Source organism: Mesorhizobium sp. WSM4821 (assembly GCF_055901555.1).
Window position 1 is genome coordinate 4,200,575 of the sequence record NZ_CM148371.1, and the last position, 56,652, is coordinate 4,257,226.

Sequence of the window (56,652 nt, forward strand, 5' to 3'; positions counted from 1 at the left end):
GCGAAGTCCGCGCCTTGCTCGGCAAGAACGGGGCGGGGAAATCGACGCTGATCCGGCTGCTGACCGGGGCCACGGTGCCTGACAGCGGTGAGGTCACGATCGACGGCGCGGCGCTGACCGGTTCCGGCACCCAGCGCACGGTCGAAGCTGCCCGCCTCGGCGTGCGCGCCGTCTATCAGGAGCTCAGCCTGATCGTCGGGATGAGCATCGCCGAAAACCTCTTCCTCGGCCGCTGGCCGTCCAGCATGGGTGTGCTCTCCCATGGCGAAATGGAGCATGAGGCGCGCGAGACGCTGGCCCGGCTCGGGCTGACGCTCGATCCGCGTCGGCGCGTCGCGACGCTGAGCCCGGCGGAGCGACAGCTCGTCGAGATCGCCCGGGTCATGATCGGCGAACCTAAACTCGTCATCCTCGACGAGCCGACCAGCTCGCTTGCGGCGGCCGAGGTCGAACTCCTGTTCAAGGCCGTGCGCAGCCTGGCCGGCGCCGGCATTGCGGTGATCTATGTCAACCATCGCATGAGCGAGATTCGGCAGATCTCCGACGCCGCCACGGTGATGCGCGACGGCAGGGTTGCGGGGACCGTCGAGGTTGCCGGCGCCGACACCGCCGAGATCATCCGGCTGATGCTCGGTCGCAGCGAGCAGAAGGACAGGCTCGTCGGCGAGGCGAGGGGAGGCGATACCGTGCTGTCGGTGCGCGATCTTGCCGTGCCGCCGAAGCTCGCCGGTGTCAGCTTCGATCTCAGGCGCGGTGAGGTGCTGGGCTTTGCCGGCCTGCTCGGCTCCGGCCGCACCGAGCTGCTCAGGGCGATCGGCGGGCTCGATGCCATGCGCGCCGGCACGGTGCTGCTCGACGAAAAGGACATCACCCGCGGCTCCTATGGCGAGCGGGTCAGGAACGGGATCGGCATGACGCCGGAAAGCCGCAAGGAGGACGGCATCATGCCGCTGCTCGGCGTGGACGAAAACACCGTCGCCACCGACTTCTCGAAGGTGGCGGTAAATGGCGTGATCTCGGCATCAAGGATGGCGGAAGCGGCAGGCGACATCGTCCGTCGTATCGGCATCAAAACGGCGCGTATCGATACGCCGGTCGGTACGCTTTCGGGCGGCAACCAGCAGAAAGTAGTGATCGGCCGTTGGGTCTATGCCGGCAGCCGTATCCTGCTGCTCGACGAACCGACCAGGGGTGTCGATGTCGAAGCGAAGTCGCAGATCTACGCTATCATCCGCGAGCTTGCCGCGGAGGGCAAAAGCATCATTTTCGTGTCCAGCGAGATCGAGGAACTGCCAAAGGTCTGCGACCGTGTCCTGGTGCTGAGGGACGGATGCTTCGTCCAGGAATTCGTCGCGCCAGGGATCGAGACCGACGCGCTGATGGCCGCCTGCCTTTAGGCCTTCGCCGGTGGTTATCGCTGAGGACAAGCTCAGCGGCGAGAGAACGAATGGCTGCCTAAGAGGAGGGTAGCAGCCTTCCAGCCCAAGCTTGATCGCAACCTGGCTGCCCCGGATCGCCGCCATGAGGATGAGGTCGGTCTCCGCCGCCCTAATCGCGAGGCAATTGATTGACGAGGATTCGCATCACGGTCACTCGTTTGGGCAGTTCGACGAGAAACTCCCGGTCGCGCGGCAGGTGGCGGATCTCGTTCGGGTCGCCGCCGGTGAAGCTCGCCATGGCTTCGACGTCAGGCCAGTACGAGATCGTCACGAACTCTGTTTCTTCCTCGCGATCTTCGCGAAACAACTGTACGCCGAGTGCCTTTTCCTGAAGCGGCGGAATGCCTTCGCGGCGCAGGTACGGCTCGTAGGCATCCGCCAAATCACGGCGTGTCCTTCCGCGCCAGATCCGTGCAATCGTGGCGTTGTCGGTCATGAAGCGCTCCTCTCGATGGGTCGTGATGGGCGGCGATGGCGGAATCCGCTGCGGTGTCTTGCGAGCGATCAATGCAGGACCTCACCGAGAAACCGTCGCACCAATGGCAGGGCGATCTCGAAATGGGTCTCCAGCAGCCAGTGCCCTGCGTCGTTCAGCAAATGCAGCTCGGCGTCGGGGAGATCGCGCTGATAGGCGCGCGCTGCCGGCTCGGGCATGTATTCGTCCTTCGGTCCCCAAAGGATCATTGCCGGAGGCCGATGCTCGCGCAGGTATCGCTGGTAACGAGGGAACCAGTCGAGATTGGCCTCGAGCTTCTCCATCAGTCCGACTGAAAGCGCGCGGCGCACAGGCGTATCCATCAGCGGCCAATGCAATTTCCACAGATCGGGCGGGACGCGTTGGGCGATGTCGTCATCGACTTCTCCCACGAACTCGGCGCGAAAGCCGTCTTCGCTCACCGCCTTTTCGAGCGGCGCGCGGTTCGCTGGTGAGGGATCCCGCCAGAAACGCCGGATCGTTTCGTACTTGGGGCCAAGGGCATCCGCGTAGATGTCGCCATTCTGGATGACGAGGGCCTTGATCCGCGATGGGTTCGCTATAGCGTGGCGCAGGCCGATCTGCGACCCGTAGTCGTGCAGCCATAGCGCGTAGCTGTCGAGCTCCAGCGCGTCGGTGAACCGCTCCAGGAAGATTGCATAGGCGTCAAAATCATAACCGAACCGTGCCGGATCGGGGGTTCCACTGTAGCCAAAGCCGGGGAAATCCGGAGCGAGCGTCCGCCACCGATCGGCAAGCGCCGGCATCAGCCGGCGATATTGGAAGGATGAGCAGGGATAGCCATGCGGAAGCAACAACACCGGCGCGGCTTCAGGACCTGCCTGTCTGTAAAAGACCGTCTCGCCGTCGATCGTGAGGGTGCCGTGGCGCACCTCCAAGACGCTGCTGTCGTTCATGGATGCTTCCCTGGTCCTTGATCTTGCGGACACCGAACCGTAGCTGGTCTAACGCCTTTGACCGGCATGCGTTCCGGCCGCATTCCGATCGAGCTGCCTCGTCGCCTCGGCCAATCTTGCTGGTAGGCTTCTTCTATCTGCCAGCCAAATTCTGTGGTATGCAGGTGCCGCAATTCCATATGGGAGACGGATATTCCGCTCTGCCGTGCAAGGGGCGCATTGCCCGGCGAAAATGTCGGCACGCGCGGATCGCCAAGGCAGGTTTGGCGATCGGGGAGGGAAATGCCATGCGTGCAATCGCGTTTTTCGCCGTCGTGTCCGTTGCGACGTTCATCACGAACCACTCCCAGGCGCAGGATGCCGCCGCGGGGGAGAAGGTCTTCGCCAAATGCAAGGCCTGCCACGTCGCCGACGAGGACAAGAACAAGATCGGTCCGTCGTTGAACGGCGTCATCGGCCGGACGGCCGGCACGCATCCGGGATTCAAATATTCCAAACCGATGACCGAGGCGGGTGCATCCGGCGTCAAATGGGACGAAGCCACGCTGACGGAGTACCTTAAAGATCCGAAGGCCAAGATCAAAGGGACGAAGATGGCGTTTGCCGGCCTCAAGAAGGACGAGGACCTCGCCAACGTCATCGCCTACCTGAAGCAATTCTCCAAATGACCCGGTTCTTCCGCCAGGAAGTAACCCGGTTCTTCCGCCAGGAAGTAACCCGGTTCTTCCGTCGGCCGATGGGCTGGCCAGATAGCCTGCCGCCATCAGTGGTCGCCTGAGATGTCGGCTCGGGAAAGCGGCCTCGAGGATAGCGGTATCCAGATCTCGGAAGCGACGGCCAGTGATTTCTTCGCGCTTCTGAAACCGCGTGTCATGGCGCTTGCTGTTTTTACCGCTTTCGTCGGCCTGATGGTGGCGCCCGGCGCAATGAACCCGGTCATCGCCGTGATCGCAATTGGTGCAATCGCGGTTGGAGCAGGAGCGGCCGGGGCGCTCAACATGTGGTACGATGCCGATATCGATGCGTTGATGTCGCGCACGTCGAAGCGGCCGATCCCATCGGGCCGCGTCACGCCAGGCGAAGCTCTCGGCTTCGGCCTGGTGCTTTCCGTACTTTCGGTCATGACGCTTGGCGTGCTGGTGGGGTGGCCTGCCGCATCGCTGCTGGCCTTCACCATCTTCTTCTACGTCGTCGTCTATACGATGTGGCTGAAACGCTCGACGCCGCAGAACATTGTGATAGGCGGCGCCGCGGGAGCCCTTCCTCCGGTGGTTGGGTGGGCGGCGGCCACCGGCGACATCGGCGTTGAAAGCCTCGTCCTGTTCCTGATCATCTTCCTCTGGACGCCGCCGCATTTCTGGGCGCTCGCGCTGTTCAAGATCGGCGACTATGCCGCGGCCGGCATCCCCATGATGCCGAACGTGGCCGGCCAGGCTTCGACCAGAAAACAAATATTCGCCTATTCACTGATGCTGGCGCCAATCGGCGTGCTGCCTTGGGCTGTCGGATTCGCGAGCGGATTGTACGGAATTGTCTCGGCCGCATTGGGCGCGGGTTTCATCTGGCATGCCTGGAAGCTTCTGGTCGACCAGGAGATGAAACGCGCAAAAGCGCTGTTTGCCTATTCGATTCTCTATCTCTTCGCGATCTTTGCCGTGCTGCTTGCCGATACCATTGCCATGCGTGCCATCATGCCAGTTGGAAATTGAAGGCATGACTGCCTCGTGGCGGTGTTGCCGCCTCGTGCTGCATTGAACGTCGATTGGGCCTGGTGTTCTCGGATTGCCTGGCGGGTTGAGACGGCCGGTCGCCGATTGCTGCAATGAAGACGTTGCATCCTAGGCCGGCTCAGGCCTCACGTTGGCAGTGCACAGAATCCCAGCAACAGCAGAATAACCACGCCAAGGCCGAGTATGAGAGCGGTCTTTCCATCCATGACCTTCACCCTTCAACCCACTTTTGAGAATATCGAAGAAAGGCCGTTAGAGCTAGCCTGGTCACCGGATCCGCGCTGCTCTGACAATGGGCGACAAACGCCGTGCAAGGGCGTATGTTGATCATGGTGCAGGTCGCGGTTTTGCGTGGCCAGTCACGCTGAACGACGGCACCGTAAACCGCGACTCACCGGACCTGGTCTGGAGGAATGGTCATGGCAAGCTTTCACGTGATTGCAGGCGCCAGCGAGACGCTGGAGCACACAAGAATTCGAAAGATCGGCGTTTCCGACCTTTTCGATGCGCTTAGGCGTGGCGTCGACGATTTCATGGTCAAACCGTCTCACATCGTTTTTCTCTGCCTGATATATCCGCTTGTCGGCGTCGTGCTCGCCGTCTGGACATCGGGCAACAATGCGTTGCCGCTCTTGTTTCCGCTGGTGTCAGGTTTTGCGCTGATCGGTCCCTTCGCGGCGCTCGGCCTCTATGAGATCAGCCGGCGACGGGAGGCCGGCCTCGACACCTCGTGGAGCCACGCCTTCGAGGTCAGGAATTCTCCGGCACTGCCGGCCATCGCCGCGGTCGGGATCATGCTGCTTGCGATCTTCGTCGCCTGGCTTTTGACCGCGCAGGCATTTTACCAGCAGGTGTTCGGCCCAGCGCCGCCGGAATCGCTCTCCAGCTTCATCAGTGAAGTATTCGCCACGGGACGCGGCTGGACGCTGATTGTCCTGGGCCACGCTATCGGCCTCGTCTTCGCCGCGGTCGTGTTGTGCACCACGGTCGTCGCGTTCCCGCTATTGCTCGACCGCGACGTCGGAGCCTACGAGGCCATCCACACTTCGGTGCGCGTGGTCCTGGCGAACCCGGTCGTGATGGCTGTCTGGGGATTGATCGTCGCCGTGGCGCTGATCATAGGCTCGCTGCCGGTGTTCGCCGGGCTGGCGGTCGTGCTGCCGATTCTCGGTCATGCCACCTGGCACGTCTATCGGAAAGTTGTGGAGCAGCCGACGTCCACCAAACCGGTGGGCTGAAAATCCTGCCTTGCCGCACCGGCGAGAATGCCGGTGCGGGCAGGGCGGAGCGTTCAGTATGCCGGATAGCTGAAGCGGGCCTGGTGTGCATCGCTGGTCAGGTTGCGGAAATCCTTGCCGCTGACATGCACCAGCGTCTTGTGGTCGCCGCCCTCGAAATAGATGTCTGCGGCATCACCGAGGCTTTCATCGAGGATCACCGGCACATCGTAAGCCGCGCCGATCGGCGGAACGGCGCCGGTATCGCAATCCTCGAAAAGCGAAACCACCTCGTCTTCGGAGGCTAGGCCGATGCGTTTGTCCATGACGTCCTGCAACGTGCCGAGCTCGATCCTGTGCGTGCTGGGAACCACGGCAAGCGCATAGCCACCGTCGTGGTGAACGACCACCGACTTGGCCATTATGCTGCCGGGCACATGTGCCGCTATGGCGGCCTGTCTGCTTGTCGATGTGCGATGATGCGCGACGGTGTCGTAGGGCACCCCTTTCCCGTCGATAAAGTCCTTCAGTCTGTTTGCGATCGTCATCTTGAGCCTCCCTTGCTGGAGTTCGCGACGGGAAAACGACTGATATCGTTCTCCTTCTGTCGTTCCGCTGATGACAAAAATGGGCCTGCTGTCGATCGTTTCAAGGCAAGGCGGACAGAGCGGACGCAAACCTCCCGAGCTTGACGGGAAATGCCGACGAAAAGCCTGTTTCGGCTTGAGCGTCAGGGTTCGGCCCCGAAGAACACCATCCGGGTGAGAAGCGTGTAGTCCGATTCGAAGACCATCATTGCCACGAACACCAGCACCAGGACCGGCGGCAATATGATCGCATACGTCAGCGCCAGCCTTTCCCAGGCCATGTGCATGAAGACCGCGACGATCAGCCCGGCCTTGAGCATCATGAAGATCAGGATCAGCGACCATCTGAGATAGCCGTGGAGGCCGATATAATCGACCATATAGGAGCCGGCGCTGAGGATGAACAGCCATGCCCAGACCACCAGGTAGAGCTTGATCGGGTGCTCCTGATGAACCTCCGCAGTGGCGATGCCGGTTGCTGTCGCATCATGCGCTTGAGCTTCGTGCAGCGTATGTTGCCCCAGACCGTTTGCGGTTGCTTCAGCCATGTCTGCCTCTCACCAAAGATAGAAGAATGCGAAAATGAACACCCAGACCAGGTCGACGAAATGCCAGTAGAGACCCATGATCTCGACGCTTTCGTAGCGGCCCCTGCGGCTGGTGAAGAAGCCGGGCCGTCCCGTGTCGTAATCTCCGCGCCAGACCTTTCGCGCCACGATGATCAGGAAGATCACCCCAAACGTGACATGAGTGCCGTGGAAGCCGGTGATCATGAAGAAGGATGACCCGAACTGCGCCGCTCCCCACGGGTTGCCCCAGGGCCGCACCCCCTCCGTGATCAGCTTGGTCCATTCGAAGGCCTGCATGCCGACGAAGGTCGCGCCGAGCGCGGCGGTCAGAAGCATGAGGATCGCCGTCTTGCGGCGGTCGCGACGATAGCCGAAATTCACCGCCATGGCCATCGTTCCGCTGCTCGAGATCAGCACGAAGGTCATGATGGCGATAAGGATCAGGGGAATGTCCGAACCGCCAATATGAAGGGAAAAGACCTCGCTTGGATTGGGCCACGGCACTCGGGTGGACATGCGCGCGGTCATGTAGGAGAGCAGGAAGCAGCCGAAGACGAAGGTGTCGCTGAGCAGGAAGATCCACATCATGGCCTTGCCCCAGGACACGTTCTTGAACGCGCGCTGATCCGAGGACCAATCGGCGGCGACGCCTTGCAGGCCCGCCGGCCGCGGTGTCTGGCCGATATGCGTCACTGTCGTCTCTGCCATCCGTCCGGCCCTCCTAGGTCAGCAACTGTCGGCAAATCTCGATGAAACTAGCGGCCCAGCCGGCCAGAAGCGCGAAGATCGCGAGCCAGACGAAAAGCAGGAAATGCCAGTACATGGCGCACAATTCGACGCTGAGGCGAAGCCGCTCCGGCCGGGTTCCGTTCCAGGCGCCGGCGGTGGTTTTGCCCAGGCCCACCAGCCCTCCCACTATGTGCAGGCCATGCATCCCGGTTATCAGGTAGAAAAAACTGTTGGCCGGATTGGCGGTCAGCAAGTAGCCGTCGGCGGTCAGTTCCCGCCATGCCACAAGCTGCCCGATCAGGAAGGCAAGCGCGGTGAGCCCAGCCGTAACGAGACCAAGCCTGACCGTGTCGATCTGGCCCCGGCGCGCGGCGATCGAGGCGCATTGCAGCGCGATGCTGCTCAGGACCAGCACGCCGGTGTTGAACCAGAGCACGCGCGGTAACGGCAGCGCCTGCCAGTCCGACAGCGCCATGCGCATGAAATAGGCGCTGGTGAACAGCGCAAACAGGCAGCCGACGACGGCGAGGAAGACGCCCAGGCCGATCTTGGCGGTCGGCAGCGTCGACCCTTCCAAGCCGATAGTATCCCCAATCACACCTTGCTCGAGCCATGGCTTCGCCATCAGCCGCTGGTGGGAAAGCCACCATCCGGCAAAGCCGGCGATCACGAGAAGGAAGACCAGAATGACGCTCATGCCGGCTCCCTTGAGGAACCGAAGGTGCCCGGCATGTTTTGCGGGATAAAGTCCTCCTTGGCGCCCGGCACGCTGTAGTCATAGGCCCAGCGATAGACGATCGGCAATTCCTTGCCGAAATTGCCATGGGCGGGCGGTGTTTCAGCCGTCTGCCATTCGAGCGTCGTGGCACGCCACGGATTGCCGCCGGCCTCCCGACCATGGCGGATGCTCCAGATCAGGTTGAAAAGGAACACGACCTGAGCAAAGCCGACGAGGAATGCCATGATGCTGATGAAAGAGTTCAGATCGTGGGCCGATTCGGTCATCACCGTCATGTCGGTCAGTTCGTTATAGCGGCGCGGCACGCCCATCAGGCCGATGTAGTGCATGGGAAAGAAAATCAGGTAGGCGCCGAGGAAGGTGACCCAGAAATGGAACCGGCCCATTGCCTCGTTCAGCATCCGGCCGGTGACCTTCGGGTACCAGTGATAGATCGCGCCGAAGATCACGAGAATCGGGGCGACGCCCATGACCATATGGAAATGGGCAACGACGAACATCGTGTCCGACAGCGGAACGTCGACGACGACATTTCCGAGAAACAGCCCGGTCAGCCCGCCATTGACGAAGGTGACGATGAAGGCGAGGGCAAAAAGCATCGGGATGGTGAGGTGGATGTCGCCGCGCCACAGCGTCAGCACCCAGTTGTAGACCTTGATCGCGGTCGGGATGGCAATGATCAATGTCGTGGTGGCGAAGAAGAAGCCGAAATAGGGATGCATGCCGCTGACATACATGTGGTGCGCCCAGACAATGAAGCTCAGCGCGCCGATGCCGACGATGGCCCAGACCATCATCCGGTAGCCGAAGATGTTCTTGCGCGCATGGGTGCTGATAAGGTCGGATACGATGCCGAAGGCCGGCAGCGCCACGATGTAGACCTCCGGGTGGCCGAAGAACCAGAACAGATGCTGGAACAGGATCGGGCTGCCGCCGCCGTGCTGCAATTGTTCGCCCATCTCGACGATGGCCGGCATGAAGAAGGAGGTGCCGAGCGCACGGTCGAACAACATCATCACGCAGGCGACGAACAGCGCCGGAAAGGCGAGCAGCGCCATGACGGTCGCGGTGAAGATACCCCAGACCGTCAGCGGCATGCGCATCAGCGTCATGCCGCGCGTGCGGCCCTGCAGCACCGTCACGACGTAATTCAAGCCGCCCATGGTGAAGCCGATGATGAACAGGATCAGCGAGACGAGCATCAGCATGATGCCCCAGTCCTGGCCGCCCGGCGTGCCGGTCATGATCGCCTGCGGCGGGTAGAGCGTCCAGCCGGCGCCCGTCGGTCCGCCGGGCGCAAAGAAGCTCGACACCAGAACCAGCACGGCGAGCAAATAAATCCAGTAGCTCAGCATGTTGACATAGGGAAAAACCATGTCGCGAGCGCCGACCATCAACGGGATCAGGTAGTTGCCGAAGCCACCCAGGAAAAGTGCGGTGAGCAGGTAGATCACCATGATCATGCCGTGCATGGTGATGAACTGATAGTAGGCTTCCGGGGTGATGAAGTCGAACGTGCCGGGGAAGCCGAGCTGCAGCCGCATCATCCAGGACAGCACCAGCGCCACCATGCCGATTGCGGTCGCCGTCGCCGAATACTGGATGGCGATGACCTTGGCGTCCTGCGAGAAGACGTATTTCGTCCACCAGCTGTGCGGATGGTAGAGTTCCATCTCCGCGACTTCGGCCGGCGGTACCGCATCTGCAGGTGTGACATCGACCATAGGAACACCTCCGTGCCCTTTTTCGGCCAGACTCGACAGTTTCGAGCCCTGCCGCAATTTCAACCCACGTCGCCGTTTTTCCCGGCGTCTACTCTGCCGAGCCCACCTCCTGGGGGGCCGACAATTGCGCAAAGGTCTGCTGTTCGCCGAGCCACGCCAGATAATCTTCCTGCGTGTCGACCATGACCACACCATTCATCAAAGGATGTCCCTGGCCGCAAAGTTCGGCACACAGGACCTGGAAGGTTCCAGTCTTGGTCGGGGTGAACCAGAAATAGGTGACCGAGCCCGGGATCATGTCCATCTTGGCGCGGAATTCCGGAACATAGAAATCGTGCAGCACGTCGATCGAGCGGAGCAGCATCTTGACCGGCTTGCCGACCGGCAGATGCAGGTCGGCGGCTTCGACCACGACGTCGTCCTGGCCGTTGGGATCTCCAGCGATGACGCCCAGAGGATTTTCAGCGCTGACGTTGCGGGTGTCGGATGTGCCGAGCTTGCCGTCCTTGCCAGGCAGGCGGAAACTCCACTGCCACTGCTGGCCCACGACTTCGACAACGGTCGCGTCGCTTGGAACGCTGACGAACTGGTTCCAGACGAACAGGCCGGGAACCAGCATGGCCGTGACTCCGATCGCGGTGACGATCGTCAGCCACCATTCGAGCCGCTTGTTCTCGGGTTCGTACGCCGCCTGATTGCCTTCCCGATGACGGAAGCGGAAGACGCAATAGGCCATGAATAGGACGACGGCGGCGAAGACGACGCCGGTGATCCAGAAGGTGATGATGATGGTGTTGTCGATATAGTCCCAATTCGAGGCAATCGGCGTCCACCACCATGGGCTCAGGAAGTGAAACAACACTGAGCCCACAACGACCAAAACGAGTACAAGCGCGATGGCCATATCCCGTTTCCTCCCGGCATTCCAAGGGGCGTGAAGCCGTCCCAGGTGATGCCAATCGCATCATAGCTCGATTTCCCGTCGAAATTCTAGTGCGGTATTCCGATCGGCCGAAAACGCAATGACGATGGTGTGGAAAACCCAAGAAGAAGGCTGCGCCGAAGAAAAATCTCTGCCCGGAGCGCCAAACAACACGGCAATTCTGCCGACTTGCGAAGGCAGCCCTCAATGCGGCCTTTTTCGCTGTGACCTTAAAGTCGCATGCGTCCACTTGGACGCATTAAGTGCGCTCTGAACTCTTACTGTCCGCACATTGTGTTATCGGAGAATCGATTCCAATTTTCGAGCTGGGGGTAGGCACCAGATTCGTGCGCCCAGGCAGCGCTTCGCGGCTGGCGATGCGAGGTTTTGATAACTATCTGCACCGTGTTGCAAAGTGCAGGGTTGGAGGCATCGTTGAAGCTATTCGTCGGTACCGGAGGCGTGGTCGCCACGGCGTTGATCTGCGGCATCGCCCACGCCTATAGCGCACCTGACAATTGGCGGTTCGACACGGGCAGCGACGGTCGGGTCACCGCCTCGCTCCACGCCACCAACAAGCTCATCACCGGCGGCGGCGCCTTGAGCTACAGCCCGGTCCTGACCATTGCCTGCCGCGCGAATGGCGAACCGCGCTGGAGCGAATGGCTGCGGTTGAACGATGCCGTCTCCGCCAGCCGCACCATCACCGTGTCGGTAACTGTCGACAAGGCCAGCAAAGTCAACGAGAGCTGGTCGGTCGGCACGCGAGGCAGGACGCTGGTTCGGGACGGTGCCGACGGCATCAGGCGACTGGTTTTCGCAGACCGGCTCCATCTGTCCTGGCGCTTCGGGCTGCTGTCGGGGCGAGGCGAGGCCGATTTCGACCTCGCCGGGTTCAGCGAGGCGGTCGGCCAGATCGCCGGCGCCTGCAACGCCGAACTGCCGTAATCGGGTCAGCAGCGGGCCCTTCATACGGGAGTGGTCCTTCTGTCGATTGCGCGCCGGCCGCCGGTCCGCTCTCGCCGGAGGAAATCGCCGCGATCGACGCGCCGCGGCTGCGATAACGAGTCCGGAGTGGCCGCCCCGATGCGCTCAGGGCGGTTCGGAGCGACGCTTCGATGTATCGGTGAATTGCTCCATGCAAACGTCTCGAACACATGCGCGCAGCCAGCGATGCGCCGGATCGGCATCCAGCCGCGGGTGCCACAAAAGTGAAACCGCGATTTCCGGCAAGGGAACCGGCAGAGGAAAACAGAACATTCCATCGCGCAGGTTTCCCGTATGGCGTTCGGGAACGCTGGCGATCAGGTCCGAGGCACGCGCCAGTGCCAGAGCTTCCGAAAAGCCGCCGACGACCGTCACGATCTCCCGCTTCAACCCTAACGGCTCAAGGACATCGTCGATCGGTCGCCTGTCGAGCCCGCGACGGGAGACGAGGATGTGCCGGCCGGCTGCATAGCGGGCAGGGGTGATGGTGATCTCGCATAATGGATGCCCCATCCGCACGACACCGACGAATCGATCACGGAATAGCGCTTGCGCGCGCACCTCCGGTCCCGTGGCTTTTCCGACGACGCCCGTTTCAAGGTCGACGCTGCCGTCGCGCAGGGGCGTGCTGTCCTTGTCCGGCTTGAGCACAAAACGCAGCCGCACGCCCGGTGCTTGTTCGCTGACGCGCGCTATGAGATCCGGTCCGAAATTCTCAACGAAGCCGTCCTGGTTTCTAAGCGTGAAGGTTCGCACAAGCCGTTTCAGGTCGAGTGTCTCAACAGGACGCAGAACGGCTCTGGCGTCCTGCACAAGCTGACCGACCCGCTCGCGAAGTTCGAGGGCCCGGGGTGTCGGAACAAGGCCGCGTCCGGCTCTGACCAACAGCGGATCGCCCGTCGTCTCGCGCAAGCGCGCCAGCGCCCGGCTCATCGCCGACGGGCTAAGCCGCAGCCTTCTGGCGGCGCGTGCCACGCTGCCTTCCGTCAGTAGCACATCGAGGGTGACAAGCAGATTGAGATCGGGATGCGACATGAATGGATCGTAGCATGGTCGGCGCGATCTGGCATGGCATCAAACGCAATGATCAAGTGCAGATGATGCGTCTTCCGTCATACTTGGCAAAGGATTACGTGTCTGCCAGATCCGTTCCGGAGTCGCCAGAAAACGGAGTTCATGTGAAGCCAATCGATGCAGCAGGGGCAGTCACCGGAAATGCGGAACGGGCACCTTCGGTTCGGTGGGCGCTCGCCAGCCTTTCGCTATCCATGTTGTTGTCCTCACTCGGCATCAGCATCGCCAATGTTGCCTTGCCAAGCTTGACGCAGGCGTTCAACGCCTCGTTCCAGGAAGTCCAGTGGATCGTGCTGGCTTATCTCCTCGCCATCACAACCCTTATCGTCAGTGTCGGACGGCTCGGTGATATCACCGGCCGCCGCCGGCTGCTGTTGGCAGGCCTCTTCCTGTTCACGGTGGCCTCGGTCCTCTGTGGCGTCGCGCCGCCGCGCTGGTGCTGCTGCTCGGGCTGGCGCAGGGCTTAGGGGCAGCTGTCATGATGGCCCTCACCATCGCTTTTGTCGGTGAGACAATCCCGAAGGCAAGGACCGGCAGCGCCATGGGGCTGCTTGGAACGATGTCGGCGATCGGCACCGCCCTCGGTCCATCGCTCGGCGGCCTTCTGATTGCCGGAGCCGGTTGGCGGGCGATCTTCCTCGTCAACGTGCCACTGGGCTTGCTGGCCGTTGTTCTCGCCTATTGCTATCTGCCGGCCGACCGCCGGGAGCCGAACACGGGTCGGGCCGGCTTCGATGTTGTGGGTACGCTGCTGCTTGCCTTGGCGCTTGGCGCCTATGCGCTCGCGATGACGATCGGGCATGGCAGTTTTGGTCCGTTCAACATGGCTCTGCTGTTGGCTGCTGGCTTAGGAACAGGCTTCTTCGTACTCGCCGAGGCGAGGGCGGCTTCGCCTTTGATCCGACTGGCGGCGTTTCGTGATCCAGTGTTGAGTGCGAGCCTCGCTACGGGCACATTCGTCTCGACGGTGATGATGGCGACGCTGGTGGTCGGGCCGTTCTATCTGTCTCATGCGCTCGGGCTCGATGCGGCTCTTGTTGGGATCGTCATGTCGGCCGGTCCGCTTGTCGCTGCGCTGACCGGTGTGCCAGCCGGTCGCGCAGCGGACCGTTTTGGCGCTGGGCGCATGAGCATGGTTGGGCTCACGGGGATGGCGGCCGGTTGCTTCATTCTATCCATCGTGCCGACGACGCTAGGCATCCCTGGCTACATCGTCCCAATCGCAGTCATCACATCAGGCTATGCGCTGTTCCAAACGGCCAACAACACCGCCGTCATGACAGAGATCCGCCCGGACCAGCGGGGCGTTATCTCCGGCTTGCTCAATTTGTCACGCAATCTCGGGCTCATCACCGGCGCATCCGCCATGGGCGCCGTGTTCGCGTTCGCCTCAGGGGCGAGCGACATCGCAATGGCGCGTTCCGAGGCCGTTGCCGCCGGTATGCGGATCACGTTCGCGGTCGCGGCGATTCTGATCGTCGTCGCGCTCGCCATAGCAGTTGGAAGCCGAGCTCTCGCGGCACGCGCTTCGATGTCTGCGTGTCATGACACCGTAGTCTGAGCGCAATCCGGACGCTTCCGACGACATGCCGGTGCATGTTCAAACAGGGCCTCAGATCAGCAGCAGGCCCTTCACGCTCGAGTGGCCCTTCTTGCCGATGATGATGTGATCGTGGACGGCAATGCCGAGCGGTTTGGCCGTCGGGATGACCAGCTTGGTCATCTCGATGTCGGCCCGCGAGGGCGTGGGGTCTCCCGGTCTTGTCGACGTGGACGCAGGTCCTCGAATACTGCCGGTCGAAGCGCGTCAGCAACGCCTTGGCGACGGGTTTGGTGTCGGCGCGAGGGAGCAGGCGAAAGAGCAAGAGCTCCAGCAATTCATAGTCGGGAAGGGCGTCGGGGCCCGCGGTGGCGAACCGTTGGCGCAGGCGGTCACGGTGGCCGAGGTAATGCGGCTTTTTCTCGCTCGTCTTGGTTTTCACTGGAGGCTGGAACTGATTTTCGGAGAAGAAACTCCGCTCGTCGCCGCTCTTTGTCGCCATAGGCCGCCCGCTTCCCCTGACCGGAAAGGTCCGGCGCCGGGAGAAACACTATGCCGGCAGACCGGGGCGGTCGAGGTTTTTTGGTGACAGCGTGAAAATCTCGCATCCGGTCTCGGTGACGCCGATCGTGTGCTCATACTGCGCCGACAGCGAGCGGTCGCGTGTCACTGCGGTCCAGCCGTCCGAAAGCACTTTCACGTGCGGCCGGCCGAGATTGATCATCGGTTCGACCGTGAAGATCATGCCCGGCCGCATCTCGACGCCCTCGCTGGCGTTGCCATAGTGCAGGATGTTCGGCGCATCGTGAAACAGCTGGCCGACGCCGTGGCCGCAGAAATCGCGGACCACCGAGCAGCGCTCGCCTTCGGCATAGGTCTGGATGGCGGCGCCGATGGCGCCGGTGCGGGCGCCGGGCCTGATGGCGGCGATGCCGCGCATCAGGCACTCGTGCGTGACCTCGAGCAGGCGCTCGGCGGCGCGCTTGATCGTGCCTACCGGATACATGCGCGAGGAATCGCCGTGCCAGCCGTCGAGGATGTAGGTGACGTCGATGTTGACGATGTCGCCGTCCTTCAACGGCTTGTTATCGGGAATGCCATGGCAGACTACGTGATTGATCGAGGTGCAGGACGACTTCGTGTAGCCGCGATAGTTGAGCGTCGCCGGCAATGCGCCGTGATCCATGCCGAACTCGAAGACGAAACGGTCGATCGCTTCGGTGGTGACGCCCGGCGCGACCATCGACACCAGTTCGTCGAGACAGCGCGCGGTGAGGTCGCAGGCCTTGCGCATGCCGGCGAAGCCTTCCTCGCCGTAGAGGCGGATCTGCCCGGTATTTCTGAGTGGTGCCGTGGCGGCGTCGAGATAGGTGACCATTCTTGCCCGTCTTGCCGGGGCTTCTGATGAGCCCGCGCGAAAATCCTCCCAGATTTGGCACCGGAAGGCGCCAGGTTCAAGGACGAACTGCCGGCGACGGGCATAAGCCGGCGAAATTCGTGCCGTGCGGGCTCAGCTTTGTGCCTCCCAGCCCGCGTTGCGCGTAGGCATCGGGCCCAGGGCGGCCTAGTCAGGTGACGCTTTGGGTAGTTCCAACTTGACAGGTGACGGCAGTTATGCTAGGAATTTATTCATGGTGCAGAGTAGCGCCGACAACCCGTCCACTGAGGCGGGTTTTTTGTGTCAGGCTGCGACGCCAGCCTTCGCGGGCTCCAAATCGAGGTGACGGCACGATTTGACCTTGCCGTCAGCCACCTTCGAGAGAATGAGCCCCCAGGTCCGAAGATGGCCAAGGCAACTTTTTGCCAGGGGATGGCGTTGCTGCGGGAACGTCGCTCGGGAGAGAAACGAATGGACAGGCTGCAATTCGAGGTACCGGTGCGTATCACGCCCGCGCCCGGTTTGCCGATCGAGGAAATATACAGCGTCGAACAGGCGCTCGATTTCCTGCAGGGCTGGCCGGTTCGCCGGCAGGGCCCGGTTTACCAGGCTGCGTTCAATGCCTGCTTCGGCGCCACGGTCGACCTCGTCAAGACCGAGGACGCTTGGCGGGCGTTCATGGCGTTCTGCCGGGTGAGCAGCCTGCTTGCCAGGGATATGCTGGTTCCGGGCAAGCGAGGAGGCAGGGCGAGGGGGGTGAGAGCTAGAGGCCAGGCAAAGGGATTTTGACAGGTCGGGCCGATCATCGATGGTGGCAAATCCAGCCGCCTGCCGCAAATCTACGCGATTGGCTGAATCCTTCTCTCCCTTCGTCATCCAAGGGTCTGCGCCGCGTCGCTTCACTCCTTCCTCCGCCCCTGGGATTGACCAAGGCGTGGAGGCATTACACGGCGCCTGGCAGGCCGCGCCAGCCGGTTTCCAGGCTTTTCAGGAACCGGTCGAAGATCGGGTCGTACCGGTCCGGCGAATCTTCCGATTACCCACATCGTCGGCGGGCCTATTGCCTCGTATGAATCTGCCGTGATTCTGTCCGTGACGCCGAATCACGGAGGCGTCAGGGATGCGAGACAAGACCAGCAGCAGCGAAGCCGCTTGGCAGGAGGAAGAGCTTTCTGCGGCGGCCCTTCCCGACAAGCGTCTGGCCCGTCGGCTGCAACGGTTGCTGGATCAGATGTCAGCTGCGCCGGGCAAGCCAATCCCGGCGGCCTGCGGCGACTGGGCGGCGGCGAAGGCGGCCTACCGCTTCTTTGACAACCCGCGTGTGACAGAACATAGCGTTCTCGCTGGCCATTTCGCTGCGACCGCGGCGCGCGTTGCGGCGAGCGAAGGTCCGATCCTTATCCTGCAGGACACGACCGAATTTATCTACAGCCGCGCGCAGCCGGGCAAAATCGGCTTCACCAAAACCATCAACGCCGGGCGCTACAAGGCCGGGCAGCCCAACGTGCTGACCTTGTGCGGGGTGCTGATGCATTCAAGCCTGGCCGTCACCCTCACCGGCACACCCCTCGGTCTGACGGCGGCGAAGTTCTGGACACGAACGAAGTTCAAGGGAACGCTCGCGCTCAAGCGGCACATCAATCCCACGCGCGTGCCGATCGAGACGAAGGAGAGCTACCGCTGGCTGGAGAACCTGCGCCAGTCCATCGCGCTCGTTGGCGCGCCCGAGCGCTGCGTGCATGTGGGTGACCGGGAGAGCGACATCTACGAGCTCTATTGCACCGCGCAGGACCTTGGTACCAGCTTCCTCGTGCGGGTGCAGACGAACAGGCTGGCAGAGCGGCCTGCCGATGCTGCCCCACACGATCCTGCTCATCGCGTCTTTGCCCAACTTGCGGCGGCGCCTTGGGCGGGACGTCATCGCATTACGGTCGATCAGGACGAGACGACCTGGCTGCAGGTGAAGTTCGCCGCCATCAACACCTTGCCGCCGGTGGGCAAGCAGAAGCGCTACAGTCCGCAGGTTCTGACTTACATCCACGCCCTCGAAGAGAATCCGCCGCCCGGCCGCGAGCCGATCGACTGGAAGCTGGTGACCAACCTGCCGGTCGAAGATCTCTCCGTGGCGGTCGAGAAGCTCGGCTGGTACGCCCTGCGCTGGAAGGCGGAGGTGTTCCACAAGGTCATGAAGTCCGGCTGCCGTGCCGAGGAGGCTAGGCTCGAGACCGCCGAGAGGCTGGCGAAGTTCCTCGCCCTCATCGCGGTGGTCAGCTGGCGCATATTCTTCGTCACTATGTCGGCGCGCGCCAAGCCAGACGCCGCGCCCGACAGCGTTCTCACCTTCGCCGAGATCACTGCGCTCGACCGGATCGACGCGTCCCGAATGCGACCGCGCCTCCAACGGCCCACGCTCGCCGCTTACCTGCTGCAAATCGCCATGCTTGGTGGCTATCTCGCCCGCAACCATGATCCGCCTCCTGGCAACATGGTCGTCTGGCGCGGCATGACCCGCTTGCACGACATCGCCTTCGGCATCTCCATTGGATCAAGCCGACGATGTGGGTAATCGGAAGCCGGCGAATCCCAGAACGGCGCGTGGCCGGAATTGCTGATCAGGTGTTTCCTGCATTCCCAAAGGTTGGAGAACGGGATCGTATCGACGAAGTCGGTGTTGACGAACGGTTCGTCGGCGCCGTTGAGAACCGCGATCGGCGGCGTCTTGCAGGCGACGACCCTGTGCCACGCAGGCTCGAATCGGCTATGGCTCCGGCATGCAGGAAACGTCTCTCTACGTCCCGGTGAAGCGGTTTCTTGAGAGCCTGGAATTCACCGTCAAAGGTGAAGTTGGCGGCTGCGATGTCGTGGGACTGCGTGACGGCGAGCCGCCCGTGGTCGTCATTTGCGAATTGAAACTGCAGTTCAACCTGGAGCTCATACTTCAAGGTGTCGATCGCGCCGCGGCATGCGACGAGGTCTGGCTCGCGGCGAGGATGTCGGCCCGTGGCAAGGGCCGCGAGCACGATCGCCGGTTCCGCGCACTCTGCCGGCGGCTCGGTTTCGGCCTTCTGGGGGTTGGCTCCACCGGCAACGTCGAACTGCTGCTCAGTCCGGCCGCCTTGCCGCCGAGGCGAGACCCGAGGCGAAGATCGCGCCTGGTGGACGAGCATCGGCGCCGGCGCGGCGACCCTGTCGTCGGCGGTGGTTCCCGAACCCCGATAATGACCGCATACCGACAGGATGCGCTGGCCTGCGCCGCTGCGATGGCGGATGGCCCGAAGCGCCCACGCGATCTGAAAACCATTTCACCGCGCGCCGCCAAGATCCTGCTTCACAATGTCTACGGATGGTTCGCCCGGGCCGAGCGCGGCGTCTATGCGCTTACCGACGTTGGCCATGCCGCGTTACAGCGCTGGCCGCAGCGGGCTCCATGATACGCGATACGGATTCCCCAACCGTCAGCTACCGGCTATGAGTGCGAGCCAGCCGATCGTTCACGGCATCTTGCCGCCTCATGAGCGGAGTGCAGCACCGAACTTCATCCCAAGGACCCGGGAAGACCGGAGTTCAGGCGGCCCAGCAGCTCCCTATTGGGGCGACCAACAGCCGGCCGCCGGGCCTGACCGGCTGGCGGTAGGGGTGGCCGGCTGGCGCGAACTATAGTCCCGTCATGTATCATCGCTAATTTTAGTAAAATGGTCATGTTCCGTTCGCCTGGCCGTCAAATCGAATGAGCCTGGAGCCGAATCCATGCCCAAACGAGTGAGTACCGGCGGCTGGCCAGCAGATGGAGGCTTTGGCGTTTCCATGGAACGCAAGCCCAGCAAAACCGGATTCAAGAAACTTCTCGCCGCCGACGCCACAGTGATATCGGCCGATCCGCTGATCGAGCGTTCGGGCGCGCCTATCCAGATTTGCAATCGAAGATGGCCGGCACCAACAGATGGCGGGGGGCCTGATGGGGCGCCGGCCAGGCGGTTTGGGGTCCGCTTGCGTTGTATAATACCAAGCTAGGCGATCAAAGTAATTCCGTGATCGCGGAATGTCGGGAGGCGGTCTACGACGCTCAGTCCTTTGGGTCGTCACAATCTTGCACAGAGCCACCGTCTCCATTTGCCGGGGTTTCCAACCCGGCCAGTTGCCGGTCGGCTACTTCTTTGGCGAGGCCCACCAGAGCATCGACCTCTTGCATCTGGTCCACGTGACCGCCTTTGGCGACGCGTTTCCGGATCCTCTTCAGTTGGTCAGAGGTTCGTCGCAGTGTTTCGGCGATTGACGTCTTCTTGGCCACGCCTGCATCTCCTGTATCCCAACCCTCGAGACGAGCAACCGTTCCAGCCCAAGACTTCTACGGCAACGTCGACATTCAATCGATCCGCCCGATACAGCCCCTCTCAACTGTGAGCGGGCCGTCCTGAAGGTGGCGGTGGCATGGTTGTTGGTTCTGATCCGGATCATGAAGACGGCCAGAAAGTTCGGGCGGCTCGACAGCCTTATGATCGAGAGGCCGCCGAGCCTAACCGGCGGGGCGTTGAAGAGGGGCGGCGCCGGCTGGTAAACACCATAGGCTTTTCATGCAAGGTTGCTAATTTAGCAATGCTGATGCGACATGCCCGACCTTACTTCCATTGCAGGTGCCGGTTACCCCCAATCTCCGAGTTGATAGAACGACACCTGCTCTCTTAGTCTGCGAAAACGTTCGCGCTCGTAGCTCAACCAGGATAGAGCCACCACCCAAGTCTCGGGCAGATGCAGGTTCGATCCCTGCCGAGTGCACCAAAGCTCCCACCAAGCAATCTCGCCGCATTCTGTGCGGAAATTGGCCAAATATAGGATAGGGAAGAGGCGTTTTCGGCCAGGTGCCTGATGAGCGGCCCGAGACATAGGTGACGATTTGTACCGGACACATAGTGTAGTGCACCCCGATTTTGAGACAGAAAAAATGGTAACAGTTCTCCGTTAGGAGGACTGATGAGGACGGACGATCCTGGGCGGCGGTTCAGTCGCGCGTTCAAGTTGACGGCGGTTCAGCGAATGGCTGCCGGGGCCAATGTCAGCAAGCTGTCACGCGAGTTGGGGATTTCCCGCAAAGGCCTGTATCAGTGGCAAAAGCAGTTCCGCACGGGCGGAGCGGCGGCGCTGCGCGAAGTCGGGCGCCCGAGACGCGGCGCGGCAACAGGCCATGAGCAAAAGGGAGGCGACGCGCTGCAGTCTTCGTCGAGCGACGAGCTTTCGAAGGCCCTGGCGCGGATTGCGGAATTGGAGCGGCTTGTCGGACAGCAAGCGGTCGATCTCGATTTTTTTCAACAAGCCTTGCAGCACGTCGGGAAAGCGCGCCAGCAGAGCGGCGCGCCTGGCGGGACGGCATCTACACGGTCATCGAAGCGATGATGGCGTCCGGGCTGCAAGGCCAGATCAGTGTGGAACGGATGTGCCGGCTGGCTGGGGTGAGCCGCGCGGGCTACTACCGCCATTGGCAGGCGATGGCGCCGCGCAGGGAGGAAGTGGGCCTGCGCGACGCCATCCAGCGCCTGGCGCTCGCCAACCCGCATTACGGCTATCGCAGAATTGGCGTGCTTTTGAGCCGGGAAGGCCGGCTGGCCAATCACAAGCGCGTGCTGCGGCTGATGCGGGAGGACAATCTGCTGTGTCTGCGCAAAGCGCCCTTCGTGCCGATGACAACCGACACCAGGCATGACTGGTGCATCGTGCCCAACCTGGCCCGAGGCCTTCAACTGACCGACATCGACCAGCTCTGGGTGGCCGACATCACCTACGTCCATCTCGCCGAGGAGTTCGCATTCCTGGCGATCGTCCTGGACGCCTTCAGCCGCAAGGTCATCGGCTGGGCGATTGCGACCCACCTGAAAGCGGAACTTGCCATTGCGGCGCTCGACAAGGCGATTGCGGCACGTCGGCCGGCACCGGGAAGTGTCATTCACCATAGCGATCGCGGCGTCCAATACGCCTGCGCTGACTACGCGGCACGACTTGCAAGCCACGACATCCAGCCGAGCATGAGCCGGATCGGCAATCCTTATGACAATGCCAAGGCCGAAAGATTCATGAGGACCCTGAAGGAAGAGGAGGTGGATGGCCAAGCCTATCGCGACATAGACGATGCAACGACAAGGATCGGCGAGTTCATCGAGGTGGTCTACAACAGGCAGCGCCTGCACTCTGCCCTCGACTATCTCTCGCCGGACGCATACGAGACCAGTCTCATGCAACTACGGCAAAAGACACCAAACGCAATCCACAACAAGGAGAACTGTTACTGATTACTGTCTCACCGAAGGGGTGCAGTCCAATAGGTAACACTTTTGGCTTTTACCGGAGGTGTTGATGCCGTGGAAAGAGTGTTCGGTGATGGAGGAACGTCTTCGTTTCGTGGCTCGCCTTCTCGACGGGGAAGGTATGAGCGATGTGTGCCGGGAGTTCGGGATTTCGCGCAAGACCGGCTACAAGATCTTCAACCGCTACAAGGATGAGGGCCTGGAGGCGCTCACCACCGTTCGCGGCGGCCGGTGCGCTATGCCAACCAGCTTCCCGACCAGATCGAGCGGCTGATCGTGGAGAGCAAGCGGGAGAAGCCGCACTGGGGCGCCAGGAAGATACGCGAGCTGCTGGTGCGCAAGCTCGCCGGCGACGTACGCGTCCCGGCCAGGAGCACCGTTCACGCCGTGCTCGACCGCCACGGCCTTGTGAGCCAAGCCCGCAAGAGGAACCGGGCGAACAAGGCCGTGGGCACGCAACTGTCCCAGGCGGTTATGCCCAACGATCTGTGGTGCGCCGACTTCAAGGGCGAGTTCAAGCTCGGCAACCGCCAATACTGTTACCCGCTGACGGTCACCGACCAGGCTTCGCGTTACCTGCTTGCCTGCGAAGCCCTTGAATCGACAAAGGAGGTTCCGGTCCTCGAGGCTTTCGTCCGGCTCTTCAAGGAACGCGGCCTGCCCGTCGCCATCAGAAGCGACAATGGCCTGCCCTTCGCCAGCCCCAACGGCCTTTACAACCTCTCGAAGCTATCGGTCTTTTGGCTCAGGCTCGGTATTCAAATCGAGCGCATCAGGCCCGGTCACCCGCAGCAGAACGGCCGCCATGAGCGCATGCACCGCACCCTGAAGCAGGAGACCACGCGGCCGCCGGGCATGAACGCCCTCCAGCAGCAGGCCCGGTTCGATGCTTTCATGAGCGAATTCAACGACGAGAGGCCCCACGAGGCGATCCAAATGAAAGTGCCAGCCGAGCTCTACAAAGCTTCTTCAAGAGCCTATCAAGGCCTCCCCGAGCTGGAATACCCCTTCCATGACAAGGACATTCTCGTCACCGCCTGCGGCCGCATCTGCATGCACAGGAAGAAGATAAACGTCTCGACCGTGCTCGCCGGCCAGAGGCTCGGAATCACCGAAGTCGACGACGGCATTTGGCTCGTCAGCTTCATGCACTATGATCTGGGATATATCGACTTGGAACAAAGGACCTTGCAGACCATCGACAACCCGTTCGGCACGAGGTTGTCACCCATGTCTTAGGTACAAACTGTTACCAATGTCTCCGGGCCGTACATGAAATATCTGGTACGCCCAAGGGGAATCGAACCCCTGTTACCGCCGTGAAAGGGCCCCTATACCGACCTCCCGTTAGCCAGCGCTAGCCCGCACAAATCACCGTAACCAATTGATTTCAGGAATTTTTCGGCACCGGCCATACGCAGGGGCTAGCGCTGGACCGCCCCGGTATATTACCCTGATGTTACCCCGATTGGGCTGGGGCGGAGGTTCTATGTATGGCCAGAACAGTAAGAGACGCTAAACTGGAGACTAGGACCGCAAGGGATCGGGCGGTCACCATCGCAGCCAAGGAGGCACGCGACCGGGCAAGGAAAAAAGGAAGGTCGCAGGACCAAGCGGAGGACGTTGCGATCTGGCGCACTCTCGTCCCCGGCGAGCTTCACCTGGGGTATCGACGGAGGCGCGTGGGAGTCCCCGGGAAATGGGTGGTTCGACGATATCGAGGCGGCTCCGACGGCGCAGGAAGCCCCTACCAGAAGGAGACGCTCGGTCTCGCCGACGACTATCAGGACGCTGATGGCGAGACCGTTCTTTCCTACGCCGACGCGCAGCGCCGTGCCCACAACTGGGCGGCGACCTCGAAGCAGGCGACGGGCGGCTCCCCCCGGCACCCCACCGTCGCCGACGCGATGAAGGACTATCTCGCCTTCCTGGAGGCCGAGCGTAAGACCGCAGGGGAGGCCGAGCGGCGCTGGAAGGTCCACATCGAACCGGAGCTTGGCGGCCTGAGGGTCGAGGATTTGACGACCGACCGGCTGGTCCGCTGGCGGGACGAATTGGCGGCCACGCCCGCCCGGATCAGAACCCGCAAGGGTAAGGAGCAGCGCTATCGTCCGGCCCCGACCACGCCAGGGGAGGCGCGCGCCCGGCGCGCCACCGTCAATCGCACGGTTACGATACTGAAAGCCGCGCTGAATCGGGCCTTCAAGGCTGGCCGAGTCAATGACGACCTCGCGTGGCGGCGGCTGGAGCCCTTCGGCAATGTGGACGTGGCGCGCCCCGGCCATCTGTCGGTCGCGGAGTCGCAGCGCCTGATCAACGCGGCGGACGCGGCCAACGGCTTCCGCGACATCGCGCACGGCGCGCTGCTCACCGGATGCCGCTACGGCGAACTCTGTCGGCTGCTGGTCGGCGACTTCCAGCGCGGCCGGATCGTCGTGCGGGAGTCCAAGTCCGGCAGGCCGCGCGATGTTCGCCTGACGGAGGAGGGGGTGGCTTTCTTCACGGCGCTGACGGCCGGTCGGCCTGCCGGGGAGCATCTGTTCCGCCGCGCCGACGGCGAGCCATGGGACAAGAACCATCAGTCGCGGCCGATGCTGGACGCCTGCGCGGCGGCCAAGATCGTGCCAGCGGTGGGCTTCCACGCGCTGCGCCACACCTACGCCTCGCTGTCGGTGATGAACGGCGTCCCGCTGCTGGTCGTGGCCGGCAACCTCGGTCACGCCGACACGCGCATGGTGGAGCGACATTATGGCCACCTGACCGAGGACTATCGCGACGAGGCGATCCGCACCAGCGGGCCGCGCTTCGGGCTGGCGACCCCCGGCAACGTCATGCCGATGGAGGCGAGGCGATGACGTGGGTGAAGCCAGCGTGGCCTTTGCACGACGACGTGAGCGGTCTGTCGGCGCTGGCCGACTGGGTGGAGTGGCGTTTTTCACTCCCAACTGAGGGAGGCGGCGATTTTCTCGAGAAGGGAACATGGCTCAAGGCGAGCGAGCGCGCAGCTCTGTTGACTGCGCTTGATGGTCATGGCAAAAACCGCTGGCTTCCAGTCGCGCAGACCCTGCGTGACGCACCGTCCGCGCGCATGATCGAGGTCGTCGCCGATCTAGTCGAATTCAATGCCCTCTCTTCCAGGGCGAAGCTCGACCCGACGGACCGGAAAGAAGCGTTAGGCATCGCGGACTACCGAAGAGTGGTTAGGAAGCTTCTTGAACAAGAGTATCCTGCGGAGCGGGACACTATAGTCGGAAGGATGGCCACTCGCGTAGTTGCCAAGCTTCACGACCGCAAAGAACCCACGGTCTCAAAGATGAACAAGCTCGCCAAGGACTCGCGGCGCAACCGACTCGCGGCGCTCCGTCGCCGGATAGAGAAGGACCCGATCATCGGATAGCACTCTAAGGGTATCACACGTGCGCGCCCGATAGCCTGCAGCCGCCCGTGCGGGCCATAGTTAGTTTCGGTTAATTATCGGAGCTAACGCAATGAATCTAAATCCGAACTACAAGCCGGGGGACGACCTCGAAGGGGCGGTCTCCATCCCGGAGTTCTGCCGTCGCTTCGGAATCTCCGACCCGACCTACTACAAGATGCGCGCTCGCGGTGAGGGGCCCCGCGAGCTTCGCATGGTCGGGTCCGTCGTCCGCATCAGTCCCGCGGCCATCCGGGACTGGATACGCGACCGCGAGGACCCCGTCAACTCGGCGAAGCAGCGCGTCAGCCTGAAGGTGCGCTCGGACAACGCCACCAGTGGCGCTGGTCGTTGAGGGCCGTCGCGATGGACAGTAGAGAGCGAAGAGAGCGCACGCGACTGGCGCGGCGCGTGGACGGCACCGACTTCGAGCGGGTGGCGGCCGACCAGCGGGTCTCCGGCGGCACCAGACTGACGGTCGCCTGCGGGGACGGCACGATCTTTCACATCTACCGGCTGGGGTGGGATGGCGACATCGTCGTGCCGGGCGAGCACGGGGAGCTCTTCCGGCGACCGCAGGACCCGGTTGATCGGGGGCAGCTCGCCCGTGCCCGACTCGTGGCGGCGTTCGAGCGAACCCAGCAGCGGGCGACAGTCCGCGCTAACCCGGCGTGTCCGACCGACGGCGAGGATGCGGCGCTCCTGTGGGCCGCCGAGGACGGCGACCATGCCCTCCTTCGGTCGGCCGGACTCGACCCGGCGGCCGTGCTCGACATGGACGAGCTGCCCTCGGCGGGGGGTGGGGCATGAGTGCGGCTCTCAAGGTGGTAGGCGACGAGCCGACCCACGCCCAGCGGATGGCGGAGTTGTTTGCCGGGGCCGAGCGCGCCTATCGGCTGCTCGGCGTCACCCCCGGCAAACACGGCGAGAAGGCCAAGAAGGACTACGGCAGGGACATCCCCACTCCGTACGGCCTCGAAGACTGGCAGCGTCACCTCGACGGCGAGGTCGGTCTGGTCGTGGTGCCGGTGCGGGAGGACGGAACCTGTGCGTTCGGGGCAATCGACATCGACGTCTATGACCTCTCGCTGTCGGAACTCTTGAAGGATGTCGAGCGGCGGAAGCTTCCGCTCGTCGTCTGCCGGTCCATATCGCGCGGGGCCCACTTGTACGCCCTCCTGTCCGAGCCGACCCGAGCCGTCGAGCTTCGGCCCGTGCTGAAGCGGATCGCCGCGCGTCTCGGACATCCACAAGCGGAGGTGTTCCCGAAGCAGGACAGGCTCGATAACAACGGCAGCGGCATCAACATACCGTACTTCGGCGGCGACGATACTGATCGCTATGCAGCGAAGAAGGGCGATCTGGCGATGTCCGTGGCCGAGTTCCTGCATGTTGCAGAAAGGGCGAAGACGACCGCCGCCGATCTGGCGGCGCTGGCCACTTCGGGCGAGGACGATCAGCCGCTTGCGGCCACACGCGAGGACGCCGAGGAACGGCTCAGGTACTGGTGCAGGCAGGTGGCAGTGGCCGCGCCGGGCGACGCCAACAACCAGTTGGCGGCCGGAGCGTTCGACCTCGCCCGCTACGTTCGCGATGCCGGTCTGCCCGAGGCCGAGGCGCGGAGCCAGCTTCGCAATGCGTGGGCGGTCAGGAAGCCGGGCTGCGAGGCCGAATTCGACGCCCTCTGGCAGCGCCAGTTCGACGCCGGTGCGCGCAGGGGCTCCTCGGCGCTGCGGCAGTCGCACCGGGGGCTACCCGTGTTTGAGCGAGTCTGGATCGAGACTGACGACGGCGAGGCCACGTGGCGCATCCAGATCGGCGGACGGGAGATGGTCGCGACGGCGCGCGAGGTGATAAATCAGCAGAAGTTCAACGAATGCTCGCTGGCGCAGATCGGTCGAGCGTTTCACCTCGTCAAGGATCGCAATCGGTGGATCGATCACGTCAACAAGGCTGCAGCGAACGCCGAGCCCGTCGTGCTCGACGCCGGGGTGTCCGCTGCCGATCAGTTCCGCGAGGTGCTGGAGGAGTTCCTGACCAACCGTCACAGGGGCGAGACGCGCGATGATCTGCTCGTCGGCCGACCGTGGGAGGACGAGGAGCGAGGGGTCCATCTCTTTCGACTGCCGAACTTTATCGAACACCTCGGGCGGCAGAGAAGCCGCTTCGCGACCGAGCCGAACCGCCAGATGGGGCGGCGCATCCGGGGGATGGGCGGCGAAGCGTTCAACACGACCATCAAGGGAAAGAGGGTCAGTCTTTTCAGCATCCCGGCGAGCCAGTTCCAGCCGATGCCGGAGGCGGACATTCCGCCACTGCCGGGGGAGCAGATATGAGCGCCCGAACCCGAACCGTGGCCCGCTACTACCCGTATGGCGCGCGTATGAGCGTACGGGAAGTATTGGAGAAGTGGCCGAAACCCGACGTTTATAAGGCGTTGGGCGCGTCCACTTCTCGTACTTCCGGTACTTCCGGTAAAAACGCGCGCGGTGTGCGGTCCTCGGCACTGGGCAGTATGAACGTCAACGGGACGGCGACTCTGTGGCCGGGGTTACTGTGTGCGCGCAGTGTGCGAAAGCACGGTTCAAAATATCCTTTAGCCGCGCGCGTTACCGGAAGTACCGGAAGTATGAGAAGTGGGTACACGTAACGCATTATAAACGCTACGCTTTTTTCACTTCTCCAATACTTCCGCAGGCTCGCGAACCGCGCTTTACGAGTAGTGGAGGCTTCGGGTCCTCCCGGCCTGCCGCCGCGCCGTCCGGGCAGGCCGCCTCGGCATCCGCTGCTGGCGCCGCAGGCGGACCGCAGGGCGGGTTTACCGGCGCGCCCGATACTACCCTCGGGCGGCGGGGGCGAGCGCCTGCGACCCGTTTACGGCGCCAGCAGCCGGCACCACTCTAGAAGCAACTGGAGACAGCGCGATGAATGAACTGGACGGGCACCTCGTGGTCGCGGAGGTCACCCCCGTGTGGCGGTTCCACGACGGCGTTCTGGCTACGATGCACTTCCGGACCGAGGAGTGAGCGAGCGTTGGGAGACGCTGCAGGCGGTCTATCGCGGCGGCGTGACGATGCCGCTGGAGATGCAGCCGACGCGGTAACGTTCATGCGGCGGATCGGGTCGCTGCTAGGTTTCCTCCCCGACATGCCGCCCTCGCAGCGCTGGCGGCTGATGGTGACGATGGGTGCCGCGCCGCGCCGGGCCAGCCTACGACGCACCTCGACCCGCTGGCGATGGCTGGAAGGGTGATCCCCCGGTGCCGCGCAGGCTATCTAGTCCACACGATCCCGCCCGGCGAGGCGATACGGCCGCAACTATGAGACTATTTTATCTTGGAAGCAGCCTTCGCTCTGCGCAGAAGATGCTGGGCGACAAGGATCGCGTCGAGCGCGTGTGTGTGGTCGTCTATCCAGTCGATTTCGTGAGCGGTGGGATTTCTTATTCCGGTAAAGGCACCGGAGAAAAGAAAGTGATAGCCCTTCTGCTCATCTATTTCCGACGCCGATGTGCGCTCCGACCAGGCAAGCAAGGGATCGTTAGGGGAGAATACCTCATTCATCAACTTGGTGCCGGATTGCTGCTTATTGTCGACTTTCTCCTGGATGAATTTGTCCAGCGCTTTGAAGCTTTCGTTGACCGCTTGATTAAAAAATCCGGATTCAAATAGGTCTTGAGAAACCTCGATAATTTCGGGTTCCGTGACCAGTTGCGCGAAGAGAAACTCCTCCTTAGCTTCCGCGGACGCCTGCCCCCCGGGGAGCAATAACAACCTCGGAGCCGGAAGCGATAGTTGGCTTCCGCCGAGCCCTATCTCCCGAATGTATTCCTGCAGCGACCGCAGCCGGTGGAGAAACTTGATATCAATCAAAATATTTGCTCATCGCGGCAAATATTGCATCGATCTGCTCAGCCGAGGCGTCTGCGGATATGTGTATCTGTATGTTCACGTTCAAATCGGGGCGGCGAGAGCCGCGGGGGGCAGGGGGGCTACCCGCGACCTCTTCCTGAGCAACCACCCGTTGTCGCTCTTCTCTAACCCGCCGGGGACGTTCCGCAGGCTGATCTTTCCTTCGGCGCTCCCCGGACTGCGCGCCCGCTGCCGCGGCTGGACGCGGAGTTTCAGTCGCGGAAACTCCCTTAGCCAGCATCATGTAGGTGGCTGCCTTGTTCTTCGCAGACCCTTCCCCCAATCCTTGACCCATAAACCAGCGCACGATTTTATTGCGATCCAAGGCGTCTCGTGGCGCGAGATCAAGCAGGGCTTCAGGATAGGGGCCCTTCAATATTTCGGCGATCACCTCTTGGTCATCGCCGTCATTGCGCCAACGCCCGGCGAGGTCGGTCGGTTGGCCCTCGCCTGTAATGATGCCTAGTTTCTGAAGCTCTTTTTGGTATTGCTTGGCGGCCGTCGGTTGAACGTTAAGTTCAATTGCCAAAACACCGTCGTCTAGCTTCCGACTAGGCTTGTTTCTAAGAATATTCCAAACACCCCGCCAAACAGTAGCCGGTATTTGAGGGTATCCATTTTCCCCAGCCATCTTTAATCCCCGTTCATGATCAAATCATCGGACATTCCCCGCCTGCAACCATAGTGTCAAGGCGTTAGAAATTGCGTCCACTGAAAGTTGCAAGGCGATATGTGGTTTACCAGTCTTTAATGAGACTCGGTTGAACTTCATAATCCCTCCATTTCTCCGCCACCAAGGCAACCGACCTCGTCCTCACAACCCGGGACCGACCGCAGCCGACCTTCCGCCCCATCAAGGCGGTAACAGACTGCCTGCACTAGTTAGGATTAGCTAACAAACTCAAATACTTACAACCGAATGCTAGGCTATAATAGCCCCCGTCAGTTAGTATGGAGGTTAAAATGGCCCCGAAATACCCCTCCGCTCGCCACGCTGCAGCGCCGGTTCGCCGACCCGCTGGCGGGGGCCAAAGTACCTCCGCCGAGGGTCTGGCGCTGAAGACTTCCGGCGTCGGCGCGGACGATCGGATTCGCGTGCTGCGGCCCTCCGCTGTCCGCTTCTATCAGGATGGCATGACCGTCCGTCAGTTCATGGACGCGGTGGGCGACCCTGCCGCCGCCCTGCGGCAGCTCTACCGCAGCTGCAAGTCGGGGTTGGTCGGCGTCCAGTCCGGCGGGCGGGCGCGGAAATGACCACGTCGCAGGCCTCCGGGGTTCCCCCGGTATATCCGGCCACCCACCGAACGCGGATCACCAACGGCAAGGACCTTCTGCCTGGCGTCGATGGCCGAACGTTCTGGGTTCGCCGGGTGCGGGACGTGATGGCGCTGCACATATCCGATCTTGGCGGCGTGGATGCTTGCAGCGAGGCGGAGAAGAGCATCGTCAGGCGGGCCGCCGCGATCACGGTGGAGATGGAGCGGATGGAGCGCGTGTTTGCGCTGGCCGGGGATGCCGGCCCCGATCTCGACTCCCTCAGCCTCTACTCGCGGCTGGCGAACACGCTGCGTCGGCTTCTCGACATGAACGGCCTTCAGCGCCGGTCTCGCGACATCACGCCAACCATCGACGAGTACCTGAGCGAGGCCGCCGAATGAACATCCTTCGCGCCTGCGCCGACCCGAACCTGTTCGGTCGCTGGTTCCGCCACCGCCCGACCTGGGAGGTTTGGTTCGCGTTCCTCGCTGCTCTCTTCGGCCTGCCGATGACGGACGATCAGGCGGCGCTCTACCGGCACCACACCGGGCGCGCCGTGGCGCCTAGCGAGGCATCGTCTGAGGCGTGGCTGGTGGTCGGTAGGCGGGGAGGCAAGAGCTTCGTGATGGCGCTGATCGCCGTCTATTTGGCCTGCTTTCGGCAGTACCGACAGCACCTTCAACCCGGAGAGTGGGCCACCATTCTCGTGATCGCCGCCGATCGGCGTCAGGCTCGAACCATCCTGCGCTACGTCCGCGGAATGCTCACCAACATCCCGATCCTCAAGGCGACAATCCAGCGCGAGACGGCAGAGGCCTTCGACCTGACCAACTCGGTCACCATCGAAGTCGGCACGGCCTCGCATCGTTCGACGCGCGGGTACACCTTCGCTGCCGTCCTTTGCGACGAGATGGCCTTCTGGCGGACCGACGACAGCGCCGAGCCGGACTACGCCATCCTCGACGCCGTGCGCCCCGGCATGGCGACGATTCCCGGCGCGATGCTGATCTGCGCATCCAGCCCATACGCCCGACGCGGCGCGCTGTGGGACGCCTTCCGCCGCCACTGGGCGCAGGACGGCGCGCCTCTGGTCTGGCGCGGGACGACCCGCGAGATGAATCCTTCGGTCGCGCAGTCGCTGATCGACGAGGCCGTCGAGCGGGACGCCGCATCGGCCCGCGCCGAGTACATGGGCGAGTTCCGGGCCGACATGGAAATGCTCGTCACTCGCGAGTGCGTTGCGGCCTGCGTCTCCCCCGGCGTTCGAGAGCGCCCGCCGATCCCGGGCGGAAGGTACGTCGCTTTCGTGGATCCGTCAGGCGGTAGCGCCGACAGCATGACGCTGGCCATTGCGCATGCCGAGGGCGACGACGCCGTTCTGGATGCCGTCCGCGAAGCGATACCACCTTTCTCGCCCGAGGCCGTCGTCTCAGCCTTCGCCGCCCTGATCCGCTCCTATGGGATTCGTTCCGTCATGGGTGATCGCTACGGGGGCGAGTTTCCGCGCGAATTGTTTCGTCGCTACGGCGTCGACTACCGTCTGTCCGACAGAAGCCGCTCCGATCTCTATCTTGCACTTGTTCCCGCGATCAATTCGCGCCGCGTAGACCTCCTCGATGTCACTCGTTTGGAGAGCCAACTAATCGGGCTGGAGCGGCGGACCAGCCGGAGCGGGCGTGACATCGTGGATCACCCCCCGGGCGGCCACGATGATCTGGCAAATGCCGTCGCGGGAGCCCTGACGATGGCGAGTTCAGCGGCCAAGGCGATTGTATTGGTCGGATCAATCGGCGGTTACGGTGGCAGTGGGCTCATCTCTTGGCGCGAAGTAGGGGACGACCGACCGCGCGCATGGGTGCGCCGTTACCTGACCGAAGATGAAGCCGGGGGGCTGATGCAGTGACCCGGGACCGAGTTTCTTGAAGAATGCGATTTCAGCATGGCGACTGATCTTGCATCAAATGAAAGGATTTCCAAATGCCGAAACAGATCACTGAAATCGAGATCGAGGCTCGTATTGCGCCGGCGTCGGCCCGATGGCCAAGCACTGCAATACACTGGGAGAAGCTAAAGGAGGCCGTGGCCGCCGCGCGTGCTCTGATCACCGCCGTTGACGCGAACTGTCGCGCGGTGGAGCAGGACAGTGACCTCAGTCCGGAGGGCATCTATCGGAAGCGCGCCGACATCGGTCGCCGTGCTGTCGGAGATCTTTCTGAATTCGTGCCGCTCCGCTCGGCCGAGAGCGCGGTTAGCAGGGCCGTTGCGGTGTTCGAGTCGGGGATGGTGGACCTTCCAAAGCCCCCCTCCGGCATAGCCGAAGTTGCGCTCGCGCAGGAGCTCCGCGCCCACGTACGAGCACAGGAAAATCCCACTGGTTTCGTATTGAACCATCTAGACGATGGGCGGGTGGTTGGGGCCGTGCTGCACGCCCCCGGCTTTCTCTCCGGGCTTAAGGACGAAGGACTCAACGTGATCAGAGATCGAGCGAGATCGGCTCTGCACCCCGAGCAGGTCCAGCATCGCAAGGAGGCCGAGGAGGCTCTTGAGGTGCTGCGGAAGGGGATCGCGGCAGCCCAACGGATGATCCTGGCCAGAACGGAAACGCGCATCGACCGAGACGATAAGGTCCGCGGCATTCGAGAGCCAGTGCCGAGTGGTATTGCGGCCTGAATTGGCGGGGCAACACTAGTCCGATAGTGAATGTGGGGACAGTCGGGCGGCGCGCATCGTTAAGTAAGGAGGTCGAGGTAGCCTGTGTCACCCCTCGACGCGAGGTAGTTGATGGCTTCGGTGACGACCGCAGCCGTTGTGGGCGATCCCGTTGCAAGACCGTTCGTAAAGATCGTGCGAATGCTGGCGCGCTGACCCGTGTAAACCCAGCTTTCTAAATGGCGGTTCTTGACGAGCGCAGACAGGACTTCGGCAGTACGATCTGGATAGTCCGGCGAGAGCTTCACTAGCCGTTCCATCACACTAGAGGACGCATCTGGCGCAAAGCCCGCCTCCGACATGGAAAGCAATTGGTCCATGAGCCATTCTGCGGGTATCCCCTCACGAAAGAAAAATGACCCAATCGCGCCTACTTCTTTGCGGAAATAGTCTGGCGTTGCGGATGCCTTGGCCTCTTCGAGTCGACGATCCCAATAGGAAAAAGCTCGCCCCCGCGCATCTTCGGCGATCTGGTCGCGCGGGAGCTCGAGTATGATACCGAGGAACCAAATCGCGTGCTGGCGTGAACGAGAGGGCGCCGTGTCCCAGAAGAGCCGGAACACCTCATCGGGAAGCGCGGCATTCAAATAGAGAATGACCAGATACTCGGGGAGGCGAGTATCGATATCGTGTCGATCGCGTCCTGATGGATCTTCGGTGAGACGTTTGATTTCGGTGACATAGCACTCGCACATGGCCGGAGCGAGATCCACGATCGGACGGTTGTCAGCACAAAGATGGGCGAGCCAGGCGGCATCGCAGAGCAACAGGTCGTCGTCTGGAAATAGGGTAGCCATGTGTTGGGCGAGCCAAGATTCGGCGAAGTAGTGAAACCAGTTTAGGTAGCGACCTAGAATCGCGCGAGGGATACGTCCATCCGGGGAGCGATCGGTCAGCTCAGCCTCAAAGACTTGCCGAATGGCAGGAAGCTTAACGAGAGCTTCGCGTGGCGATCTGCCGACCTCACTTTCATCGTCCTTGCTAAGCCACAACATGAGAAGAACGCCAAGCTCGGTCGCTGCTCCGCGCCATGTCGATTGAGCACCAAAGTGCGGAGAGCTACGGTAGCCCTCTTCGAAATTCTCTGTGTCCGGTTGCCGTGGCGCTGTGCGATATAATTGGAGGATGAGCTCTTCCACGAGCCTGGCGTGCGCGAACGGAATTCCTTCGGCCCCTCGGCGTAGACCGGAAGCGAGCAGTTTGATCGCCGCCTTTTGGGTCCATGACCAATCAGGGTCGTCGCCCTCTATGCTGCTCGGTAAAGGCTGACAGCAGAGCCGCCCGACGGCTTCAATGAGAACCAGCGTGCTCTTCCAATCCAAATCATTGTTATTGGTCGAAGCGCCGGTGAGCCCCTCGAGGAGATGACGCACGTAGATGGGTGAAAGTTGCACAAAGAGCTCTGCACTGGCCGAATACAAAGCCGCATTGCCCTCCGCCGCTTTGCGCAACTGCCCCGCGAGCGCGGTCGCCGTTTCGCGCTTCTCACCAGTTGGCTGCCGCCAGGTGCGCAGAAATGTGACGATCTCATCGAGGGGACGGGTATAGAAATCGGGCGCGGCGAGCGGGATTTTCTCGGGCTCGTAGATGCGCCGCCGCCAAGCATCGGGATCGCCGAGTTTTTCTACACGTTCCCGTCGGTCGGTGGGCAAAACCTCTCGCCAATGCCACAACAGATCACGCACGATCGATTCATCGTGGTTTTGTTGTTCTTCTTGTGTCGGGGGTCTCTCTTCATGTTGCTCAAAGCGTTGGTTGAAGCGATCGCGATATTTTTCAGGCATCGAATCGACGTAGGCCAAGATTTCTTGCTGAACCGTCGCAGGTAAAGATGGAAACCATGCGCGTGCAAGCTCTCCGTATTCAATCCGGCACCACGTTTCCTCAATGAGATCGCGGTCAGTGAGACAGGCTTGTGCAACGTCAGGTGCCCCGGCCGGATTAAGTGAGAGCACGTGCAGGGCGATCCGGGCGAAGAGCTTCGGGGAATGATTGCGGATGCGCATTACGGTATCGCGCGTGCAGGCGGGGTCGGCTTCAATTGTGAGCTTTGATGCTCGAACAATTTCGCCAATAAGCCCGTCAATCACGTCGTGCTTGGGTCCGTGCTCTGATACCTCGCCCGAGGTGTAATACGAATAGTCGTGGGGCGGATTGTCTTTCACCTTGCCACTGATGTGCAACGCCTGATCCAAAAGGTCAGCAAGCAACGCCACTGCCTCGACCTTGCAGACGGGGGCGATCGCTTTGACCGCCCCTGGCAAGTGATGCTCGTACATATGGCGAGGGAAAAGCGTGGTGAGCCCTTCGTCCTCCGAAAAGACCTTGAAAACGGCACGTGCCACCCGGAGCGCGGCGGAACCTTCCCCGCCCTGCGCGAGGCAGCTAATTAGGTCGTGTGGCGCCTGCGCAAAGACGAAATGGGCGTCGGACGTCAACCATCCTTCTGCAAGTCCCACCAATGGGGCTGCTTCACCCGGCGGCAACGCCGCCAAAATTTCGATGCCCATTTGCTGGACGTCGGGATGCGAGGATCCAGCTACATTGCGAAGGGTATCGGCGACAAGTGCGCGAGTTTCGGGGTCAATAGATTTTGCCATGCGCAGCAAATAGCGAGCTGCGGGCCATTGGCGCAGGAACAAGCTGTCGTCGCCGGCCTGATCGGTTTGCGACAGCGGCGCGGCAAGCAGATTTCGCTTTGCCAGTTGCGGCAGCCAGTCCGGTGTTTCGAGTTTGTCGAAGAAATGCGAGAGCAGCGGCAGCGCTCCCGGAACTTCCTTTGAAAAGCTAGTGACCGCCGCGCCGCGATCTGGCATCGCGACCAACTGGTCGATCCGTTGCATAAACGCGGCGTACTTTCCCTGAAGGGCGATCATGAGGCCGCGGACAACGGTATCAAATGGCGCCTGCCATGTGGCACGGAACGCATCATTGACGACAAACGATTGGTCAAGCGCGCGGCCGCCATGGGCCTGGCTATGGGCCTGAGAGATCAATTTCCAGGCGCGCGCGATGTCGCCATCCGGGGCGAGGCCGAGACGGGTTACGATCTTGTCTATCTGTTGCTTGTGGCTCAAACGTGGGCGCAATTGATTGCTGGCGCGCTGAATTTCGTCATCGCTGTATCCAAGCGCTTGCAGTTGGACTTTAGCCTTCCCAATCCTTTCGATGTCATCCGATGACGGGGTGACCGAAACTTCCATCGGAACTTCGAGCGTTTGCCGCAAGATCGATTCCAGTTCACGCAAAGCGTGGGCAGCGATGGGGCTCGATACACGTAGCGGAAAGGCTCCAGCGGCCAAGCGGCAAAAATCAACGTAACGGTCCGCGATACGTTTGCCGAGCAGTCGGTGGATCAGCACTGTTGTGTTTTGCTGTTCGGGCGAAAGATCGAACGTCTTGATCGGCTCTTCCATCAGAGTTTCGTCCTGACCCAATCGGGTTCTGCGGCCTCGGCGAGTTTGCCGATCTCGCGCCGTATGCCTTAAGAATTATTGCTCCCCGTGCTCGCCTGAACTAGCGCTACAATCAAAACACGAATCGTACCACTTCGGCCCGGGAACCAGTTCCTCGACGGGAGACAAATCAAAAGCGACGCCGGTGCCGACGCGCGCAAAGTTGGATGCCCGAATGCCGGTCCAAAAGAGAGCCAGATTCCTGTCAGCGGTGCAAAGCTGAACCAGCTCGCCCGGGAAAAATCCGAACACATAAATTAGCATCTCAAGCGAGCGTAAATCGGCTAGCGCGTTGTAAGCGTCTTCCTCGCAATAGCCCTCCTTGAATTTCAAAAGCTTCTTCGCCGGGCTACCGCTGTTAGGAATAGCGACCGAGCTTAAAGCCGCGAGCACGACCAGCGAACTGCGAGAAACGCCACATGCGTCGGCGCCGGCTATCACTTCGTTCCAACGCGCCTGCATGTTCCTCCTGCTGACCGGTGACGTAAGCCCAGGAGCCACGCGTAGTAGGAAACGCTGCTTTCGTTCGAAGCCAGAGCGGGCCTCCTCAATAAGGCCCATCGCACCCTGCAGACTCCCAGGACCGACCACCAACTTGGCGGCCGGAAGTGCCGCCTGCAGCTTTGTCACAGCCTCATCGAGCTGGGAGCGTAAAAGCTCCGGCGACGGGATGCGTCTGGCGTTGCCTTCCATGGCGAAGAGCAGCGGATTGATCCGTACAGGCCGGTCGGCGAAAAGGTCAAGGAAGTCCGGCTCGGCACCGACGTTCTTGCCGCCATCAAAGCGCCCGATGATCTCAGAAACGACGTTACGATCCACCAAGACCGTCATGCCAAGGCGGGTCGCGGCTAGCCCGGATGGCAGCCAGCCGCCTTTAACGAGACCGATCGCGCGTGATGTGAAAACGCTCTGAAGCGTCGCTTTCACGGTGTGTGTCTTGCTGTTGTCCAAGCCCTCAATGTCGGTGTCGATCACCGTGGCGTTTTCCCACGTAAGCGGGATAGTGAGCTTCTCATGGAGCCTTGCCTCAGCCAGGTCAGTATAGCCGAGAGGCTGAACGTTCGCACCGGTGAAGGCGATTGTTCTACCCGGGGTACCGTCGTCCTGAGCCATCTCGCGGTATAGGACCGTCGACGCGTCGTCGGCGTCGTTCTCATTTGGAAGGCTCGGATTCGAAGTTACTAAAGCGCCGCCCATGCTTCATCTCCGCGAATTGAACGCCAGGTGGAGCGGAGGATTGGCCGCTGGGAAAGCCAGAAGACGACAGACTGGCGCGTCCATCGTCCTGTCCCTTATTACCCGGTTTTTTACCCACCGGGGACGATCTAACACTCTTGGAAAACCCAAGGTCCTATATTTACTAGGTAAAACTGGTACGCCCAAGGGGAATCGAACCCCTGTTACCGCCGTGAAAGGGCGGTGTCCTGACCGCTAGACGATGGGCGCGCTCAGATTGAGCGCTTATAGTTGCGTCGTGCCAAACCGGCAACCCGTCTGCTGCTGCCTGCGACAACTTTTTTCAATGGCCGCAAAACCGCGCATTTTGGCGATTCAATCGGTTCGGCGCTGCGTTGCAGGCCGTCCCGGACGTCTTCGTAAACCAGAGGAAGACCGGCAGCTACCGCCGGCGGCGGCAGCGCCAGTTCCAGTCGCGCTCGGGACCGACGTCGATGTGAACGGATGCGGTGTGGCAATAAGTGCCGACGCCGCCGCGCCCGGGCATGCTGCGGACATAGCTTGCCAGTTGCGATTTCGAGACGCCCGGAACCTGGATGTCGGCGGCGGCGCAATACATGTGCAGCGAATTCTTGGCGCCGTTGGCGCGGCGGTTGCGGGCCGGGTCACGGTAGCCGGAGGTGACGATCATCTTCTTGCCGTAGTGGCCCTCGATCGTCTTCAGCACGCGGACCAGTGACGGCTTCAGGCAGGCGACGTCGACATTCTCGGTCTGCCTGAGGAGACCGTTGGGCGCCAGCCGGGCGAGGCCGGCGGCGGATGCCACCTGATAGGCGCCGCCTTCATCCTCGTTCAGATCGACGTCGCTGTCGTCGTCGAGGCCGGATTTGCGCTTGATCTCGAAGAGCGCGGTCTTGCGCACGCCGGGCAGCGCGTCGTCGGTGAAATGGCTGGTATCGCCGATCGAAGCCAGTTGCACAGGCTTTTCAGCCGATTTGGCCGAGGCCAGCGTGATCGTCGGCTTCGCCGCCTCCGCCTTGGGTTGGGCGGCCACCGGGTGCTCGCCCGACCTGTTGTTGGCCTGCGGAGCAGGTGCCGCCGAGGCGGGCGTGGCGCTGAACAAAGAGGCGAAGAACCCCTTCTTCCTTGGCGCATAGGCTTGCGGCTGCGGCTCTCCGGCGGTCACATAGACCGGATTGTTCATCGCCGGCGCGGCGGTTTCGGCCTTCTTCGGCGCGGCCGTGCCGGCATTGGCCGTTTCCGTCTTCGGCGCGTCAGCGTCGGCCTGTTCAGCCGCCTGCGCGGGCTGTTCCTGTGGCTGCGGGGTCTGGCCAGCAATCGCCTCCGCGGCGGGAACGGCGACCGGGAAGCCGGCATCGGACCTGGCTCCGCCCTGGGTCCCCGGCTTGGCCACCGGCACGTAAGCGACCTGCTCGGGAAGGGCTGCGTCGCCCTCGGCGGTCATCGTCATTTGTGAAGTCGTCATCTGCGAGGACGAATCAGCGGCGACCTGTTGCGTGCCCGCGGCCGTGCTATTGTTGGTGGACGAGGCATTGTAGCCAGGCATGCCGACGGACATTGTCGGGTCACCGGCCGAGGTGCAGGACGCCAGGAGCACGGAGAAAAGCGCTGCCGCAATGGCGCGGCGTTCTCCCTTCGCGAAGCGCGATCCCGCTGATTTCAAAACAAAATTCCCCCTCGATGTCCGGCCGGTACGTCATTGGCTCGGCGTTGAAACGTCCCGCCGAAATAATCCTTGTCCCGAACCGGAAACGAGACCTGTGTCAAAAAGGCAAGCCTCAAAGTAATTCGATGGCTATAGGTGAATCGAGGCTACCTAAGGGTTGACGACACCATTTCGCCCTCTTTGGCAGGCACGTCAACTCACCACACATTACAAGACGTTACACACGCACCTTCACATAGGTGCCTGGCGCATCACCCAGGGTTTTCATGTGCTTGCCCGGTTCGCGGGCCGGCACGCGGGTATCGTCCTTCGCCTCGATCCATCGTTGCCAGTGCGGCCACCAGGAGCCGGGATGGTTCGTGGCGTTGGCGAACCATCGATCGAAGTCGCCGGTTGGCTTGCCGCCGGTCCAGTAATGATATTTCTGCGCCGCCGGCGGGTTGACGACGCCGGCGATGTGGCCGGAGCCGGCCATCACATACTCGACTTCGCCGCCGAAGTATTTCGAGCCGAGGAACACCGAGAGCGCCGGCGCGATGTGATCTTCCTTCGAGGCGAGGTTGTAGACCGGGATGGTGATGTCAGCGAGCGAAACCGTGCGGCCGGCCAACTCCATCATGCCCTTCGTAAGCCTGTTCTCGAGATAGCAATTGCGCAGGTAGAAAGAATGGTTGGCAGCGGCCATGCGGGTCGAATCGGCGTTCCAGTAGAGCAGGTCGAAGGGCAGGGGGTCCTTGCCGCGCATGTAGTTGTTGACGACATAGGGCCAGATCAGGTCGCCGGAGCGCAACATGTTGAAGGCGGTCGCCATCTTGGTGCCGTCGAGATAGCCTTTCTCGTTCATCGCCTTTTCGACGGCCGCGACCTGCTCCTCGTCGACGAACACTTTCAGGTCGCCGGCATAGGTGAAGTCGACCTGCGTGGTGAAGAAGGTGGCCGATTTGATGCGGTGGTCGCCTTCCTGCGCCATCAGCGCAAGGGCCGCCGCCAGAAGCGTGCCGCCGACGCAATAGCCGATGGCGTTGACTTCCTTTTCGCCGGTGGCCTTTTCGATCGTGTCCAGGCCATATTGCAAGCCCTCCCTGATATAGGCCTCCCAACCCTTGGTGCCGTGCCGCTCGTCCGGATTGATCCATGAGATGACGAAGACGGTGTGGCCCTGCTCGACGGCCCAGCGGATGAAGGATTTTTGCGGGTTGAGATCGAGAATGTAGAATTTGTTGATCCATGGCGGGCAGATCAGCAACGGCCGCTTGAGCACGGTCTCGGTCGCCGGATCGTACTGCAGGATCTCGGCGACATCGCTGCGGCCCACCACCTTGCCGGGTGTCATGGCCAGGTTCTTGCCGATCTCGAAGGGCGAATAATCGGCCTGCCTCAGTTTCAGGTCGCCCTTGCCGGCGGCGATGTCCTCGGCCAGCATCTTCATGCCGCGCACCAGGTTTTCGCCGTTCGAGGCGATGGTCTCGCGAAACAGCTCCGGGTTGGTCAGGATGAAATTCGACGGCGAGATGGCGTTGGACACCTGCTTGACGTAGAAGCTGGCCTTGTGGCGGGTGTGCTCGTCCAGGCCATCGGCGTGCTCGACCAGCTCGGCCGCCCAGCGCGAGGTGACGAGATAAGCCTGCTTGAGGAAATCGAAGAAAGCGTTGCGGCCCCATTCAGGGTCCTGGAAACGCTTGTCGCCGCCCTCGGGCTTGACCGCGTCGTCGGTATCTTGGCCGCCGGCGCCGATGCGCTGGATGGAGTTGGCCCAGACGGTCATGTAGCCGGAGAACAGCCGCGTCTGCGCCTCCAGCGCGCGCTGCGGATCGGAAAGCCAATATTCGCTGAGCTTGGAGAAGGTTTTCACCATGTCGACGACCGGCTCGGCGACATGGTCGCGCACCTCGCCTTTTTCCCGCGGCTCGGCCCATGCGGAAGCCGCCTTGCCGGCCTGCTCGATCATGCGTGCCATGTTCAAGGCGAAGCGTTCCGGGTCCTTCACCAGATATTGCTCGACGGTCGAAGCCTGGTCATCTTCCGCTTTGCCCGAATCGGGTCTTTTGGACATGGTTCGCGGGGTTCCTCCCGAAGCGTTTTCTTGACATATTATCATGGGACATCCGACAGGGTCCAACGCGCTCTACCCCGGCTGCCTAAGGAAACAATATGACGATTAATATTGGCGAAACTGTTTTTTCCGGCACTGGTCGTTTTTGCCGCATGGGCGCGGCGGTCGTCCTGCTGGCGATCGCCGGCTGTTCGAGCACCAACACCGAGGGCACGGCACCCGCCGCCAGCCTCGTCGAAGGGCCAAAGGACACCGGCGCCTATCCGAACCTGAACATCCCGCCGCAAGTGGCGGCTGAGCAATTCACCGAGGAGGAGAAGAGCGCCAAGCTCGCCCAGTTGAAGGCCGACGGGCAGGCGCAGGGTGCCCGGGGCGGCGCGGTCAGGGCCGCGAACACGGCGGCGCTGAACACGCTAGCAAGGAAGCACGGCGCCGATGCACTGAAGCAGATCGAGACCAATTGCGATCCTGCCCTCGACCCTACCTGCAAATAGGGTTATATCGCGCGACCGAAAACCACCTTTGTCTGGAATTGACATGGAAGAATTTCACAAGGTCCGCCGGCTTCCGCCCTATGTCTTCGAGCAGGTCAACCGGCTGAAGGCCAGTGCCCGTTCGCGCGGCGCCGACATCATCGACCTCGGCATGGGCAACCCGGACCTGCCGACGCCCAAGGCCATTGTCGACAAATTGTGCGAGGTGGTGCGCGATCCGCGCACGCACCGCTATTCGTCGTCGCGCGGCATTCCGGGCCTGCGCCGCGCCCAGGCCAATTACTATGCCCGCCGTTTCGGCGTGAAACTCGACCCGGACACGCAGGTGGTGGCGACGCTGGGTTCGAAGGAAGGCTTCGCCAATATGGCGCAGGCGATCACCGCGCCCGGCGACGTGATCCTGTGCCCCAATCCGACCTATCCGATCCACGCTTTCGGCTTCATCATGTCGGGCGGTGTCATCCGCTCATTGCAGGTGGAGCCGGACGACGGCTTCATTCCGGCGCTGGAGCGCGGCATCCGCCATTCGATCCCGAAGCCGCTGGCGTTGATCCTCAATTACCCGTCGAACCCGACGGCGCAGGTCGCCTCGCTCGATTTCTACAAGGACGTGGTGGCCTTCGCCAGGAAGAACGACATCATCATCCTGTCGGACCTTGCCTATTCGGAAATCTATTTCGACGGCAATCCGCCGCCCTCGGTGCTGCAGGTACCGGGCGCCATCGACGTCGCTGTCGAGTTCACCTCGATGTCGAAAACCTTTTCCATGCCCGGCTGGCGCATGGGTTTTTCCGTCGGAAACGAGCGACTGATCTCGGCGCTGACCAGGGTCAAGTCCTATCTCGACTATGGTGCCTTCACGCCGATCCAGGTGGCGGCCGCGCACGCGCTCAACGGTGACGGCGCCGATATCGCCGAAGTCCGTGACATCTATCACAAGCGCCGCGACGTCATGGTCGACGCCTTCAGCCGCGCCGGATGGACGGTTCCGGCGCCGGCGGCGTCGATGTTTGCCTGGGCGCCGATACCGGAGCCGTTCAAGCATCTCGGTTCGCTCGAATTCTCCAAGCTTCTGATCGAGCACGCCGATGTGGCGGTGGCGCCGGGTGTCGGCTTCGGTGAGCATGGCGACGATCACGTGCGCATCGCACTGGTCGAGAACGAGCACCGGATCCGGCAGGCGGCGCGTAATATCAAGCGCTTCCTGGCGTCCAGCGCCAAGCAGCCCGACAATGTGGTGCCGCTCGCCGCGCATCGCTGAGTTGCCCGATATCACATCGACCAAATCCTTGAGGGGCGTCGCCGGACATGGCTGAAGCGTTGCGTGTTGGAATTGCCGGTCTCGGCACCGTCGGCGCGTCGGTGGCGCGCGTGCTGCGCGACAAGGCGGCGGAACTGACGCGGCAATGCGGCCGCGAGATCGTCGTGTCAGCCGTTTCGGCCCGCGATCGCAAACGCGACCGCGGCGTCGATCTCGGCGCGGCCAAGTGGTTCGACGATCCGGTGGGAATGGCACAGACCCCCGATATCGATGTCTTCGTCGAACTGATCGGCGGCGACGAAGGGCCGTCGAGATCGTCCGTGAAAGCAGCGCTTGAAGCCGGCCGCCACGTCGTCACCGCCAACAAGGCGCTGCTCGCCAAGCACGGTGTGGCGCTGGCCGAGATCGCCGAGAAGAAGGGGGTTCTGCTCAACTACGAGGCGGCGGTGGCCGGCGGCATTCCGGTCATCAAGACGATGCGCGAGGCGATGGCCGGCAATTCGGTGACCCGTGTTTTCGGCATCCTCAACGGCACCTGCAACTATATCCTGACCCGGATGGAAGCCGAGGGCCTCTCGTTCGACGCCTGCCTGGAGGACGCGCAGCGGCTGGGCTATGCGGAGGCCGACCCGACCTTCGACATCGAGGGCCACGACACCGCGCACAAGCTGTCGATCCTGACCAGCCTTGCCTTTGGCACAAGGATCGCCGCCAACGACATCTATATGGAAGGGATTTCCAACATCAGCCAGGCCGACATCCGCGCGGCCGCCGATCTCGGCTACCGGATAAAACTGCTCGGCGTCGCCCAACGCACGGAAAGCGGGATCGAACAGCGCGTGCATCCGACCATGGTGCCGACGGCCTCGGTCATCGCGCAGGTGCACGGCGTCACCAATGCGGTGGCCATCGAAACCGACATCCTTGGCGAGCTTTTGCTCTCCGGTCCCGGTGCCGGCGGCAGCGCCACCGCATCGGCGGTGGTCGGCGACATTGCCGACATCGCCAAGAGCCGGCCGGGTTTCCAGCACGGTCCGGTCTTCGGCCTGCCGGCGAAGGAATTGCGACCTTACAAGAAGGCGCAGATGCGCAGCCACGCCGGCGGCTATTTCATCCGGTTGACGGTGCACGACCGGATCGGCGTCTTTGCAGCCATTGCCAAGCGCATGGCCGACAGCGACATCTCGCTGGAATCGATCGTACAGCATGCCGCGGGGCCGGAAACCGCCTTGCAGAAAACGGTCATCCTCGTCACCCACGAGACGACGGAAGCGGCGGTGCGCAAGGCCGTCGAGGGCATCACCAAGGACGGCCATCTGACCGACAAGCCGCAGGTCATCCGCATAGAGCGCGCGGGATAGGTTTCATTCTTCCCATTCAATCGATTGATATCGTTGCGTTTTCAAAAAACGCTTGCCCAAGTCTTGCTGTTGTCATGGAGCTTTGACACAAGGAGCGCGCCTCCGGCGGGAGGCGATGCGCCAACGAGGATTGTCCACCGATGAACGTTGCTCAGAACATCGTCGCCGGCCTCGACCGGATACTCACCATGGAACTGGTGCGCGTCACCGAACGCGCCGCGGTCGCGGCCGCCAGGCTGCGCGGACGCGGCGACGAAAAAGCCGCCGACCAGGCTGCGGTCGACGCCATGCGCGAGGAGCTCAACCGCCTCGCCATCAAAGGCACGGTGGTGATCGGCGAGGGCGAGCGCGACGAGGCGCCGATGCTCTATATCGGCGAGGAGGTCGGCTCCGGCAAAGGCCCGGCAGTCGATATCGCGCTCGACCCGCTCGAAGGCACGACGATCTGCGCCAAGAACCTGCCCAACGCGCTGGCGGTCATCGCCATTGCGGAAAAGGGCAGCCTCTTGTTCGCGCCAGATGTCTATATGGACAAGATCGCCGTCGGTCCCGGCTATGCGGACGGCGTCATCGACATCGATGCCTCGCCGGCCGAAAACATTGCCAGCCTGGCCAGGGCCAAGGGCGTTCCAGTGTCGGAGATCACCGCCTGCATCCTCGACCGGCCGCGCCATGGCAAGCTGATCGAAGCCGTGCGCGCCACGGGCGCTGCGATCCGGCTGATCGGCGACGGCGATGTCGCCGGCGTCATCGACACCACCGATCCGGACGAGACCGGCATCGACATTTATCTCGGCACCGGCGGTGCGCCGGAGGGCGTGCTGGCAGCGGCTGCGTTGCGCTGCACCGGCGGCCAGATGCAGGGAAGGCTGATCCTGGACACGCCGCAAAAAGTGAAGCGCGCGGCCAAGATGGGTATTTCCGACCCGAAGCGGATCTACCGCACGCAGGACATGGCGCGCGGCGACGTGCTGTTTGCGGCAACCGGCGTGACCGACGGCAACATGCTGGCCGGCGTCAAGTTCGGCCGCAACTCCATCACCACGCACACGATCGTGCTGCGCTCGTCGTCGCGCACGGTGCGCGAGATCAAGGCCAGGCACCAGGATCTGGAAAAGTTTTGATACCGACTCGGTTGGCCGTCGCATATTGTGAGACATGACAGTTTTGCAGACGGCGCGTCATATGACGGGCGAGAAACGTTTTTTCCTCGATGTCAGGCAGTCGGCCACCGGTGTTTCGTGGGAACACCGGCTGACTGAGCGGCAGGACATGACCGCACTCGCCATCGCGCAGGGCCATGGTGTGCCGGACATCGTCGCGCGCGTCCTTGCCGGGCGAGGCGTGACCGCCGAGCAGACCGAGCGATTCCTCGATCCGACCATCCGCGACCTTTTGCCGGATCCGGCGTCGCTGACCGACATGAACAAGGCCGCCGCCCGTATCGCCGGGGCGATCATTGCCAGGGAAAAGGTGGCGATCTTCGGTGACTACGATGTTGATGGCGCGGCCTCGTCGGCGCTGCTCAAGCGGTTTCTCACGCATTTTTCGGTGCCGTCGGAGATTTACATACCGGACCGCATCTTCGAGGGATACGGCCCCAATCCGGAAGCCATGCGCGAACTCGTCTCGCGCGGCGCGACGCTGATCGTCACCGTCGACTGCGGCACCAACAGCGCCGTTTCGATCGACGCGGCGAAGGTGGCCGGCGCCGACGTCGTGGTGCTCGACCATCACCAGGTCGGTGGTCCGCTGCCGTTGGCCGAAGCGGTCGTCAATCCCAATCGCGAGGACGACCTTTCGGGCCAGGGCCACCTTTGCGCCGCAGGCGTCGTCTTCCTGGCTCTCGTCCAGACGGCGAAGATTCTGCGCGGCCGGTTGCCGGATGCCGCAGCGCCGGACCTGCTTGGCTTGCTCGACCTCGTGGCTCTGGCGACCGTCTGCGACGTGGTGCCGCTGACCGGCGTCAACCGCGCCTTCGTGGTCAAGGGGCTGCAGATAGCGCGCCAGCAGAGAAACGAAGGGCTGGCGGCGCTGGCGCGGGTCTCGCGCATCGGCGAGCCGGTCAGCACCTTCCATCTGGCCTATCTGATCGGCCCGCGCATCAATGCCGGCGGGCGCATCGGCGATGCGGCACTCGGCAGCCGGCTGCTCGCCACCGACGATCCCGTCGAGGCCCGCACCATCGCCGAGACGTTGGACCGGCTCAATCAGGAGCGGCAGCAGATGGAACTGGAAATGCTGGCCGCGGCGCGCGTGGAGGCCGATGCCGAGCTTGCCGGCGGCAATGGGCCGGCCATCGTCGTCACCGCCAGCTCCAATTGGCATCCGGGCATCGTCGGCCTGCTGGCCTCGCGGCTCAAGGACCATGCGCGCCGGCCCGCCTTCGCCATCGCCTTCAATGCCAATGGCGTCGGTACGGGTTCAGGCCGTTCGGTGTCGGGCTTCGACCTTGGCAAGCTGGTGCGCGAGGCGGCCGATGCCGGGCTGATCGTCAAGGGCGGCGGCCATGGCATGGCGGCCGGCATCACTGTGGAGCGGGCAAAACTTGGCGTGCTCAGGGCCTTCTTCGAAGAACGAGCGGCGGCCGACGTGTTCCGGCTGCAAGGCGAGGAAGGCCTGGCGATCGACGGTGCGCTGGCCGCCGAGGGCGCGACGCTCGACCTGCTCGATGCGCTGGAGAAAGCCGGCCCGTTCGGTGCCGGACACGTCGCGCCGGTCTTCGCGCTGCCGCGCCATCGACTTACCGACGCAAGGCCGGTCGGCACCAACCACATCCGCGCCGATCTGCAGTCGGAAAGCGGCGGCCGCATCCAGGCGATCGCCTTTCGCGCCGTCGATACGGCACTCGGCGAATTCCTGTTCAAGAACAGGGGCAAGCCGGTGCATGTCGCCGGCTCGCTGTCGGGCAATCACTGGAACGGCAACCGCACGGTGCAGTTCCGCATCGTCGATGCCGCACGCGCCTGAGAGCAGGCTCCCGGGATCTCGTTTAGGCCAGAACCGTCTGCAGCCGCGCCAGCTCGCCAATCTGGGCCATCGTTGCCTGGTAACCGATGCGGATCGCTTCGTCGGCGCGGTGAAATTCGGTCAGGCCGATATGGCCGAGCTTCGGCTGCAGCGACATATCAGGCGGGTCGCCGGCGAGCCGCGCACGCGAAATGCGGTCCTGGATGATGTTGAAGGCTTCGACCATGACGCCGGTGATGCCGAGGCGCGCTTCGCGGGACTGGCGTTCAGGGTCGACTAGGCCGGTCCTTGGCGCGTCCTTCTCGGCGACCAGTTCGCCGGCAGTGTGCTTGATGACGGCGGCGCGACCGAACAGATCATAGTGAAGGTTTATCGCGACCACGAGCGGCTGCTCGTAGGCGCGGCAGACCGAGACCGGCACCGGATTGACCAGTGCGCCGTCGACCAGCACGCGCCCGTTGCAGGTAACCGGTTCGAACACGCCGGGCAGTGCGTAGGAGGCGCGCATGGCGGTGATCAACGAGCCGCCCGACAGCCAGATTTCATGGCCGGTGCGGATCTCCGAAGTGACGCAGACAAAAGGCTTGGGCAGATCCTCGAAGCGGATGCCGGCCATATGCTCGCGCAGCCGTGCGTCGAGCTTCATGCCGCCGAACAGGCCGCTGCCGCGCAGATTGAGGTCGAGCAGGCCAAAGATGCGCCGCCTGGTCAGGCTTCTGGCGAATTCTTCCAACTCATCCAGCTTGCCGGCAAGGTAGCAGCCGCCGACCAGCGCGCCGATCGAGGTGCCGGCGATCATCGACACTTCGATGCCGGCTTCGTCGAGCGCGCGCAACACGCCGATATGGGCCCAGCCACGCGCGCAGCCGCCGCCCAGTGCCAGCGAAATGCCTGTTTTCTTAGGGGGCTTCGTTTCGGAAGCGCCGGCGGACGATGAGAGGCCACTGGCCTCTCGAACGTCCGGTCTGTTGCGCGATGACGCCCATTCGAGCATCACAATCTCCCTTGTCCCACAGCCAATATACAGGCTGGCCGTATCGAAACCATGAATATATGTGGCTGCAGTTCGGCGAATGGTTCATTCATATGGATGGTTCATGGGGTCATTCATATGGATGGTTCATGGGCTTTCGATACGTTTCTTCCGCATCGAACAGCGGCTTGCTGCCGTCGCTGGCAAGCGTTCCCTTGCCGTCGATCAGCCCCACCGTCCGATAAAAGCAAGAACGCCGGCCGGTGTGGCAGGTTGCGTCGTGGCCCATCACTTTGACGCGCAACCATATGGCGTCCTGGTCACAATCGGTGAGCATCTCGACGATTTTCTGGACGTTCCCGGACGTTTCGCCCTTTTTCCACAGAGCGTTGCGCGAGCGCGACCAGTAGTGAGCGATGCCGGTTTCGAGCGTCAGCGCCAGCGCTTCGGCGTTCATGTGCGCGACCATCAGCAACATGCCGTCTTCGGCATCGGTGACGACCACGGTGAGGAGACCGCTGGCATCGAAACGCGGCGAAAAGGCCGCGCCTTCCTCCAGTGCCTTCTTGTCCGATGCAGCTTTCGGAAATTCCAGTGCCGACATCGCCGGTCCTTGTTCAAAGCCTCGCCCATTCCGATAGAATCGGAATGGGCGAGGCTCTGTCTTCTTGTTTGGCCATGATCTTATCCGAACCGAAGGTCAGCGCAGCAAAAACCGGTTCCCGCTTTTCGGGATCATGGCCAGCGACTGGCGAGGGGGTCAGCCCCTGCCGCCGCGCACCATGGTGACGAAACGGACCTGTTCCTCGGGCGTGTCCTTGAAGACGCCTGTGAAGGTCGAGGTTAGCGTCGTGGAGCCCTCCTTGCGGATGCCGCGCATGGCCATGCACATATGCTCGGCTTCGAGCATGACGGCGACGCCGCGCGGATTGAGCACATCCTGGATGACGCCGGCGATCTGTGCGGTCATGGCTTCCTGGGTCTGCAGGCGCTGGGCGAAGATATCGACGACGCGGGCGATCTTGGACAGGCCGACAACCTTGCCGTCCGGCAGATAGCCGACATGCGCCTTGCCGATGATCGGCACCATATGGTGCTCGCAATGCGAATGGAAGCTTATATCCTTGACGAGGACGAGGTCGTCATAGCCGGCGACTTCCTCGAAGGTGCGGCCGAGTTCCTCGGCCGGGCATTTGTCATAGCCGCCGAACATTTCGCGATAGGCCTTGACCACACGCTTTGGCGTGTCGACCAGGCCCTCCCGGTCCGGATTGTCGCCGGCCCAGCGCAGCAGCGTGCGAACCGCTGCCTCGGCTTCGGCCTCGCTCGGCCGATCGGTTACCGGCTTTTCCAGATAGGCGGACGGGGGCATGAATTTCTTGATGACGGCATCCATAAAGGCGTCTCCCGTAGTTCCCCTCTCAGGAGGAACGAGTTGAACGGACCACGACCTTTCGGGTGTTAGAAACGTGCCCTGTTTCCAGCCCGTAAGCGGCGTGAACTGATTTAGGCAGGACGAGGTCGTTGGTTGCCTTGTCCATGCCCGACTACCAGCATTATATATGATCGTGCCGAGCGAAAGGAAGACCGTCAGCGGCAATCGCTGTTCCCTCGGCGGCGACGGATTGGAAAAATATGATCGACGATGTCTACAATGCGAAAATTCTGGGATTCGCCGGAAATATCGCGCGGATCGGCCGGCTCGACCATCCGGACGCAACCGCGCGCGCGCATTCCAAGCTCTGCGGCTCGACCGTGACCGTCGATCTGAAGATGGATGACGGCGTCGTCACCGATTTCGCCCATGACGTCAAAGCCTGCGCGCTTGGCCAGGCGTCGTCGTCGATCATGGCGCAACATGTCGTCGGCGCCAGCGCGGACGAATTGCGCAGCGTTCGCGAGAAGATGCTGAAGATGCTGAAGGAAAATGGCGCGCCGCCGGAAGGCCGCTTTGCCGACCTCAGATATCTCGAACCGGTGCGCGACTACAAGGCGCGCCACGCTTCGACCATGCTGACCTTCGACGCGGTGGTCGACGCGATCGGCCAGATCGAGAAGAAGCGCGCCGAACAGGCGGCCTAGGCACCTTCCAGAAAACGCCTGCTTTCGGCAAATTCGGACCGGATCCAATCGGCGAATGCCGCGGCCGGCTCGGACAGGTTGCGCAGGCTTCGCGCCACCAGCCAATAGGCGCCGCATACGACGTTGATGTCGAATGGCTTGATCAACGCACCGGTCGCCAGTTCCTCCTTGACCAGCAGAAGGTCGCCCAGCGCCACGCCGTGGCCCAGCACGGCAGCCTGTTTCGAGAGCGAGGCGTCGGCCAGCAGCGGGCCACGCTCCGGTATCGCATCAGCGGATACGCCCGCAGCCTCGAACCAGCGCGCCCAGCCCTGGCGGTTTTCTTCGTGCAGCAAGGTGTAGCGACGCAGGTCGGCCGGGCTTTCCAGGGCAAAGCCCGATGCTGAAAGTGCTGGCGACAACACAGGCGAATCGATGACCGGCGCCAGGCGTTCCGCCTCGCTGCGCGGCCATGAGGTGCTGTGCGCGCTGAAGCGCAGAGCGAGTTCGGCCTGATCGCTGCGGAACTCGATCAGCCGCGGGTCGACATCGAGGGAAATGTCGATATCCGGCCGCAACTGGCGGAATCGATTGAGCCGCGGCACCAGCCAGGATGCGGCAAGCGAAGGTTCGACGCTGATCCAGACTACCGACTGGGCCGGCGTCGCCACCAGTTCCGAAAGCAGTCCGTCAATGTCGTCGAAACTCCTGACGAGCTGATCGAGCAAGCGGTGGCCGGTGTCGGTAAGCTCGACGCGGCGATGGTGGCGGTAGAACAGAGGCTGGCGCAGGAACAGCTCAAGCTCGCGGACCTGGCGGCTGATTGCTGCTTGGGAGACAAAAAGCTCTTCGGCAGCCCGGCTGAAGCTCAGGTGCCTGCCGGCCGCTTCGAAACTTCTCAACGCCGTCAGGGGAAGGCGGCCACGCTTCATTCGCATAATCTCTAGTTATCCGAGGCGGAAATTATACTCGTTTGAGGGCGAAGGCCAGCAGCGGTCTAATCGGCGCCTAGAGGAGATGCGGCCATGATCCAGTTCCTGAGCATTTTTGGCGACGTCATGCGGATCGCGACGTTTCAACGGGGTGACAGGCCTCATGGCGCACGCCGCCAAGAAAGGCAGGGCGGTACCGCTCGCTGGTCGCCTTCGGTCGATCGGTATCCTGTTCGCCGTTCAACATCATGAAGCGGATCGCAGGGCGGTGGGCAGAAGGGATTGCGTTCTCTGGCCGAAGTCCACATCTATTCCTCGGGGAACGGATGCGGAGAATTTCGTGCGCGATCAACATGAGCATGCGCATGTCGCCAGGCCGCTCCAGCGCGGGCGCAACTGGCCCGGTCCCTGGCGCAAGACGCCGGGCCGCCTCCTCGGCACGTCGCTCGTGCGCTTTTACCAGCTGACGCTGTCCGGCTTCGTCGGCAATTCCTGCCGGCATCTGCCGACCTGTTCCGAATACGCGCATGAGGCGATCGCCCGCCACGGGCTGTGGGCCGGCGGCTGGATGGGGCTTTTCCGGGTGCTGCGCTGCGGACCATTCGGAACCCATGGCATCGACCGCGTGCCGGAGGTGCTGGCCGATCGCTACGTCTGGTTCACGCCCTGGCGGTATTGGCGGATCGGAAAAAAGCGCAGTGGCCGGGAAAGCTGATGCCGGCAGCGGCGCAAGCTCTGCAATCGGGTAGATCTTTACGATTTGCTAGGGTTAACCGCATCTGGCGCATTTAAGACAAAATCGAGACAAGACGCCTCGCTAAGCCGCTCCTGACATGCCTCAGGAGAGATTGCCAAATGCGCCAGATAGATCGCCGTCCATTCGTTTTCGCTTTGGTTCTCTACCTTCTGGCGTGGATGCTGGGTTTTCCGATCCGCGCTCAATCCGCGCCGCTGAAGGACGTCGAATGCACGTTGATCCTGGATGCTGCAAGCGGGGAGACGCTGTATCGGGACGGGGTTTGCGACCAGCGCTTCAGCCCCGCTTCGACATTCAAGGTTCCCTTGTCGCTGATCGGCTATGACGCGGGAATCCTGAGCGACGAGCACACGCCGGCATGGGACTACAAGCCGGAGTTCAAGGCGGTGAAGCGGGACCAGAAGACCGTCGACCCGACGGTCTGGGAAAGGGATTCGGTCCTGTGGTTTTCGCGGGAAATCACCCGGCGGCTCGGCAGCGAGCGGTTCGCCGGCTACGTCTCGAAGTTCGACTACGGCAATTCCGACGTCTCCGGCACTGCCGGCAAGGATGATGGGCTCACCCGGTCCTGGGTGAATTCCTCCCTCAAGATATCGCCGGTCGAACAGGTGAATTTCCTGCGCCGCTTGCTTGCCCGCAAGCTGCCGGTTTCGGACAAGGCCCACGCGATGACCAAGGCGATCCTGCCGACCTTCCAGGCAGGAGACTGGACGGTGCAGGGCAAGACCGGGACCACGAGGCTTCGCAACGACGCCGACAAGGTCAGGGACAACCGCTCGCTTGGCTGGTTTGTCGGCTGGGCGCAAAGGGATGGCCGCACGATCGTCTTTGCCCGCCTCGTGGTCGACACGAAACGATTGGACACGCCCAAGGGCCCCAAGGCGCGGGCGATGTTTCTGAAGGACCTGCCGAATCTCGTGAGGTGACCCACATCTGGCTTTACGGCGCCGGCATCTGCCCATAAAAGACCGCTCGCCGCCGGACGCATCCGGCTTTTACTTTATGCATGTCGTGCCCCCAAACCGCTTTGCACTTTTGGGCGACATGCATTTCACCACCCGCGCTCGTTTGCGGGACTGGATAGGAGAACTCTATGCTGAATTCCGTTTCCCTGACATTTCCCGATGGCTCCGTCCGCGACTACGAAGCGGCGATGACCGGCGCCGGCCTGTCGGAATCGATCTCGAAATCGCTGGCCAAGAAGGCCGTTGCCTACTCGATCGACGGCGTCGTGCGCGATCTTTCCGACCCGCTCGGCAAATCCGGCAAGGTCGAGATCATCACCCGCGAAGACCCGCGCGCGCTGGAACTCATCCGCCACGACGCAGCTCACGTGCTGGCCGAAGCCGTGCAGGAATTGTGGCCGGGTACGCAGGTGACCATCGGGCCGGTGATCGAGAACGGGTTCTACTATGACTTCGCCCGCAACGAGCCGTTCACGCCCGACGATTTCCCGGTGATCGAGAAGAAGATGCGCGAGATCATCGCGCGCAACAAGCCGTTCACCAAGGAGGTCTGGTCGCGCGAGAAAGCGAAAAAAATCTTCGCCGACAAGGGCGAGCGCTACAAGCTGGAGCTGATCGACGCAATTCCCGACGATCAGGACCTCAAGATCTACGCGCAGGGCGATTGGTTCGATCTCTGCCGCGGCCCGCATATGGCTTCGACCGGGCAGATCGGCAGCGCCTTCAAGCTGATGAAGGTGGCCGGCGCCTATTGGCGCGGCGACAGCAACAATCCGATGCTGACTCGCATCTACGGCACGGCCTGGGCCGACCAGGCGCAACTCGACGCTTATCAGACCATGCTGGAGGAAGCCGAAAAGCGCGATCACAGGAAGCTCGGCCGCGAGATGGACTTGTTCCATTTCCAGGAAGAGGGGCCGGGCGTCGTCTTCTGGCATGCCAAGGGCTGGAAGATGTTCCAGAACCTGGTCAGCTACATGCGCCGCCGGCTGGATGACCTCGGCTATCAGGAGGTCAACGCTCCGCAAGTGCTCGACAAGGGTCTGTGGGAGACTTCTGGCCACTGGGGCTGGTACCGGGACAATATGTTCAAGGTTACAGTTGCCGGCGACGACACCGATGACGACCGCGTCTTCGCGCTGAAGCCGATGAACTGTCCCGGCCACGTCCAAATCTTCAAGCATGGATTGAAGTCATACCGAGATCTGCCTGTAAGACTGGCTGAATTCGGCGCCGTTCATCGCTATGAGCCGTCCGGTGCGCTGCACGGCCTGATGCGCGTGCGCGGCTTTACCCAGGACGATGCCCACATCTTCTGCACCGAGGAACAGCTCGCCGACGAGTGCATCAAGATCAACGACCTGATCCTGTCGACCTACGCCGACTTCGGCTTCGACGAAATCACCGTCAAGCTGGCGACCCGCCCCGAAAAACGCGTCGGCACCGACGCGATGTGGGATCATGCCGAGGGCGTGCTGCAAGACGTGCTCGACAAGATCGCGGCGCGGTCGGGCAACCGGATCAAGACGGGCGTCAATCCGGGCGAGGGCACGTTCTACGGGCCGAAGTTTGAATATGTGCTGCGCGATGCCATCGGCCGCGACTGGCAGTGCGGCACCACGCAGGTCGATTTCAACCTGCCGGAACGGTTCGGCGCCTTCTACATCGGCTCCGATTCGGAAAAGAAGCAGCCGGTGATGGTGCATCGCGCCATCTGCGGTTCGATGGAGCGCTTCCTCGGCATCCTGATCGAGAACTATTCCGGCCATTTCCCGCTATGGTTCGCACCGCTGCAGGTGGTGGTGGCGACGATCACCTCCGAAGCCGACGATTACGCACATAAGGTCGTCGCGCAGCTGAAGGCCGCCGGACTGTTGGCGGAAGCCGATCTTCGCAACGAGAAGATCAACTACAAGGTCCGCGAGCACAGCCTGGCCAAGGTTCCAGTCATCCTCGTCTGCGGCAAGCGCGAGGCGGAGGAAGAGACGGTCAATATCCGCCGACTCGGTTCGCGCGACCAGGAATCGCTTGGCCTTGGCCAGGCGGTAGCGATGCTTGCCGAAGAGGCGATGACGCCAGACCGCAAGCGCAAACGAGCGGCCTGAGTTCAGCCAGATCATCAACGAATGGCGGTGGAGCGGTCCACCGCCATTTTCAAATGCCCGCCGTTTTCACATGCCCCGCCGTTTTCACATACATGTCACGCCAGCCTTGTAACGAGCCCTCATGCTCAAGCTGAAGATGCGCGAAAGACCGTTTCCCGAGCTTTCCTATGCCAGTCCGCACCAGCCGGCATTGACGCGCTGGTTCATCCATTCCATCGAGGGCATATCCGGCCGCGATCGTTTCGCGGCGCTCTATGATTTCTGGCGCCGCCATGTGGCGCAGACCGGCGAGCGCGTCTTCAGCCGCATGCTGGAGTTGATCGATGTCCAGGTGCAGGTCGCCGGCCAATGGCTGCCGGCAAAGCTGCCTGATACGCCGCTGGTGATCGTCGCCAACCACCCGTTCGGCATCGGTGACGGCATTGCGGTGCTCTCGCTGGCCGAGCAGCTTCAGCGCCCGTTCCGCGTCATGATCCACAAGGATCTGCTCAAGATCCGCGAAATGGAGCCCTATTCGCTGCCGATCGACTTTTCAGAGACCAAGGACGCGTTGAAGAACAACATGGCGGTGCGCCACGAGGCGGTGCGGCTGCTGAAAGAAGGCGTCACCATTGTCGTCTTCCCTGCGGGCGGCGTCGCCACCGCGCCGAAAGGTTTTGGCCGGGCGCGCGATTTGCCGTGGAAGATGTTTCCGGCCCGTCTCGTCCAGGATGCCAAGGCATCGGTCGTCCCAATGCATTTTTCCGGCCAGAACGGCCGGCTGTTCCATCTGGTCAGCGGGCCGATGAACA

51 protein-coding genes, 2 tRNA genes and 3 pseudogenes (2 of these 56 only partly in view) are annotated in these 56,652 nt (G+C 62.3%); 33 read left to right on the forward strand and 23 right to left on the reverse strand.

Translation table 11 applies throughout. The features are described 5' to 3' along the window. Positions 1-1,397, forward strand: the 3' portion of a protein-coding gene (locus AC0NID_RS20365; protein WP_473456780.1) for a sugar ABC transporter ATP-binding protein. Its footprint begins 115 nt before the window's first position; 1,397 of the gene's 1,512 nt are visible here — the last part of the coding sequence; its start codon lies off the left edge, out of view; its stop codon occupies positions 1,395-1,397. Between the two features lie 151 nt (positions 1,398-1,548). On the opposite strand, the gene AC0NID_RS20370 is transcribed toward AC0NID_RS20365, so the two are convergent. Both AC0NID_RS20370 and AC0NID_RS20375 read right to left on the reverse strand, forming a co-directional pair. After that, the gene (locus AC0NID_RS20370) at positions 1,549-1,875 is read right to left on the reverse strand and encodes a hypothetical protein (protein ID WP_473456781.1); all 327 of its coding nucleotides are present in this window, start codon (positions 1,873-1,875) and stop codon (positions 1,549-1,551) included. Between the two features lie 68 nt (positions 1,876-1,943). Further along, complete coding sequence (locus tag AC0NID_RS20375; RefSeq protein WP_473456782.1) at positions 1,944-2,831, reverse strand: alpha/beta fold hydrolase; 888 nt, start codon at positions 2,829-2,831, stop codon at positions 1,944-1,946. A 287-nt stretch (positions 2,832-3,118) separates the two neighbouring features. Between AC0NID_RS20375 and AC0NID_RS20380 the strand changes: the two genes are divergently transcribed. The 3 genes from AC0NID_RS20380 (at position 3,119) to AC0NID_RS20390 (ending at position 5,799) form a co-directional block, all read left to right on the forward strand. Next, a complete protein-coding gene (locus tag AC0NID_RS20380) occupies positions 3,119-3,499 on the forward strand; it encodes a c-type cytochrome (RefSeq protein ID WP_473453949.1) in 381 nt (126 codons plus the stop codon). A gap of 111 nt (positions 3,500-3,610) precedes the next feature. Beyond that, a complete protein-coding gene (locus tag AC0NID_RS20385; RefSeq protein ID WP_473456783.1) occupies positions 3,611-4,540 on the forward strand; it encodes a heme o synthase in 930 nt (309 codons plus the stop codon). 440 nt (positions 4,541-4,980) lie between these two features. Then, entirely contained in the window at positions 4,981-5,799 is an 819-nt protein-coding gene (locus AC0NID_RS20390; RefSeq protein ID WP_473456784.1) for a DUF2189 domain-containing protein, read from the forward strand. Between the two features lie 53 nt (positions 5,800-5,852). On the opposite strand, the gene AC0NID_RS20395 is transcribed toward AC0NID_RS20390, so the two are convergent. From AC0NID_RS20395 to coxB, 6 genes are all read right to left on the reverse strand, one after another. Next, complete coding sequence (locus AC0NID_RS20395) at positions 5,853-6,326, reverse strand: aminoacyl-tRNA deacylase (RefSeq protein WP_473456785.1); 474 nt, start codon at positions 6,324-6,326, stop codon at positions 5,853-5,855. A 182-nt stretch (positions 6,327-6,508) separates the two neighbouring features. Continuing rightward, positions 6,509-6,913: a cytochrome C oxidase subunit IV family protein gene (locus tag AC0NID_RS20400; RefSeq protein WP_473456786.1), complete on the reverse strand. Its 405-nt coding sequence runs from the start codon at positions 6,911-6,913 to the stop codon at positions 6,509-6,511. A gap of 9 nt (positions 6,914-6,922) precedes the next feature. Next, on the reverse strand, positions 6,923-7,642 hold the full coding sequence (locus AC0NID_RS20405) for a heme-copper oxidase subunit III family protein (RefSeq protein ID WP_473456787.1): 720 nt from the start codon (positions 7,640-7,642) through the stop codon (positions 6,923-6,925). 13 nt (positions 7,643-7,655) lie between these two features. Then, positions 7,656-8,360: a cytochrome c oxidase subunit 3 gene (locus tag AC0NID_RS20410; protein ID WP_473456788.1), complete on the reverse strand. Its 705-nt coding sequence runs from the start codon at positions 8,358-8,360 to the stop codon at positions 7,656-7,658. Further along, positions 8,357-10,126: a cytochrome c oxidase subunit I gene (ctaD, locus tag AC0NID_RS20415; protein WP_473456789.1), complete on the reverse strand. Its 1,770-nt coding sequence runs from the start codon at positions 10,124-10,126 to the stop codon at positions 8,357-8,359. The genes AC0NID_RS20410 and ctaD overlap by 4 nt, the downstream gene beginning before the upstream one ends. An 88-nt stretch (positions 10,127-10,214) precedes the next feature. Next, positions 10,215-11,030: a cytochrome c oxidase subunit II gene (coxB, locus tag AC0NID_RS20420; protein WP_473456790.1), complete on the reverse strand. Its 816-nt coding sequence runs from the start codon at positions 11,028-11,030 to the stop codon at positions 10,215-10,217. A gap of 453 nt (positions 11,031-11,483) precedes the next feature. On the opposite strand from coxB, the gene AC0NID_RS20425 reads away from it, so the two are divergent. After that, positions 11,484-11,996 carry a hypothetical protein gene (locus AC0NID_RS20425; RefSeq protein WP_473456791.1) on the forward strand — a complete coding sequence of 171 codons (513 nt, stop codon included), beginning with the start codon at positions 11,484-11,486 and terminating at the stop codon, positions 11,994-11,996. A 144-nt stretch (positions 11,997-12,140) separates the two neighbouring features. On the opposite strand, the gene AC0NID_RS20430 is transcribed toward AC0NID_RS20425, so the two are convergent. Beyond that, on the reverse strand, positions 12,141-13,070 hold the full coding sequence (locus AC0NID_RS20430) for a LysR family transcriptional regulator (RefSeq protein ID WP_473456792.1): 930 nt from the start codon (positions 13,068-13,070) through the stop codon (positions 12,141-12,143). A 62-nt stretch (positions 13,071-13,132) separates the two neighbouring features. Here AC0NID_RS20430 and AC0NID_RS20435 point away from each other — a divergent pair. Continuing rightward, positions 13,133-14,670: pseudogene (locus tag AC0NID_RS20435) on the forward strand (MFS transporter). 51 nt (positions 14,671-14,721) lie between these two features. Here the strand turns inward: AC0NID_RS20435 and AC0NID_RS20440 are convergent. Both AC0NID_RS20440 and map read right to left on the reverse strand, forming a co-directional pair. Continuing rightward, a pseudogene (locus tag AC0NID_RS20440) lies at positions 14,722-15,151 on the reverse strand (JAB domain-containing protein). A gap of 48 nt (positions 15,152-15,199) precedes the next feature. Beyond that, positions 15,200-16,027 (reverse strand): type I methionyl aminopeptidase, encoded by an 828-nt coding sequence (map, locus tag AC0NID_RS20445; protein WP_473456794.1) that lies wholly within the window; start codon positions 16,025-16,027, stop codon positions 15,200-15,202. Between the two features lie 471 nt (positions 16,028-16,498). Between map and AC0NID_RS20450 the strand changes: the two genes are divergently transcribed. From AC0NID_RS20450 to AC0NID_RS20460, 3 genes are all read left to right on the forward strand, one after another. Continuing rightward, entirely contained in the window at positions 16,499-16,816 is a 318-nt protein-coding gene (locus AC0NID_RS20450) for a DUF982 domain-containing protein (RefSeq protein ID WP_473456795.1), read from the forward strand. Between the two features lie 331 nt (positions 16,817-17,147). Beyond that, positions 17,148-18,593, forward strand: a complete 1,446-nt coding sequence (locus AC0NID_RS20455) for an IS4 family transposase (RefSeq protein ID WP_473459517.1) — start codon at positions 17,148-17,150, stop codon at positions 18,591-18,593. Positions 18,594-18,798: 205 nt separating this feature from the next. Further along, positions 18,799-19,458: a DUF2161 domain-containing phosphodiesterase gene (locus tag AC0NID_RS20460; RefSeq protein ID WP_473459493.1), complete on the forward strand. Its 660-nt coding sequence runs from the start codon at positions 18,799-18,801 to the stop codon at positions 19,456-19,458. A 632-nt stretch (positions 19,459-20,090) separates the two neighbouring features. On the opposite strand, the gene AC0NID_RS20465 is transcribed toward AC0NID_RS20460, so the two are convergent. Then, a complete protein-coding gene (locus AC0NID_RS20465) occupies positions 20,091-20,315 on the reverse strand; it encodes a hypothetical protein (RefSeq protein WP_473459491.1) in 225 nt (74 codons plus the stop codon). Positions 20,316-20,725: 410 nt separating this feature from the next. On the opposite strand from AC0NID_RS20465, the gene AC0NID_RS20470 reads away from it, so the two are divergent. The 10 genes and pseudogenes from AC0NID_RS20470 (at position 20,726) to AC0NID_RS20515 (ending at position 28,987) form a co-directional block, all read left to right on the forward strand. Beyond that, a tRNA-OTHER gene (locus tag AC0NID_RS20470) sits at positions 20,726-20,803 on the forward strand. A 255-nt stretch (positions 20,804-21,058) separates the two neighbouring features. Then, a complete protein-coding gene (locus AC0NID_RS20475) occupies positions 21,059-21,415 on the forward strand; it encodes a helix-turn-helix domain-containing protein (RefSeq protein WP_474033315.1) in 357 nt (118 codons plus the stop codon). Further along, complete coding sequence (locus tag AC0NID_RS20480; RefSeq protein WP_474033314.1) at positions 21,415-22,305, forward strand: IS3 family transposase; 891 nt, start codon at positions 21,415-21,417, stop codon at positions 22,303-22,305. The genes AC0NID_RS20475 and AC0NID_RS20480 overlap by 1 nt, the downstream gene beginning before the upstream one ends. A gap of 64 nt (positions 22,306-22,369) precedes the next feature. After that, a pseudogene (locus AC0NID_RS20485) lies at positions 22,370-23,559 on the forward strand (IS481 family transposase). 464 nt (positions 23,560-24,023) lie between these two features. Continuing rightward, on the forward strand, positions 24,024-25,175 hold the full coding sequence (locus AC0NID_RS20490; protein WP_473458280.1) for a tyrosine-type recombinase/integrase: 1,152 nt from the start codon (positions 24,024-24,026) through the stop codon (positions 25,173-25,175). Next, positions 25,172-25,717, forward strand: coding sequence for a hypothetical protein (locus AC0NID_RS20495; RefSeq protein WP_473458279.1), 546 nt, complete (start codon positions 25,172-25,174; stop codon positions 25,715-25,717). Before AC0NID_RS20490 ends, AC0NID_RS20495 begins: the two co-directional genes overlap by 4 nt. Positions 25,718-25,808: 91 nt before the next feature. Next, entirely contained in the window at positions 25,809-26,090 is a 282-nt protein-coding gene (locus AC0NID_RS20500) for a helix-turn-helix transcriptional regulator (RefSeq protein WP_473458278.1), read from the forward strand. Positions 26,091-26,146: 56 nt separating this feature from the next. Then, positions 26,147-26,545, forward strand: a complete 399-nt coding sequence (locus tag AC0NID_RS20505; RefSeq protein WP_473458277.1) for a hypothetical protein — start codon at positions 26,147-26,149, stop codon at positions 26,543-26,545. After that, the gene (locus tag AC0NID_RS20510; protein WP_473458276.1) at positions 26,542-28,071 is read left to right on the forward strand and encodes a TOTE conflict system archaeo-eukaryotic primase domain-containing protein; all 1,530 of its coding nucleotides are present in this window, start codon (positions 26,542-26,544) and stop codon (positions 28,069-28,071) included. The genes AC0NID_RS20505 and AC0NID_RS20510 overlap by 4 nt, the downstream gene beginning before the upstream one ends. 697 nt (positions 28,072-28,768) lie before the next feature. Continuing rightward, positions 28,769-28,987, forward strand: a complete 219-nt coding sequence (locus tag AC0NID_RS20515; RefSeq protein WP_473458275.1) for a hypothetical protein — start codon at positions 28,769-28,771, stop codon at positions 28,985-28,987. 73 nt (positions 28,988-29,060) lie between these two features. Here the strand turns inward: AC0NID_RS20515 and AC0NID_RS20520 are convergent, their stop codons facing one another. Together AC0NID_RS20520 and AC0NID_RS20525 are read right to left on the reverse strand one after the other, a co-directional pair. Continuing rightward, the gene (locus AC0NID_RS20520; RefSeq protein ID WP_473458274.1) at positions 29,061-29,606 is read right to left on the reverse strand and encodes a TIGR02391 family protein; all 546 of its coding nucleotides are present in this window, start codon (positions 29,604-29,606) and stop codon (positions 29,061-29,063) included. After that, complete coding sequence (locus AC0NID_RS20525; RefSeq protein ID WP_473522333.1) at positions 29,599-30,276, reverse strand: hypothetical protein; 678 nt, start codon at positions 30,274-30,276, stop codon at positions 29,599-29,601. The genes AC0NID_RS20520 and AC0NID_RS20525 overlap by 8 nt, the downstream gene beginning before the upstream one ends. A gap of 332 nt (positions 30,277-30,608) precedes the next feature. On the opposite strand from AC0NID_RS20525, the gene AC0NID_RS20530 reads away from it, so the two are divergent. The 4 genes from AC0NID_RS20530 to AC0NID_RS20545 all read left to right on the forward strand — a co-directional run bounded on the left by AC0NID_RS20530 (position 30,609) and on the right by AC0NID_RS20545 (position 33,572). Further along, positions 30,609-30,899 (forward strand): hypothetical protein, encoded by a 291-nt coding sequence (locus AC0NID_RS20530; protein ID WP_473458272.1) that lies wholly within the window; start codon positions 30,609-30,611, stop codon positions 30,897-30,899. Beyond that, positions 30,896-31,303 carry a hypothetical protein gene (locus AC0NID_RS20535; protein ID WP_473458271.1) on the forward strand — a complete coding sequence of 136 codons (408 nt, stop codon included), beginning with the start codon at positions 30,896-30,898 and terminating at the stop codon, positions 31,301-31,303. The genes AC0NID_RS20530 and AC0NID_RS20535 overlap by 4 nt, the downstream gene beginning before the upstream one ends. Then, positions 31,300-32,805, forward strand: coding sequence for a terminase large subunit domain-containing protein (locus AC0NID_RS20540; RefSeq protein ID WP_473458270.1), 1,506 nt, complete (start codon positions 31,300-31,302; stop codon positions 32,803-32,805). The genes AC0NID_RS20535 and AC0NID_RS20540 overlap by 4 nt, the downstream gene beginning before the upstream one ends. Positions 32,806-32,879: 74 nt before the next feature. Continuing rightward, complete coding sequence (locus AC0NID_RS20545; protein WP_473458269.1) at positions 32,880-33,572, forward strand: hypothetical protein; 693 nt, start codon at positions 32,880-32,882, stop codon at positions 33,570-33,572. Positions 33,573-33,631: 59 nt separating this feature from the next. Here AC0NID_RS20545 and AC0NID_RS20550 read toward each other — a convergent pair whose 3' ends face one another. The 5 genes from AC0NID_RS20550 to phaC all read right to left on the reverse strand — a co-directional run bounded on the left by AC0NID_RS20550 (position 33,632) and on the right by phaC (position 41,982). Next, positions 33,632-37,027, reverse strand: coding sequence for a hypothetical protein (locus AC0NID_RS20550; RefSeq protein ID WP_473458268.1), 3,396 nt, complete (start codon positions 37,025-37,027; stop codon positions 33,632-33,634). Positions 37,028-37,102: 75 nt separating this feature from the next. Continuing rightward, positions 37,103-38,263, reverse strand: a complete 1,161-nt coding sequence (locus AC0NID_RS20555; protein WP_473458267.1) for a hypothetical protein — start codon at positions 38,261-38,263, stop codon at positions 37,103-37,105. Positions 38,264-38,437: 174 nt separating this feature from the next. Next, positions 38,438-38,512: transfer RNA gene (locus AC0NID_RS20560), tRNA-Glu, on the reverse strand. A gap of 172 nt (positions 38,513-38,684) precedes the next feature. Further along, positions 38,685-39,821 carry a YcbK family protein gene (locus AC0NID_RS20565; RefSeq protein ID WP_473458282.1) on the reverse strand — a complete coding sequence of 379 codons (1,137 nt, stop codon included), beginning with the start codon at positions 39,819-39,821 and terminating at the stop codon, positions 38,685-38,687. 325 nt (positions 39,822-40,146) lie between these two features. Further along, complete coding sequence (gene phaC, locus AC0NID_RS20570; RefSeq protein WP_473458266.1) at positions 40,147-41,982, reverse strand: class I poly(R)-hydroxyalkanoic acid synthase; 1,836 nt, start codon at positions 41,980-41,982, stop codon at positions 40,147-40,149. A gap of 98 nt (positions 41,983-42,080) precedes the next feature. On the opposite strand from phaC, the gene AC0NID_RS20575 reads away from it, so the two are divergent. From AC0NID_RS20575 to recJ, 5 genes are all read left to right on the forward strand, one after another. Then, positions 42,081-42,476, forward strand: a complete 396-nt coding sequence (locus AC0NID_RS20575; RefSeq protein ID WP_473458265.1) for a hypothetical protein — start codon at positions 42,081-42,083, stop codon at positions 42,474-42,476. Positions 42,477-42,519: 43 nt separating this feature from the next. Beyond that, positions 42,520-43,737, forward strand: a complete 1,218-nt coding sequence (locus AC0NID_RS20580; protein ID WP_473458264.1) for an LL-diaminopimelate aminotransferase — start codon at positions 42,520-42,522, stop codon at positions 43,735-43,737. A 47-nt stretch (positions 43,738-43,784) separates the two neighbouring features. After that, on the forward strand, positions 43,785-45,098 hold the full coding sequence (locus tag AC0NID_RS20585; RefSeq protein WP_473458263.1) for a homoserine dehydrogenase: 1,314 nt from the start codon (positions 43,785-43,787) through the stop codon (positions 45,096-45,098). Between the two features lie 140 nt (positions 45,099-45,238). Then, a complete protein-coding gene (glpX, locus tag AC0NID_RS20590) occupies positions 45,239-46,222 on the forward strand; it encodes a class II fructose-bisphosphatase (RefSeq protein WP_473458262.1) in 984 nt (327 codons plus the stop codon). 61 nt (positions 46,223-46,283) lie between these two features. Beyond that, positions 46,284-48,068, forward strand: a complete 1,785-nt coding sequence (gene recJ / locus AC0NID_RS20595) for a single-stranded-DNA-specific exonuclease RecJ (protein ID WP_473458261.1) — start codon at positions 46,284-46,286, stop codon at positions 48,066-48,068. Between the two features lie 22 nt (positions 48,069-48,090). Here recJ and AC0NID_RS20600 read toward each other — a convergent pair whose 3' ends face one another. From AC0NID_RS20600 to folE, 3 genes are all read right to left on the reverse strand, one after another. Continuing rightward, positions 48,091-49,062 (reverse strand): patatin family protein, encoded by a 972-nt coding sequence (locus AC0NID_RS20600; protein ID WP_126041630.1) that lies wholly within the window; start codon positions 49,060-49,062, stop codon positions 48,091-48,093. 109 nt (positions 49,063-49,171) lie between these two features. Then, positions 49,172-49,645: a phosphoribosyl-AMP cyclohydrolase gene (gene hisI / locus AC0NID_RS20605; RefSeq protein ID WP_473458260.1), complete on the reverse strand. Its 474-nt coding sequence runs from the start codon at positions 49,643-49,645 to the stop codon at positions 49,172-49,174. A 156-nt stretch (positions 49,646-49,801) separates the two neighbouring features. Continuing rightward, positions 49,802-50,437, reverse strand: a complete 636-nt coding sequence (gene folE / locus AC0NID_RS20610) for a GTP cyclohydrolase I FolE (protein WP_473458259.1) — start codon at positions 50,435-50,437, stop codon at positions 49,802-49,804. Between the two features lie 239 nt (positions 50,438-50,676). Between folE and AC0NID_RS20615 the strand changes: the two genes are divergently transcribed. Further along, positions 50,677-51,123: an iron-sulfur cluster assembly scaffold protein gene (locus AC0NID_RS20615; protein WP_473458258.1), complete on the forward strand. Its 447-nt coding sequence runs from the start codon at positions 50,677-50,679 to the stop codon at positions 51,121-51,123. On the opposite strand, the gene AC0NID_RS20620 is transcribed toward AC0NID_RS20615, so the two are convergent. Then, the gene (locus AC0NID_RS20620) at positions 51,120-52,034 is read right to left on the reverse strand and encodes a LysR substrate-binding domain-containing protein (protein WP_473458257.1); all 915 of its coding nucleotides are present in this window, start codon (positions 52,032-52,034) and stop codon (positions 51,120-51,122) included. The genes AC0NID_RS20615 and AC0NID_RS20620 overlap by 4 nt on opposite strands. Positions 52,035-52,374: 340 nt before the next feature. Between AC0NID_RS20620 and yidD the strand changes: the two genes are divergently transcribed. From yidD to AC0NID_RS20640, 4 genes are all read left to right on the forward strand, one after another. Beyond that, on the forward strand, positions 52,375-52,749 hold the full coding sequence (gene yidD, locus AC0NID_RS20625; protein WP_145711719.1) for a membrane protein insertion efficiency factor YidD: 375 nt from the start codon (positions 52,375-52,377) through the stop codon (positions 52,747-52,749). Positions 52,750-52,889: 140 nt separating this feature from the next. Next, on the forward strand, positions 52,890-53,717 hold the full coding sequence (gene blaOXA, locus AC0NID_RS20630) for a class D beta-lactamase (RefSeq protein ID WP_473458256.1): 828 nt from the start codon (positions 52,890-52,892) through the stop codon (positions 53,715-53,717). Between the two features lie 167 nt (positions 53,718-53,884). Continuing rightward, on the forward strand, positions 53,885-55,861 hold the full coding sequence (thrS, locus tag AC0NID_RS20635) for a threonine--tRNA ligase (protein WP_473458255.1): 1,977 nt from the start codon (positions 53,885-53,887) through the stop codon (positions 55,859-55,861). A 121-nt stretch (positions 55,862-55,982) separates the two neighbouring features. Further along, positions 55,983-56,652, forward strand: the 5' portion of a protein-coding gene (locus AC0NID_RS20640; protein ID WP_473458254.1) for a lysophospholipid acyltransferase family protein. It continues 311 nt past the right edge of the window; only the first 670 of its 981 coding nucleotides appear in the window; its start codon is at positions 55,983-55,985; its stop codon lies beyond the right edge, outside the window.

Bases quoted from the DNA above. Each gene is read 5' to 3' on its own strand.
- AC0NID_RS20370 (WP_473456781.1), bottom strand. From the start codon at position 1,875: ATGACCGACAACGCCACGATTGCACGGATCTGGCGCGGAAGGACACGC.
- AC0NID_RS20375 (WP_473456782.1), bottom strand. From the start codon at position 2,831: ATGAACGACAGCAGCGTCTTGGAGGTGCGCCACGGCACCCTCACGATC.
- AC0NID_RS20380 (WP_473453949.1), top strand. From the start codon at position 3,119: ATGCGTGCAATCGCGTTTTTCGCCGTCGTGTCCGTTGCGACGTTCATC.
- AC0NID_RS20385 (WP_473456783.1), top strand. From the start codon at position 3,611: ATGTCGGCTCGGGAAAGCGGCCTCGAGGATAGCGGTATCCAGATCTCG.
- AC0NID_RS20390 (WP_473456784.1), top strand. From the start codon at position 4,981: ATGGCAAGCTTTCACGTGATTGCAGGCGCCAGCGAGACGCTGGAGCAC.
- AC0NID_RS20395 (WP_473456785.1), bottom strand. From the start codon at position 6,326: ATGACGATCGCAAACAGACTGAAGGACTTTATCGACGGGAAAGGGGTG.
- AC0NID_RS20400 (WP_473456786.1), bottom strand. From the start codon at position 6,913: ATGGCTGAAGCAACCGCAAACGGTCTGGGGCAACATACGCTGCACGAA.
- AC0NID_RS20405 (WP_473456787.1), bottom strand. From the start codon at position 7,642: ATGGCAGAGACGACAGTGACGCATATCGGCCAGACACCGCGGCCGGCG.
- AC0NID_RS20410 (WP_473456788.1), bottom strand. From the start codon at position 8,360: ATGAGCGTCATTCTGGTCTTCCTTCTCGTGATCGCCGGCTTTGCCGGA.
- ctaD (WP_473456789.1), bottom strand. From the start codon at position 10,126: ATGGTCGATGTCACACCTGCAGATGCGGTACCGCCGGCCGAAGTCGCG.
- coxB (WP_473456790.1), bottom strand. From the start codon at position 11,030: ATGGCCATCGCGCTTGTACTCGTTTTGGTCGTTGTGGGCTCAGTGTTG.
- AC0NID_RS20430 (WP_473456792.1), bottom strand. From the start codon at position 13,070: ATGTCGCATCCCGATCTCAATCTGCTTGTCACCCTCGATGTGCTACTG.
- map (WP_473456794.1), bottom strand. From the start codon at position 16,027: ATGGTCACCTATCTCGACGCCGCCACGGCACCACTCAGAAATACCGGG.
- AC0NID_RS20450 (WP_473456795.1), top strand. From the start codon at position 16,499: ATGGACAGGCTGCAATTCGAGGTACCGGTGCGTATCACGCCCGCGCCC.
- AC0NID_RS20455 (WP_473459517.1), top strand. From the start codon at position 17,148: ATGCGAGACAAGACCAGCAGCAGCGAAGCCGCTTGGCAGGAGGAAGAG.
- AC0NID_RS20460 (WP_473459493.1), top strand. From the start codon at position 18,799: ATGCAGGAAACGTCTCTCTACGTCCCGGTGAAGCGGTTTCTTGAGAGC.
- AC0NID_RS20475 (WP_474033315.1), top strand. From the start codon at position 21,059: ATGGCTGCCGGGGCCAATGTCAGCAAGCTGTCACGCGAGTTGGGGATT.
- AC0NID_RS20480 (WP_474033314.1), top strand. From the start codon at position 21,415: ATGGCGTCCGGGCTGCAAGGCCAGATCAGTGTGGAACGGATGTGCCGG.
- AC0NID_RS20495 (WP_473458279.1), top strand. From the start codon at position 25,172: ATGACGTGGGTGAAGCCAGCGTGGCCTTTGCACGACGACGTGAGCGGT.
- AC0NID_RS20500 (WP_473458278.1), top strand. From the start codon at position 25,809: ATGAATCTAAATCCGAACTACAAGCCGGGGGACGACCTCGAAGGGGCG.
- AC0NID_RS20510 (WP_473458276.1), top strand. From the start codon at position 26,542: ATGAGTGCGGCTCTCAAGGTGGTAGGCGACGAGCCGACCCACGCCCAG.
- AC0NID_RS20525 (WP_473522333.1), bottom strand. From the start codon at position 30,276: ATGGCTGGGGAAAATGGATACCCTCAAATACCGGCTACTGTTTGGCGG.
- AC0NID_RS20530 (WP_473458272.1), top strand. From the start codon at position 30,609: ATGGCCCCGAAATACCCCTCCGCTCGCCACGCTGCAGCGCCGGTTCGC.
- AC0NID_RS20535 (WP_473458271.1), top strand. From the start codon at position 30,896: ATGACCACGTCGCAGGCCTCCGGGGTTCCCCCGGTATATCCGGCCACC.
- AC0NID_RS20540 (WP_473458270.1), top strand. From the start codon at position 31,300: ATGAACATCCTTCGCGCCTGCGCCGACCCGAACCTGTTCGGTCGCTGG.
- AC0NID_RS20545 (WP_473458269.1), top strand. From the start codon at position 32,880: ATGCCGAAACAGATCACTGAAATCGAGATCGAGGCTCGTATTGCGCCG.
- AC0NID_RS20550 (WP_473458268.1), bottom strand. From the start codon at position 37,027: ATGGAAGAGCCGATCAAGACGTTCGATCTTTCGCCCGAACAGCAAAAC.
- AC0NID_RS20555 (WP_473458267.1), bottom strand. From the start codon at position 38,263: ATGGGCGGCGCTTTAGTAACTTCGAATCCGAGCCTTCCAAATGAGAAC.
- AC0NID_RS20565 (WP_473458282.1), bottom strand. From the start codon at position 39,821: ATGTCCGTCGGCATGCCTGGCTACAATGCCTCGTCCACCAACAATAGC.
- phaC (WP_473458266.1), bottom strand. From the start codon at position 41,982: ATGTCCAAAAGACCCGATTCGGGCAAAGCGGAAGATGACCAGGCTTCG.
- AC0NID_RS20575 (WP_473458265.1), top strand. From the start codon at position 42,081: ATGACGATTAATATTGGCGAAACTGTTTTTTCCGGCACTGGTCGTTTT.
- AC0NID_RS20580 (WP_473458264.1), top strand. From the start codon at position 42,520: ATGGAAGAATTTCACAAGGTCCGCCGGCTTCCGCCCTATGTCTTCGAG.
- AC0NID_RS20585 (WP_473458263.1), top strand. From the start codon at position 43,785: ATGGCTGAAGCGTTGCGTGTTGGAATTGCCGGTCTCGGCACCGTCGGC.
- glpX (WP_473458262.1), top strand. From the start codon at position 45,239: ATGAACGTTGCTCAGAACATCGTCGCCGGCCTCGACCGGATACTCACC.
- recJ (WP_473458261.1), top strand. From the start codon at position 46,284: ATGACGGGCGAGAAACGTTTTTTCCTCGATGTCAGGCAGTCGGCCACC.
- AC0NID_RS20600 (WP_126041630.1), bottom strand. From the start codon at position 49,062: ATGCTCGAATGGGCGTCATCGCGCAACAGACCGGACGTTCGAGAGGCC.
- hisI (WP_473458260.1), bottom strand. From the start codon at position 49,645: ATGTCGGCACTGGAATTTCCGAAAGCTGCATCGGACAAGAAGGCACTG.
- folE (WP_473458259.1), bottom strand. From the start codon at position 50,437: ATGGATGCCGTCATCAAGAAATTCATGCCCCCGTCCGCCTATCTGGAA.
- AC0NID_RS20615 (WP_473458258.1), top strand. From the start codon at position 50,677: ATGATCGACGATGTCTACAATGCGAAAATTCTGGGATTCGCCGGAAAT.
- AC0NID_RS20620 (WP_473458257.1), bottom strand. From the start codon at position 52,034: ATGAAGCGTGGCCGCCTTCCCCTGACGGCGTTGAGAAGTTTCGAAGCG.
- blaOXA (WP_473458256.1), top strand. From the start codon at position 52,890: ATGCGCCAGATAGATCGCCGTCCATTCGTTTTCGCTTTGGTTCTCTAC.
- thrS (WP_473458255.1), top strand. From the start codon at position 53,885: ATGCTGAATTCCGTTTCCCTGACATTTCCCGATGGCTCCGTCCGCGAC.